The sequence below is a fragment of the Spirosoma luteolum genome, assembly GCF_054778875.1.
In genome coordinates, this window is the sequence record NZ_BAAGZE010000019.1 from 1 (window position 1) to 57,671 (window position 57,671).

A 57,671-nucleotide genomic window follows, 5' to 3' on the forward strand; every position below is an offset into this window, starting at 1 on the left:
CCACACATTATTGGCTCAGCGTATCGAAACCTTGACTGTTTTTCAACGAACTGATCCCAAACTTGGTGACGCTTAGTTCAGTACCCAACTTTACGACGCACAGCATATGTTGCGTCTCTACGCGCAGGATACGGCACCCGGCTTGCTACGAAGCAGGCCGGGTTGCCTCGCACCGCTTCTTCGGGAACCCTTACGGAAGCATGCTTAGCCCGTACCAAAGCGCGCGTCTGTCAGTTGGCCCAGTCATCGGTGGGTCTCACGATGCAGCGGCTTATGGCCGGATGAACAATCACTATCACATTTTTATAGACCCCGTTGGTCGACAGGGCTTTGGCCAGGTGGTAGGCGGTATCCTTCAGGCAGGCCGGTAATGGCCAAGCAGCCCGATTGCCGGCTAAACCGGGTGGTTTTATTGAAGGGGAACAGGCCATTCACAAAATAACCGACCTGTAGCAGGTAAATAGCAGGAATGGGAGCCAGGCTGTCCGAACCGTTTACCCGGTGCGCTGCCGACCCGACTGGACGGCATGTGCCCCCCCCAGAAGTAAGGGTGATCCATTGGTTAGACCGGCGGCTGATGGGTTTTGGGTGGAAACGGGCAGCCGGATCGGCCCGTAGGTAGGGGCAAGGAATCCGATACGATTGGTGACGGCTACCGCTTGCCGACGTCGGAGAAAAGTCGGATGGGGGTGGCTGGCGAGTGGTTGTTTATGAGCGGGTTAGCCGTTACATTCGTGGCATACCCACACGCATATGGCGCTACGTCTGGATTGGCTTATCTGGCTTTGGCTCCTGGCCCCGGCGCTGGCAACGGGCACGCCGGTCCAGCCCCCTGCGCCCGTACTGACGCTGCCTGACCGCGCCGACCGGGTCCTGCTGCGGGGGTATCTCAGCAGCTGGGTCGACTCGGCCGGTACGGGTTCACTGGCCACCGTACGCCAACACGACAGCCAGTTTCGGCTCATTAGCTCGCCGGTGCCCAACTTTGGCTTTGTCGAAGATCAGCGCTCGGCGCGGCCCATCTGGCTGCGGCTGCAGGTGCGTAACCCCGGCCGGCAGCCGCAGGCGTGGCTGGCCGAAATCGATTTCTGGTGTTTCGATACGCTGCAGCTGGTGGTGGTCGATGCGCAGCAGCGCGTGCTGTCGGTGTCGCCGGTGCAGGGCTGGCGTATGCCCGCCGATACCCGCTACCGGCACCACCGGCACTACTGGTTTCCGTGTACGGTGCCGGCCGGGGCGCTTGTTACGGTGTATCTGCGGATGGTGAAAAACCGGGGCACCCGCCTGGTGCCGCTGTCGCTGGTGCGGGCCGATGCCTACGAGCGCGACACGCAGGGCAGTTACCTGTTCTGGGGCGGCATTCTGGCCACGCTCGGCTTCGTAACCATGATGAGCCTGTTCTTTTATCTCACTACCCTCGATCAGATCTACGCCAAATACATAATCTGTCTGCTGGGGCTGGTGGGCTTTTTCATTATCAACGATGGTTTTCTGAACCAATTTATGTTCAGGGCGCAGTTCTGGTTGCCCCGGCAAAACGTTTATTTCCTGTTTCCGCTGCTGCTGTTCTATTCGCAGCTGCTCTTCGTGCGTACGTTTCTGAGTCTGCGCGACACCCGGGCATACCGCTGGCACCAGATCAGTACGGCGGTGCTGTGGGTGGGTGTGTTTTGCCTCCTCAGCCTGACGGCCGAATGGATACAGCCGCTGACACCGGGTGCCGAATGGACCCTGAGCCGACTCTTCACCATTGGGTACTGGCTGCCCATGCCCGTGATCGGGGCCTATATTGCCATCAGCATCAGGCAACGGTTTCACGTTGGGGAGGCCTGGCTCTATCTGGTGGCGGTACTGCCGTTCTACACGCTCAACATCGGGCAGGTGCTGGGTAACTTCCGGCTGCTGCCGACCTATGAACCCATGGGCGACTTCGCCTGGTATGGGCTGGCAGCCCTGTTCGAGGTGCTGGTACTGACGTTCGGGATTGCCTATCGCTACAAAACCGACCGCGACCAGACCGAGCAGCTCCTGCGCGAACGTACCGGGCAGCAGCAGCGGATGTTCGAGGCCGAGGTGCAGGCGCTGGCGCTCAAAAACGAGATGTTGCTCGAGAAAGAACACATTGCCCGCGACCTGCACGATAATGTGGGGGCGCACCTGGCCTTCGTGGTAACCAACCTGTCGCACATCAGCGATCTGGCTGAACGCGGCCCGGCTGAGCGCGGCTCCGGTGGCAATGGTTTCGGGAACGGGCAGCCGTGGGCGGGGCGGCTCCGCAGCATTGTCGACCACACGCGCGAAGCCATCAAACTCCTGCGCGAAACCATCTGGGCCATTCATCAGGAGAGTTTTACGGCCGATGAGTTTGCCGAACGGCTCAACCAGTACATCAACCGCTACGTCCACGAAACCGATGGCCTGCAGGTCGACGTGCAGGTGTCGGGTGCCGAGCAGCAGCGACTCACGTCGATGCAGGTGCTCAACCTGTTCCGGATTGTGCAGGAAGCCCTGAACAACGTGCTGCGTCACGCCCAGGCCACCCACGCCCAGGTGCGGCTGCACATCGAAGCCGACGGGCATATCCAGCTCGCCGTGGTCGACAACGGGCGGGGCTTTGCCGGTCCGGCTGAATCCAACGGGCAGCCGCACTACGGCCTGCAGAACATGGAAGCCCGGGCCCGGGAGCTGGGCGGCACATTCCGTATCTACGCCGACCGGGGCACCGTGGTCGATGTACAGATCTGACCCGCGCGCCCAAAAACGGCGGGGTGCCGCCGGGCTTCAGCCAGCAGCACCCCGCCCGGAACACCATGCGCTGCCCGCCTACCGGTCGATCCAGACGGTTTTGATGTTGACAAATTCTTTCATGCCCACGTCCGACAGTTCGCGGCCGAAGCCCGACAGCTTTACGCCCCCAAACGGCACGCGCGCGTCGGAACGCATCAGCCCGTTAATAAATACCGAGCCCGCCTGAATCTGCCGCGCCAGCCGGTCGGCCTTGTCGGCATCCTGCGTCCAGAGGGCCGAGCCCAGGCCATAGCGCGACTGATTGGCGAGCCGGACAGCGTCGGCCTCGTCGCGGGCGTCGACCAGTACGGCCAGCGGGCCAAAGGTTTCGTCGTCGAAGGCCGTCATGCCCGGCTTAACGCGGTCGAGCACGATGGGGGCCACGTTGCAGCCGTCGGCGCGGGCATGCCCCGCCAGCAGCCGGGCGCCCTGCGCCAGCGTCGAGCGGCACTGCGTGATGAGGCCCTCGGCCAGATCGGTACGGGCCATGGGGCCCATGGTGGTATCGGGGTCGGTGGGGTCGCCCTGCCGAATGGCCTCGATGTGGTGCAGCACTCGCTCGGTAAACGCTTTCTTTACCGATTTTTCGACGATAAAGCGCTTGGCAGCAATGCAGCTCTGGCCGGCGTTCTGCATCCGCGATTTCACGGCTGTTTCGGCCGCCAGGTCGAGGTCGGCGTCGGCCAGTACGATCAGCGCGTCGGAGCCGCCCAGTTCCAGTACCGATTTTTTGATGAGGCCCCCCGCCGTTTCGGCTACTGACGCGCCGGCTTTCTCGCTGCCCGTGAGCGTTACGGCTTTCACGCGCGCATCGCTCAGCACATCGCTGACCGTGGCCGATTCGATGAGCAGTGTCTGGAAAACCCCCTCGGGCAGACCGCCTTCGCGAAACAGCGTTTCGATGGCGACCCCGCAGCCCGTTACATTGGCTGCGTGTTTGAGCAGGCCTACGTTGCCAGCAATCAGACCCGGAATGGCGAAGCGCATGGCCTGCCAGTAGGGAAAATTCCAGGGCATTACGGCCAGCACGGGGCCCAGGGGCTGGTAGGTAACAAAGCTTTTCCGGGCGTCGGATTCGATGGGCTGGTCGGCCAGAAAGCGCTCGGCATGGTCGGCGTAGTAGGTGCAGGTAAGGGCGCACTTCTCGACTTCGGCCACGGCCTCGGCCAGCGTTTTGCCCATCTCAGCGGTGGCCAGGGCACCCAGTTCCTGTTTGTGAGCGAGCAGGTACCGGCCAACCCGGCGCAGGGCTTCGGTGCGGTCGGCGAGGGGACGGGCCGACCAGTCGGCAAAGGCGCGTTCGGCCCGGGCCAGTTTGCGATTGATCTGGGCGGGCGTGTCGGCCCGGTACGTTTTAAGCGTACGCTGGGTGTAGGGGTTGATGGATGTAAGCATGACAAGCGCGGTTCGTGAACGGATAACGGGGCCACCCGCTGCCGGCAGCCTGTAGCCTAAACCCCGCCGGGCGCCTTACTGTTCTTCCTGCTGCAGCACAGCCACCAGGTCGACCATCGTATCGATTACCTGCTCCATGCGGTCGTGCCCCACGATAGCGTCGAATTTGGCGCGGGTTTCGTAGATGCAGGTGCGCAGACTCGTCAGCAGTTCTTTGCCGCGGTCGTTCAGAAAAATCATGCTCGACCGCGAGTCGTTGGGGTTTTTCTCGCTGTAGATATAGCCTTCGCGTTCGAGCAGGCTGACAATCTTGCTCATCATCTGCTTGGTTACCCCCGCACGCCGGGCCAGTTCGTTGTTGGTGATGCCGGCCTGCTCGATGTTGCTCAGAAACATCATGTAGCTCATCTTGAAATCGGTGAAGCCCATCGCATGCAGCCGCGGCTCCACGTACGAGTCGGTATAGCGCTTCAGGTACCAGAACAGCCGCCCGAACGCCCGCGCCCGCACCTGCTTGAACTCCTCGAAGTCGAACTCTTTATTGTGTTTTTCCACGATTGATGCCATCTGTTTCAAAGGGATTGATCGAGCGACCAACTGATTTTTGTACAAATATAGTCAACCTGCTTGACTTATTGGTACAACTACTTACATTTGCCGCACACTTAGTCAAACTAGTTGACTATTGCTTGTGTTTAATACCTAAAGACAGATTGTCGCAGCTGATTACCTACTCATGGCAACTTCCACGTATACGCACGAATCGAACGCAGTGGCTGAAAAAAGCGCTCTGCAAACTTACCTGCCCCGGGTTATCATAGGCCTGGTGCTGCTGGTTGGTGGCTATTTCGGTTACCAGGCTTTCCACCACAGCCAGCAATACGAATCGACCGATAACGCACAGATCGAAGGCAATTCGGCCCCGGTGCTGGCCCGTGTAGCCGGCTACGTACAGTCGGTCAACGTCGACGATTACGCCCTGGTGAAGAAAGGGCAGCCGCTGGTCACGATCGACCCGCAGGAATATGATGTAGCGCTGGCCCAGGCCGAAGCCGATTACCAGCAAACGCAGGCCGACCTGGCCAACGCCCAGGCCGATCTGGCCAATGCCCAGGCCAACGTGCGCAACGTTGCGCAGAACCTGCGGGTAGCCCAGTCTACAGCGGCCGTGCAGGCGTCCCGGCGCGATAAGGCCCAGAACGACCTCAAGCGCGATCAGAACCTGTATCAGGCCCAGTCGCTCACCCAGAAACAGCTCGAGGATTCGCGCAACGCGGCCGACGTGCAGGCCCGGCAGTACTCGGCCAGCGTGGAGCAGATCAACCTGGCCCGCACCACACAGGGTGTAGCCCAGGCCGGCATTGCCAAGGCGCAGGCCAACATCCAGAAAATTCAGGCCGTACTGAAAGTAAAACAGGCGGCTATCGACAACGCCAAACTGCGCGTGGGCTATGCCCGGCTGACGGCCCCGATCGACGGCCGCATCGGCCGCAAAAACGTGGTGGTGGGTCAGTACGTGCAGCCCGGTCAGAACCTGTTTACGATTGTGGCCGACTCGACCTTCTGGGTGGTGGCGAATTTCAAGGAAACGCAGCTCGAAAAAATGCAGGTGGGCCAGCCCGTCGATGTAAAGCTGGATGCGTATCCTGACCTCGCCATTAAAGGCCGGGTAGCCTCGCTGTCGGAAGCCACCGGTGCCCGGTTTGCCCTGCTGCCCCCCGACAATTCGTCGGGTAACTTCGTGAAGATCACCCAGCGTGTGCCGGTTAAAATCGAAATTCTGAACCCGGAAAAGTACAAAGGTAAACTCCGCGCCGGTCTGAGCGTGGATGCCGAAGTGCGGGTGGTCAACTAGGGAACTGTAGCGTTTCGTGCCTGGCCGGTTGGGGTGACCCGGACGGGACCGGCGTATGCCGTACCGACGGTAGCCATCCTATCGGGCTACGCCCCGACCACGCACCAACGCTACACCCATTCAACTTCAACGAACATGGCGCAACAAGCTGGATTTGGACGCTGGATCGTCGTGATAACGGCGGTATCGGCGGCCATCATGGAACTGATCGACACCTCGATCGTGAACGTCGGCCTGAACGACATTGCCGGGAATCTCGGCGCCACGATCGAAGACGTGTCGTGGGTGGTTACCTCCTATGGGATCGCCAACGTAATTATCATTCCGATGACGAGTTTTCTGCAGACCTATTTTGGCCGCAAAAACTACTACATCGGCTCAATCATTCTTTTTACGATTGCCTCGTATGGCTGCGGGGTGGCCCCCGATCTGTGGACCCTGGTCTTTTTCCGGTTTCTGCAGGGCGTAGGTGGGGGCGCCCTGCTGTCGACCTCGCAGGGCATTATGTACGATGCCTTTCCGCCCACGCAGCGGGCCACGGCCTCTGCCCTGTTTGGCCTCGGTATCGTACTGGGCCCCACGTTTGGTCCCACGCTGGGCGGCTATATCATCGACAATTTCCACTGGAGCTGGATGTTCTACATCAACATTCCGGTGGGTATTCTGGCCGTGTTTCTGAGCCTGACCTACGTGGAGAAAAAAGAGGATGAGTACGACATCGACCGCAGCAAGATTGTAATCGACTACGTAGGCATCATTCTGCTGGCCATTGGCGTTGGGGCGTTGCAGTACGTGCTGGAGCGGGGCGAATCGGACGACTGGTTCGACTCCAAAGCCATCGTGTATCTGACCGTGGCCACGATCGTATCGGTGCCGGCCTTTATCTGGTGGGAGTTGCGGGGAACCCGAACGCCGGTGCTGGATCTGCGGGTGCTGAAAAACCGTAACCTGGCGCTGGGGGCGGTGCTGCTGCTGGTGGTGGGCTACGGCCTCTTCACCTCGGTACTGCTTTATCCCCTGTTTGTGCAGCGGGTAGCGGGCTTCACGGCCACTAAAACCGGGCTGCTGCTCATTCCGGGCGGGGCCATTGCGGCCATCTGTTTTCCGCTCGTAGGCAAGATTCTGAGTAAGGGCGTATCGCCCCGCTACATCGTCATGATCGGCTATGTGGTGTTTGCCGCTTTCTGCTTCACCATGTCGACCTACACGGCCGACACCTCCGACGGTAAGTTTGTGCAGGCGCTGCTGATTCGTGGGGTAGGGCTGGCGTTCGTCAACGTACCGCTTATCAACTCGTCGGTATCGACGCTGGCTGTGGCCGAACTGCCTACCGGCATCGCCATCACCAACATGATGCGGCAGCTGGGCGGCTCGTTTGGGGTGGCCATCACCAACACCTACGTCACCCAGCGTACGGCCGCCCACCGGGGCGACCTGATCACGAACATCACGCCCGAGAACCCGCTCTTCACCGAGCGGCTCAACGGACTCACGCAGGGGCTGGCCAGCAAAGGCATGAATGCCCTCGACGCCGTTACGGGGGCCTACCGCAGCATCGACCTGATTATTTCGAAACAGGCGCTGCTACTGGCTTACCTGGACACGTTCCGGCTGGCGGGGCTCTTCTTCCTGGTTTCGTTTCCGCTTCTGTTCTTTATCAAAAACCGCAAAATGGATGCGGCTACGGCCAAAGCTGTGGCCGACGCTGCTCACTAATACGATTTCATGAAAACCACCATACTACCAGTACTCAGCCTGCTGACGGTTGGACTGGCCCAGGCCCAGACACCCGCCACGGCGGTGCCGGCCGATCTGCGGGCACTGCTGCAGCAGGCCAATACCAATTACCCGGCGCTGAAACAGCAGCAACAGCTGGTGCAGGCCGGCGAAGTGCGGGTCGATCTGGCCCGGACGGCCATGCGGCCCAACGTAGCCCTCAACGGCACCTACGCCTACATTACGCCCGTGCCGCAGGTTACCTTTCCGGTCAACGGGCAGGATGCCGTGCTGAAACTGGCGCCCAACAACAACCTGAACGCCAACGTGTCGGTCGGGCAGACGATCTATGATTTCGGGCGCACCACGGCCGCCATAAAAGCCGCTGCCGACAATGTGCAGGTGCTGCGCCGGACCCTTGAGCTGACGCAGCAGACGCTGGGCTACCAGGTAGCCACGGCCTATTACGGGGTCGGCTTTCTGCAGCAGGCCATTGCCGTGCAGGATTCGGTGATTAAAACGGCGGGGGCCAACGTGCAGTTGCTGGTGAACCGCCTGAAAAACGGCGACGCCCTGCAGTATGATGTACTGACGCAGGAGGTACGCGTGAAAGCCGCCACCAACCGCCGGATCGAGCTGCAGAACCAGCTGGAGCGGCAACTGGCCGTGCTCACTTTCCTGACGGGCAACGCCAGCCCCGATCTGACGCAGGCCCGTCAGCAGTTTCAGCTGGGCATGGCGTCGGCGCCGGTCACGCCCTATGATGTAGACGGGCAGCTACAGGCGGCCGCGGCCGGCAACAAAGACGTGCTGCTGGCCCAGGATCGGGTAAAGGCGGCCGAAACCGAAATCGACGTGACCAGCAAGGCTGGCAAACCCAATATTGGCTTCAGCGGTACGGCGGGCTATAAAAACGGCTATCCACTCAACGTCGAGCAGCCCCGCGCCAACATGTCGGCGGGGGTGGGTATTGTGGTGCCGCTGTATGCCGGCAAACGCTACAGCCTGCAGAACCAGGCTGCCCAGCTGAACCTCAACGCCAGCCGGTATGCCGCCGAAACGGCCAACGCGCAATTGCGCCAGAGCATCGCCCTGCTCAACGCCGATATTCGCAGCAACCAGACGCGGCTAGCTAACCTCGACACGCAGGTGCAGCAGGCCCGCCAGGCGCTCACGATTGCCAACGCCCGGCTGCGCAACGGGGTGATTACCAACGTAGAACTGCAAAGTGCCGAAACCGGCGTGGAAGAGGCAGAACTGGGTCGGCTGACGTTCCAGTACCAGCTGCTGCTGAACCAGCTGGAGCTGAAACGCCTGCTGGGCGAATCGCTGTAAACCCCTGGAAGAAGGGGCATGCTGTAAGGCACTATTCGTGCGATACCATACCTATGAAAAAACCGGGGCGGTAGCTTCTCCAATGAGGAGATGGCTACTGCCCCGGTGCTGTTTTCGGCGCTGTCGATCGGCGGGTTGTGTTACCCTGTCCGCTTCGGTTGACCGTAGAGCGGGGGAACTGGTTGCTCAATCAGTGCCCGGGTCAGTATCTGATTACGCGAACGATGTGGAGCACGTCAGTTCCTGCCATTGCAGCCGCTCACTGGCTAACGCATCGTGTTTTTGAGCGGCCATATCATAGGCATCCTGCCCCAGCAGCAGGTGCAGCGGTGGGTTTGGCTCGGCCGCCACGCGAATCATGGCCGCGGCCGCCTTGGCCGGATCGCCGGGCTGATTGCCTTTGATTTGCTCCTGGTGCATCGTTTCGGATTCCCGAACGGCCGTGTAGTCGTGCTGCCTGTGCTCGGGCAGTCGCAGGGAGCCCGACGACAGAAACTCGGTTCGGAAGTAACCGGGTTCCACAACGGTTACATGGATGCCAAAGGGCGCCACTTCGCCCGCCAGCGATTCCGACAGCCCCTCAACGGCGAATTTGGTAGCCGAGTAGATGCCCCAGCCCGGGAAACCCGTAACCCCCGCAATGGAAGAGAGGTTGAGGATGTAGCCTGACTGCTGTTTGCGCAGCTGTGGCATCACATGGCGAATGACGTTTAAGGTACCGAATACATTGACATCGAAATTGGTGCGGGCTTCGCTGTCACTCAGTTCTTCCAGCGTGCCCAGCTGGCCGTAGCCGGCGTTGTTGACAACCACATCGATACGTCCGTACTGGTCGATGGTACCCTGAATCGCGTCGCTGACACTGGTTTCATCGGTAAGCTCAACCGCCATAGGCCGAAAAGCGGGCGTCTCGGTGTTAACGGCCCGGCGCAGTTCGGCCACATCGCGCGAGGTAGCGGCTACCTGATGCCCTTGCTCGAGCAGTTGTTTTACTAGTTCGAGGCCGAATCCCTTCGAGGCTCCCGTGATAAACCAAACCTGTTTTGCCTGATTGTCCATGACGTTGTTTTGCTGGTTCGTTGGTGAAATTGACGCTACAAAAGTAGATCCGCCCATTGGGGAGGGGCTTTCACTATTCAAACCAATACTTACCAAATTCAAACACGCCGGAACGTCGAGGGGGTAAGGCCTGTGTGTTTTTTGAAAAAGTAATTGAAATGAGCGGGTTCGTCGAAGCCAAGGCTGTAGGCCACCTCCGCAATGTTCCAGTTGGTATGCCGAAGAAGGGCTCTGGCTTCGCTGGCCAGTCGTTCGGCAATGTGGTCGGTAGTTGTTTTGCCGGTCGTATCGCGGACGCAGCGGTTGAGGTGGTTCACATGCACGGCCAGCAGGTGGGCAAACGCACTGGCCGAACGGAGACCGAACCGCTGACTAGGCGACTCGATGGGAAATTGTCGTTCGAGCAATTCCATGAAAACGGCGGTAAGGCGGGCCCGCGCATCGGGGTGCTGGTGGGTGGCTTCGGAGGGACGCAGTTTCAGCGCGTAGTGCACCAGCTCCGATACATAGTTGCGAATCAGCTCGTATTTGTACGTATAGGTCGAATCGAGCTCAGCCAGCATTTTCTCGAAGAGCGCGCTGACATCCTGATCCTGCGCATCTGTGAGGGAGTACGCCGGCTGGCCACCGGGCTGAAAGGGAGGTAGGTCGGTCAGGCCGGTGTTGTATTGGTCACTGAAAAACGACTTACGGAAGATGCAGAAAAAACCGCTCGCTTCATCGGCAAGGGGCTGCCAGGTATACGGCACCTGGGGGTTGAAGAAGATCAGCGTTGGCCCCGTGATCTCGATGCTTTTGTCGGCATAGTGGTACACATTGTGGCCCCGGATCAGTGTGATCTTGTAAAAATCGCGCCGGCTGTAGGGCACTGGCCTGGCCGATGGCGCCAGTACGTCTTCGAGCCGAAACACGTTGACCTGCCCAATGTCGGCCTGCCAGGTGTCGGGCATCTGGTTGAATTTGTGCTGGTAGAATTCTTCGAGCGTTTCGGTTTTTGCCATGGCACAAACTTACAAAATTCAATCGGTGTGCCGGTGCCTTTGTCGGTGCAGCCCGCCCCTGGCTTCGTGACCCTACAGGCTGGCATCGTCGGCCGCAGACTACCATACCTATGAAAAAACCGGGGCGGTAGCTTCTCCAATGAGGAGATGGCTACTGCCCCGGTGCTGTCTTCGGCGCTGTCAATCGGCTATACGTCCATCGGAACGAGGGCGTTGCCGCGCAGTACCGGCACCACATCGTAGAGGTCGTGCTGCAGGCAGTAGCTGATGTCTTTCTGAATGCCGAGCCGCTGCAAACGCCGAATGTGCGACGCGTTGGCCATGTAGCCGATGAGGTTGTCTTTACCCTGTTCATAGAGCCGGCCGGCCATGATGGCACTGTCTTCGGCCAGGGCGTAACTCGTTTTGAGCCGCTCTACCAGCGCACCGGCAAACAGGGTATCTTCCAGATTGACGCGCCCTTTCCAGCCCGCACACAGCACCAGCACATCGTAGGGCTCCGACTTCAGGTACCGCGCAATGGCGTCGAGGTTCAAAAACGCCCCCACCAGTACCTTCACGGCCGACCGCGACTTGGTGATGGCCAGCGTACCGTTGGTGGTGGTCATGGCTACATCGAGGCCGCGCACCCGCTCGTCCATATACGTAAAGGGCGAGTTGTCGAGCTCGAAGCCGTCGACCCGCTTGGCATTGCGCTCGGCGGCTGCCAGATAGCCACGCTCCTGATACTGGCGGCACTCCTCGATGGTCGCCACCGGCGTAATACTCTTCACCCCGTAGGCAAAGGCCGTAACCATACACGAGGTGGCCCGGAACACATCGGCGACCACAACGATGGTGTTTTCCATCTTGTGCAGGTGCAGCAGGTCGGGCGTTAAGCAGACGTCAATTTGTTTCATGGAAAATAAACAGAACACAGAACCAACGGCGGAGCTGCCTGGTGCCACCCCGCCGTCAGGAAAACGAATAGATTATGACTTCACAAATGGGAGTTTCACCACTTCGGCCTGCAGCAGCCGGTCGCGAACGCGGATGTAGATAAGGCTGCCGGGTTTGCTCACGGCCGTGGGCACGTAGCCCAGCCCGATGCCTTTGCCCAGCGTGGGCGACTGCGTACCGGAGGTTACCTCGCCGATGGTGTTACCGTCGGCATCGGTAATGGGGTAGTGGCCCCGCGGAATGCCCCGGTCGATCATCGAGAAGCCCACCAGCCGGCGCGGCACACCCTGCTCTTTCTGCTGCTTCAGTACGTCGGCATCGATAAAGTCGTGGGTGAACTTGGTAACCCAGCCCAGCCCGGCCTCGATCGGCGAGGTCTCGTCGGTGATGTCGTTGCCGTAGAGGTTGTAGCCCATCTCGAGCCGCAGCGTATCGCGCGCACCCAGTCCGATGGGTTTGATGCCAAACGGCTTACCGGCCTCCATAATGGCGTTCCAGACCGATTCGGCCTGGTGGTTGGAGACGTAAATCTCGAAGCCGCCTGCCCCGGTATAGCCCGTTGCCGATACGATAACGTTGGCGCAGCCGGCAAAGGTAGTTTTCACGAAGGTATAGTAGCCGATGGCGTCGAGGTTCTCGTCGGTCAGCGCCTGCATGGCTTTGGCCGCCAGCGGGCCCTGCACGGCAAACAGACTCATGTCGTCGGAGATGTTGATCATCGCCACGGCGCCGTCGGTGTTGTGCTGGCTGATCCAGTTCCAGTCTTTCTCGATGTTGCTGGCATTGACCACCAGCATGTATTCGTGCTCGTTGATGCGGTAGACGAGCAGATCGTCGACAATGCCGCCCCGGCCGTTGGGCAGGTAGCTGTACTGCACTTTGCCATCGTAGAGCGCGGTGGCATCGTTGGCCGACACGCGCTGGATCAGGTCGAGGGCGTGGGGGCCCTTGAGCATGAACTCGCCCATATGCGAGACGTCGAACACGCCGACTGCGTTGCGAACGGTGTTGTGTTCGTCGAGATCGGACGAATAACGAACGGGCATCTCGAAGCCCGCAAACGGGACAATCTTGGCCCCGGCCTGTTGATGAAGCGTATGTAGAGGGACTTGTTTGAGCGACATGGGCGCAGCAGTTAGGCCGCAAAGCTACGAACGTATAGACGGTTATCCACGCCCGGCGCGGGCAAAGCCGCCAAAACCGTGGTCCGCGCCGGGGCTCAGTATAGCGAAAAGTTAATGGGCAGGTTGTATTTGACCCGCACGGCCTCCCCGCGCTGGTAGCCCGGTGTCCAGCGGCCACTCATGGCCTTTACCACCCGAACAGCTTCTTCGTCGATGCTGGGCGAGAGGCCTTTCTGTACGGTATAATCGCAGAGCGTCCCATCTTCGCATACGACGAAGCCCACAAATACGCGTCCCTGCTGCCCGGCTCGCTGCGCGTCGGCCGGGTAGCGCAGGTTCTGAGCCAGAAACTGCCCCAGCCCGTTCATGCCGCCGGTGAATTCGGGTTGCTGGACAGGCGTGGTGTACCGGATCGAATCCTTGCCCGGCCGATAAGCCGCACCGGCCTGCAGCATGCCATCGACATACGTTTCCCGAAACGCGTAGGATCCGTCGCTGGTTTGCCCCGTCCAGACGCCCTGCCGCAACTGGTTCACAAACTGGCCCTGTTCGGTAAAGCGTACGGGTTCGGCACCAGCCTTGCCGGCTTCTTCGGTTTCGTAGACGGCCGTGCCGGTGCCGTTGACAACGGTTTGCCGGCCATCGGGTGCCCAGAAAACCAGCACCCGGTCGGCAGGTTGCGGCCCGGGCGTCAGGGGGGCCTTCCTGACCCGCGACCGAATTTCCCGCAGCTGACCCGAAGCGTACCAGGTGGTGGTCTGCTCATACTGCTCGTCGAGCATCACCTGTTTGGCAACCACGCCATTGTCGTGGTAGAGCGTGCGTTCGCCGGAGGGGTATCCTTTATCGTTGTAGATTGTTTCTTCATACAGGTGGCCGGCCTGATTCAGCGTATAAACGGTGCCGAACCAGGTGCCGAGGGCCGTTTTATAGCCCAGCAGCGTCCCTGGTTTCGGGTCGCTGGCCGGGAGGTGCTCGCCCAGCATAGGCGCCGGGCTGATGGTGATCTTCTCGCGCACCAGCTGAATGGATTTGCCCGCATCCCAGCTTTTACGTTTCCGGCTGTAGACCGTTAAGTCGCCACTGGGCAGGCCCAGGCTGTCGAGGGGCGACACCACTTTAGAAACGGCCAGGCTGCTGTCGGTAGCCAGTTCACCTGCTGCGGTGTAATAAAGCGTTTGCCGGCCGTCGGCGAAGGCAAACGGCGTGTTAGGCGGAAACTGAATGCGGGTCGAAACGGTTTGCCGCACGGCCTGATTGTCTTTGCGGGCGGGTTGCCAGGCGTTGAACTGCCGGAACACGCGCAGGGCCTCGCGGTCGAGGTCGGGGCGCAGCGACCGCAGCACGGTGGCATCGCTGACATGGCCGTCGGGTTCTACCACGCCACTGATCATGACCGTGCCGCCGATTCCCTGGGCGCTGGCCGCCGTGGGTTTGCGCAGGTTGGCTTTCAGGAAACTGTTGAAGGTAGACAGCCCACCGCGCGGCATGGCTTCCTGGTCGACCTCGAAATTTTTGTAGATGGGGGCCTGGGCCAGTAAGGTACCCGGCAGGGCAAGAAAAAGCAGCGAAAGCAGGCGATTCATGGTGTGAGTAGTTTCAATGCCGGCCGTAAGGTACGGCTTGTGGCGACTGGTAATCTATGTACGGCCGATCATTTTTTAAACGGTAGGTATGGCCCGAAACGCCCGTCGGCCTGCCAATCCGGATGGACTAACAGGCCGACGGGTATCCCACGGGGGGGGCTAGATCTCGGAATAAGCCGTTGGGTGCAGGAAGTAAATATCGGCCCGCATGAAATTGTGAGCGTACTCGGGCAGGGCGTTCAGCGATTTCCAGGCTGGATCGTCCCGGAAAGTTTTCCAATGTTCCTCGCGGGCAGCCTTGTTCTCGAACGAGGTCATGTAGTACATGTTCGGCATCTTGCCGCCGGCCTTCACCTGGCCGCAGAAAATGGTGTTGAACCCCAGCCGCTTGAAAATGTCGAGTTCGCCGTTGTTGAACTGGCGAATTTTGTTTTCGTGGAGCCGTTCGGTGGCTGCTTCGTAGCTGCGCAGCTCATAGACCCGCTCGGCTTTAGGCCCCTGCAGGGCCGTGGGCAGTACCAGCCTGGGCATACCCGCAAAGGCGTCCATCAGAATCGACTCAAACCGTTTGTAGTACGGCTTGTCGAAGTCGGCGTTGATGTACCCGGCGGCTGCCGTTGTGTACTGTTTGTCGTCCATCAGCCTGCTGTCGAGGCCCAGCATCTGGTCGGCCGATTTAAACGGAATAAGCACATAGAGCAGCGAATCGATGTCGGGCGTAAACACCCCGACGGTGGCGATACCCGCGCGGTGCAGGGCGGGCAGGTAGGCTTGCTGCAGGTAGGTCTCGAGCCGCTGCTTTTGCTCGCTGCCGGCGAGGTGATAAATCTTGAGCTGGTAAAAATCGCGTTTGGGCGCAGCCTGCAGGGCTACAGGCACCAGGGCAATCAGGAACAGGGTTAGCCAGCCGGCCATCCGTCGGTATTGAGCAGAACGTGTCATCGGGTTGATTGAGTGAAAAACAAAAGGCTGTTTCAATACGAAAGCGATTAGCCGGTGAAACATCCTGCCTGGTGGACTAAAAACCGCTTCATTCCCAGCCAGTGGCCCTCACAGACTGTGGCGGCTGCTGAGGGCCAGCCGTTCTACCCCTGCCCCTACGAGGGCGTCGAGCTGCGCGTCGGTAGCGCCATCCGCTACGATTTTGACGCCAACCGTGGTGGGTACCCGTTGCCGGAAAGCCAGCGCCTGCTCCAGACTGAACGGGCTGGCGAGAGCACCGGTGCCGTTTTTCAGGAAATCGGCACCGGCATCGGCCGCCAGCCGGCACATACGTTCGGTATGATCGGTGCCCAGCAGCGTTGTTTCGAGCACTACGGTCAGCAGGCGTTCGCTGGCGTGGGCGCGCGCTACAAGCTTGGCCAGTTCGATCTTGAGCCAGACCGACGTAGGCGAAAACAGCGCCGAAGTATTCAGTACGACCTCTACTTCGGTGGCCCCATCGGCCAGGGCCAGGTCGATCTCCAGCTGTTTGGCTTCGGTGCGCTGGTAGCCAAACGGGTAGCCCACGACCGCCGACAGCACGGCAGGGTGCGCATCGCCCAGTTCGCGACGCATTTTCCTGACCCAGAACGGGGCTACCGTCAGGCCGGCCAGCCCCAGCTGCGTCACTTCGTCGAGCGCATCGTACTGCTCGTTGATGGTGATGTCGGGGTGCAGCAGGGTACGTTCGATGTACGGAAACAGGTGGTTCACAGGATAAGGGCTTGTCGGTGAGCCGCGCGGGCGGCTGCTGTCGAAACGCGCGGGCGGGGGTATTTGTTGGCAGGGCGCGCGCCTGAGAGCCGGTCATATTTAATGCGCACAAAAAAAGGGCACCGACCAGCAGTCGGTGCCCTTTACTGATTGGGTGACGGCCTAGTTGAAATACTTCAGCTTCACCACTTCTTTTGGCTCCAGGTAGCGCCACTTGCCGCGGGGCAGTTCCTTCTTGGTCAGCCCGGCGTAGGTGGTGCGGTCGAGCTTGGTTACTTCGTAGCCCAGATGCTCGAACATGCGCCGAACGATGCGGTTACGGCCCGAGTGAATCTCAACGCCCACCACGTAGGCGTCGGGCGTAACGATGCTCAGCACGTCGGGTTTGATCTCACCGTCTTCGAGTGTAATCCCCTTCTGCAGCGTTTCGAAATGCTCGGTCGTAAACGGCTTGTCGAGTTCGACCTGGTAGATTTTGCGGATGTTGTTGGAGGGGTGCGTGAGCTTGTCGGCCAGTTCGCCGTCGTTGGTCAGCAGCAGCAGTCCCGTGGTGTTGCGGTCGAGTCGGCCCACCGGATACATCCGGAAGTTGCCGGCATCGGCCACCAGTTCCATCACCGTCCGGCGTTCCTCCGGATCATCGGTCGTGGTGATGTAGTCTTTCGGCTTGTTGAGCAGCACGTACACAAACTTCTCGGGGTTGAGCACCTTGGTGCCAAACTTAACCGTGTCGTTTTCTTTCACCTTGAAGCCCATTTCGGTTACGACTTTGCCGTTGACCGAGATATCGCCCCGCTCGATGAGTTCGTCGGCCTCCCGGCGCGAGCAAACGCCCGAGTTGGCAATGTAGCGGTTCAGGCGCATCGTACCGGGTTCGCCGGGCCGCTTCTCCGGGGCCGGGGTGTTGCCGGGGCGGGCTTTGCTGCTCCGTTCGTAAGGTTTACCCGTGCGTGCCATCGGTACGCGGGGCATCTCCAGATCGTAGTTGGGTACTTTTTCGTAACGACCTGTCCGGCGCTCACCCGATTCCTTGCGCTGCTGGGGCGTAAAACGCTCGTCGCGGTTGCGGGCATCGGTATCGGGCTGGAAACCGCCGACCCGTTTGAACGTAGGCTTGTCGGCGCCCCCTTCGAAACGGGATTTGTCGTCGCGGTCGCCACCGAAGCGGGGGCGGGGTGTGTCGCGCCGATCGTCGTTACGCTCAGCGCGCGGCTTGTCGTCGCTGCGTTCGAACCGGCCAGCGCCCCGGCGGTCATCGCTGCCCCCAAAACGCGGCTTGTCGTCGCGGTTCCCACCGAAGCGGGGTTTGTCGTCGCCACCGAAACGGGGCCGGTCGTCGCGCCGGTCGCTTCCTCCAAAACGGGGTTTATCATCACCCCCGAAGCGGGGCTTGTCGCCACGCCGGTCGTCATTGCCACCAAAGCGGGGTTTATCATCCCGGTTGCCGCCGAAACGGGGCCGGTCGTCACCACCAAAGCGGGGTTTATCGCCCCGGTCGAAGCGGGGCCGGTCGTCAGTGCGCCGGTCATCGCTACCACCGAAACGCGGCTTGTCGTCGCGGTTGCCGCCAAAGCGGGGTTTGTCGTCACCACCGAAGCGGGGCTTATCACCACCCCCAAAGCGGGGCTTATCGCCAAAACGCGGTTTATCGTCGCGGTTCCCACCGAAGCGGGGCTTGTCGTCACCGCCAAAGCGGGGCCGCTCATCGCGGTTGCCCCCGAAACGGGGTTTATCAGTACCGCCGAAGCGGGGTTTGTCGCCAAAACGCGGCTTATCGTCGCGGTTACCCCCAAAGCGGGGTTTATCGTCGCCACCGAAGCGGGGCTTGTCATCCCGGTTGCCCCCAAAGCGAGGCTTGTCGTCGCGGTTGCCGCCAAAGCGGGGTTTGTCGCCGAACCGGGGGCTGTCGCTGCGCCGGTCGTTGCTACCGAAGCGCGGTTTATCGCCCCGGTTGTCGTTGCCGCCATCCCGCGAAAAACGGGGCCGGTCGTCGCCACCAAAGCGGGGCTTGTCGCCACGCCGGTCGGCATTGTTGTCGGGCCGTGGGCTCCGGCTGAAGCGGGGTGCCTGTGCACCCGATGAGCGATCGTCATCACGACGATCGGAAGAACGATCATTCCGCTGACCCTCCCGGCGCGGTCCTTCCGGACGGTCGTTCGATTCTGAATCCTGATTCATGGAAAAATACAGTAAGTCGTACTGTTTATGGAATAAAATGCCCTGATTATCAGGGTAGCTGTTGATTGGCTGTACTAAAAGGGTCGCAAAGTTACGGCTTTTCCGCACACGCCATTCGTATCCGTTTGACAGACAACGCATTTTCCCGAAAAAACAATCCGCAGGTATGAGAAGTACCGGTTCAGTCGTTAAGCCTTTACTATTTTTAGCCCACTCCTGACCGGATTTGCTATGGCGACTGATACTCCGACGCTCCTCTATACACCCGACCGACGCACTACCGACCAGACGGTTATGCAGCAGTATATCAACTGGCTGTTCGTGAAAAAAGGCCTGTACCTGCGCGATTACAACGACCTCTGGGACTGGTCGGTGACGGACCTGGAAGATTTCTGGGAAAGTATCTACCAGTTTTTCGAGGTGCACAGCCACGACTTATACCAGCAGGTGATTTACCGCCCCAGCGACCGCGACATGATCGGGACCCAGTGGTTCATAGGGGCTACCGTCAACTACGCCGAGCACATTTTTCGGCACAAGACCACGCAGCGGCCTGCGCTGCTGGTGGCGTCTGAACGGCAACCGCTTACGGCGGTGTCGTGGGCGGCTCTGGAGCGGCAGGTGTCGGCACTGGCCACCTGGCTGCGGCAGCAGGGGGTGGGCCTGGGCGACCGGGTAGTGGCGGTGCTGCCCAATGGCCTCGAAGCCGTTGTCGCTTTTCTGGCCACCAACGCCGTAGGGGCGGTGTGGTCGAGCTGCTCGCCCGATTTTGGCACGGCCAGCATCACCGATCGGTTTCAGCAGATCGAACCCAAAATCCTGATTGCGGCCGATGGCTATACCTACAACGGGAAACCCGTCGACAAGACCGAGGCCATGCGGGCGCTGCGTCTGAGCCTGCCCACCCTGAAACGCACGCTGTGGCTGCCTTACCTCGACGCCAGCAGCCGGCTGGAGCGGGCGGTGCTCTGGGATGACATGCTCAAAACACCCGCTCCCGACGGGCTTACGTTCACGCCCATTCCGTTCAACGATCCGCTCTGGGTGCTTTATTCGTCGGGTACCACGGGCAAGCCCAAAGCCATTACACACAGCGTGGGCGGCTGTTTGCTGGAACACCTGAAAGCGCTGGCGCTGCACCAGGACGTACGGCCCGGCGAGCGCTACTTCTGGTATTCGACCACGGGCTGGATGATGTGGAATTTTGCGCTGGGGTCTATGCTGGTGGGGGCCACCCTGGTGGTATATGATGGCGCGGCCGGCTACCCCGATCTGCAGGTGCTCTGGAAACTGGCCGACGAGGCCCGGGTGCATCACTTCGGCGGGGGTGCTGCGTTTTACCTGGCCTGTCTGCGGGCGGGTCTGAAACCGGCGCAGCAGTTTCGGCTGACCAACCTGCGCAGCATCGGTTCTACGGGCTCACCCCTGCCGCCCGAGGGCTTCCGCTGGATCTATGACTCGGTGAAGCCGGGTGTCTGGCTGATTTCGTTCAGTGGCGGCACCGACGTATGCAGCGGGTTTGTGGGAGGCAATCCGCTGCTGCCGGTCTACGAAGGCGAAATACAGTGCCGGCTGCTGGGCTGCAAGGTCGATGCGTTCGATGAGCAGGGGCGGCCGGTGCGCGATGAACTGGGCGAGATGGTTATTCTGGAACCGATGCCGTCGATGCCCATTTATTTCTGGAACGACACCGACAACGCCCGCTACCGGAGCAGCTATTTCGACGACTATCCCGGCGTCTGGCGGCACGGCGACTTTATCCGGATAACGCCCCGCAACGGGGTGGTGATCTACGGCCGCTCGGACGCAACGCTCAACCGCGACGGTGTCCGGATCGGGACAAGCGAAATCTACAGCGCCGTTGAAAGCCTGCCGCAGATTGCCGACAGTCTGGTGGTGGGGCTTGAACGACCGGGCGGACAGTATTTCATGCCGCTCTTCGTGGTACTGCGCGAGGGCGCCGAACTCACCGACGAACTGGTGAAAACCATCCGGCAAACGCTGCGCACGCAGTTTAGCCCGCGCCACGTGCCCGACGCCATCTATGCCATCCGCGAAGTGCCCTACACCATCAGTGGTAAAAAGCTTGAGATGCCGGTCAAGAAAATTCTAGCCGGTACCGACGCGTCGCTGGTGGCCAGCAAGGATACGCTGCGCAACCCGGCTGCGCTAGATCAGTTTACCGATTTTGTGCTCGAAACCAGATAAGCAACCCGGTCGGTCGACAATATTGCCGGCTGCACCAACCCTTTGACCAATTTTCAGTAAGTTTGGGGCATACTACAACACTATGTTTACTCGTAAAATCGCTTCGCTAACGGTTGCTGCCTGTCTTTCGGGTCTGATCGTCAGTGGGTTGTCGGGGTGCGGTTCCAAAGAGAAATCGTCCGACGCCAAAACGGAAGCCGCTGCCTCGACCGAAGCCGCTGCCGACACAGCCACCGGTCAGACCGCCCAGGCGGCCCCGGATCCGGCCAGTATTCCGGCCAGTAAAATCGCCGACGCAGCCGCCATTCTGGCGCGGCCACAGGTGCCTATCCTGTGCTACCACCAGATTCGCGACTGGCGCGACAAAGATTCGAAAGGGGCTCGCGATTACATTGTGCCGACGGCAGCCTTTGCCGCTCAGATGCAGATGCTGGCCGACAGTGGCTACCATACCATTCTGCCCGATCAGCTCTACGCGTACCTGACCACGGGCGCTCCGCTGCCATCGAAACCGGTTATGCTGACCTTCGACGATGGCGACCTCGATCAGTACACGACGGCCCTGCCCATCCTCGACAAGCATAAGTTTAAAGGCGCGTTCTTTATCATGACGGTAGCCATTGGCCGCCGGGGTAAACAGCCCTACATGGATAAGGATCAGATCAAGGACCTGGCCGACCGGGGCCATACGATCGGGGCGCATACCTGGGATCACCATAACGTGAAAAAATACCAGGGCGACGACTGGAAAACGCAGATCGACGAGCCGAATGCCAAACTGCAGGGCATCATCGGCAAACCCATCAAGTACTTTGCGTTTCCGTTTGGTCTCTGGAATACGCAGGCGCTGCCCGAATTAAAGAAGCGCGGCTATGCCGCTGCCTTTACGCTGGCCGATGGCCGGGATCCGGGCATGCCGCTTTACACCATTCGCCGGATCATTGCCGGTGGTCAGTGGAGCGCCAAAACCCTTTACAACAACATGACCCAGAGCTTCGACGGCAAATAAGCCGCCTGTACCGGCCCCCTGGGGCACTCGGTCCGGAGCCCGTCTTTTGTTCGGTAGTGTACCCGCTACCCGACGAACGGCGGGCTTCGCTGCGTTTGGCCAACTGGCTCTGCTGCACCGAAAAGTAAGTGGGGCCGAAACTATCGACACCGGGCGAGGTTAGGTACAGTGTCGTCATTTCTTTGTCCACCCTTATGAGTACGCGCATCCGACTGGCACTCGACTGGACGCCAAATACCAATCATACGGGCTTCTACGTAGCGCAGGCCACGGGCCGTTATGAACGGGCTGGCCTGGCCGTTGAGTTTATAACGCCCGAGACCGATGATTACAAATTAACGCCCGCCCGCCGGGTAGCGCGTGGCCTGGCCGATCTGGCTATTACCCCGTCGGAGAGTGTTATCAGCTTTCAGACCAACGGTACCCCACTGGTAGCCGTGGCGGCTGTGCTGGCGCGCGATGCCAGCGCGATCGTGACCCTCCGCCAGCGTGGACTCGACCGGCCCCAGCGGCTCGATGGTAAGGTGTATGCCTCCTACGAAGCCCGCTATGAGGACGAGATTGTGCGGCAGATGATCGTAAACGATGGTGGCCGGGGCCAGTTTATCTCCCGCAAGCCGGCCCGGCTCGATATCTGGCACGCGTTGCTGACGGGTGAAGTCGATGCCGCCTGGATTTTCCTGCCGTGGGAAGGCGTGGAGGCCGAGCAGCGCGACATTCCGCTCAACCGGTTTCTGCTCGATGAGTACGAAATACCGTATGGCTACAGCCCCGTACTGACCGCCCACCACGACTGGGCGGGGGCCAACGCCGATGCGTTGCGCCGGTTTCTGGCGGCCACAGGCGAGGGGTTTGTGCAGGCCGTGCGCGATCCCGAGGGCGCTGCGCACCTGCTGGCCCAGACGGCCCGGCACCCGACCCTGATGGATATGGATTTTCTGGAACGCAGCCAGCAGCTGGCCGCCGGCTATTATCTCCCTGTCGATGGGCAGTGGGGCGTCATGCGCCGGGAAGTCTGGAATGCGTTTGTCGGCTGGCTCATTCGCAACCGCCTGCTCAACCAGCCCGACGGCGAGTTAATTCAGCAGTACGACGTTTCGCGCCTGTTTACAAACGATTATCTGCGTTCATAGTCAGTGACTGCCGGATTATGAGCCTGCTTAAATTGGCTCTTACCCCCCGATAGTCGACATCGATTCGGTGACAGTGCTGCGTTTACTTTCGGCTTCGAAGCCGTTGGCGGGGCGGTGGGCAAAGGCGCTCAGGAAGGCGGCTTTCAGCTCGGTATCCGACGCGCCGGCGCGCAGCAGCGCCCGCACATCGAGCACCCCGTCGTCGTAGAGGCAGGTTTTGAGGGTTCCCTGCGCCGTTAGCCGAATGCGGTTGCAGGTGCCGCAGAAGGTGCGGCTAAACGCGGCAATAACGCCCAGCTTACCCTGATGCCCCGGTACCTGATAACTGCTTGCCGTGGCAAAGGGCGGGTCTGGCATCTTTTCGAGAGTGGGGTAGGCCGACCGGATTTCGTCGAGAATGCGCCGGTGGGTCCAGTGCAGCACCGGGTAGTGGCTGCCCTCGCCGTTGAATGGCATCTCTTCGATAAACCGCACGTCGATGGGCTGATCGCGGGTCAGCGCCACGAGCGGCACGATATCCTGGGTGTTTTGCCCATCCATCACCACCGCGTTGATTTTGGTTTCGATACCGGCTGCCAGCAACGCGTCGAGGGTGCGCATCACGGCGGGCAGTTCGTCGCGCCGGGTAATTTGCTTGAAACGGTCGCGGTCGAGCGTGTCGAGGCTGAGGTTAACGGCCTTTACACCCAGTGCCGCCAGATCGGCCACGTGGGGTGCTGTGAGTACGCCATTGGTGGTGATCGACAGATCGTTGATGCCGTCGATGGCGGCCAGCCGGTGCAGAAAGGTCATCAGCTCCGACCGCACGAAGGGCTCGCCCCCCGTAATCCGGACTTTCGACACGCCCAGTTCGGCCAGCACGCGCACCAGCCGTTCCATCTCCTCGTAGGTGAGCAGGTGTTGCTTGGGCAGGTAACGAATACCGTCTTCGGGCATGCAGTAGAAGCACCGCAGGTTGCAGCGATCCGTTACGGCGAGCCGAAGGTATGTGATGGGGCGGTTGTGATTGTCGAAAATCATAGCGTATCTGCCTAACACCAAATAACGGCATTTGATTGCAGAAACTTGGCAGCCGGGCCCTCGATCAGATCAACCGGGCAGCCCTTTTCCCCTACCCCGGGTTTGGCTACGTACAAGTACTGAGCAAAAAACTGACTTTATTTTTACCGGATACTTGCTCAATCTATCTGATTTTATCATTATTTTTGGGATAAATTTACTCGTACCGGTGAAGAGAATCGTTCCGATCTGTCTGTCTGCGCTGCTGCTCTACCACACGCTGGCCTACGTGCTGGTGTGTATTGGTGCGTGGTGGCAGGCCGAGCACGATCTGTCGCAACGGTTGTCGATGTACCGGTCGGTCGATAGTCTGGTCGAGTTTCAGATTCCCCTGGCCGACAAAGCCAATGTAAGCGTACTGACGCAGTCGGGGTCTGACGGCTTTACCTACCACGGCCACTATTACAGCGTGGTCAGCCTTGAAATTCAGGGCGACGTGCTGCAGATTGCCGCCCTGGAGTCGGAGAGTCGCTCGTTCTGGCAGAGTGACCTGCTGTCGTTTCTGAACGATCGCATTACCGGCTCGGGCAACACCAGCCAGAAAGCCAATCAGTTTCTCAAGTTTCTCCTCAAGGAATACTCGCCCAACCGGCAGGCAGTATTCCAGTTTCTGACGGCACTGCGGCCCGAGGCCATCCGGATACCCGATGCGGTATTTGTGTTTGTTGCCCGCGCACTGCCCGTGTTTTCGCCCCCGCCCGAGTGCTAAGGACCCCCTTTCTGTAGTGTGTATGCGCGTGGTTCGTTGCCGAGAGGCAGCCGTACCCTCATTTGGGTATGCTATCTGATCGATGGCACCGGTCGACGACGGCTATGACCGGATCGACCCCATCGGGCCGACGCCTGCACCTACCTTTTTCTGTACGCTGCTGCTGAGCGGATCATAGATGGTCCGGCTCGCGTCGATGCTGACGACCGTGCCATGGCGCCGGGTCGCCGGGTCGCCGGACCGCCGGACCGCCGGACCGCCGGACCGCCGGGTCTGTGTCAGCGCGTATCTTCTGGTTCCTGGTCATTCTCTTTTTCGAAAACACACACATGAAATCACTCGCTACGATTGCGCTGGCGATCAGCGCTGTTATATCCGTTTCGCAAGCCGTTCAGGCGCAGGGCTGCGTGGCCGTGCGGCACATGAGCTGCGCGGCTCCCGGCTCGGTCAACTCGGCCGATTACTTTAAACAGCGGGCCGGCAAATGGCAGCTGTCGGCGGGCTACCGCTTCTTTCGGTCCTATAAGCACTTTGTAGGCGATGTTGAACAGAAACAGCGGGTAGAGCAGGGCACACAGGTCATCAACGTGTCGCATGCCCTCGACCTGGGCGTGACCTACCTGGTCAATCCCCGGCTATCGTTTTCGGCCAACCTGCCGGTGCAGTACAATGATCGCTCGTCGCTCTACGAACACTACGGTAACGCCGTAGCCGCCAACCCCGACCAGAAACGCTTTCACACCAAATCGCAGGGCATCGGCGATCTGCGGCTGTCGGGCAGCTACTGGGTCATCAACCCGGCCAAACTGCCCAAAGCCAATCTGGCTATCGGCGCGGGCGTGAAACTGCCCACGGGCGATTACCGCGCTACCGACAATTTCCACCGCCTGGGCAAAGACGGTCAGGACTATACGATTGTCAAGCCGGTCGATCAGTCGATTCAGCTGGGCGATGGCGGGGTTGGCGTCAGTCTGGAGCTGCAGGGCTATGCGTCCATCACGAAATCGCTGGCCGTGTATGCTAACGGCTTCTACCTGTTCAACCCGCGCGAAACCAATGGCGTGGTACGGAGTCCTGAAGCCACCACGATCGACCTGGTAACCGGCACGTTCTCGGTGGCCGATCAGTTTGCGGCCCGTTTGGGGCTGAGTCAGTCGATCGGCGCGGTGCCGGGGCTGGCTGTTATGCTGGGCGGTCGGGTCGAAGGCGTTCCCGCCATCGACGCCATTGGCGGCAGCAGCGGTTTCCGCCGGCCGGGCTACATCGTATCGGTCGAGCCGGGACTGGCGTATATGCGCCACAAGACATCGATTGCTGCCACGGCGCCCATCGCCGTCTACCGGAACCGGATCCGCAGCTATGCCGACCGGCTCGATCCGCTGGGGCTGAAACATGGCGACGCGGCTTTTGCCGACTACCTGATCTCGGTCAACGTATCCCGCTGGTTCTAAATCAATCGGTGCCGGGACATCGTGAATCGATGTCCCGGTCCCCATCCCATTTTTAGTAGGAACACTCCATGAAACGAATACTCCTGACCGGCCTGCTGACGGCGCTGCTGCTGCCCCGCCTGAGCCGGGCACAAATGCCCCACGATGCCATTTACATGCCTAAAAAATCGGTTTGTATCGCCGGTATCTACGGGCACAGCAGCTGGAATCAATACTGGGAAAATACCCTGAAGCGCGAAAATCTGAATATCGGTACCCACACCACGCAAAGCGTCATGCTGATGCCGGCCATCGGGATCAGCAACCGGGTCAATGTGATTCTGAGCCTGCCCTATGTCTGGACCAGCACCAGCGCGGGCAACCTGATGGGTCAGAAAGGCGTTCAGGACCTGTCGGCCTGGCTCAAGGTGAAAGCCGTAGAGGTAGGTGGCTTCTCGCTCAACGCCATCGTTGGCGGCTCGATTCCGCTGGGCAACTACGTGCCCGATTTCCTGCCGATGTCGATCGGGTTGCAGTGCCGCACCGCCACGGGGCGGCTGCTGGCCAATTACACGCACCCCCGAACGGGCCTGTACGTAACGGCCCACGGCTCATACGGCTGGCGCAGCACCATCCGGATCGACCGCGATGGCTATCAGGCCAACGATCGCGTCTACAACACCAACCGGGTCCGCGTACCCAATGTCTACGATGCTGCCGTTCGGCTGGGGGTGTTGCAGCGGGCCTGGCAGACCGAAGTGTTTGCCGAACGAACGGCCTGCCTGAGTGGCGACAACATCCGGCGTAACGACATGCCGTTTCCGACCAACAACATGCAGGCGACGGTGGTAGGCTGGTACGGGAAAGTACAGCCGCGCAACGTTGGTGTAAACGCCCGGGTAGGGTATGTCGTCGATGGTCTCAACGTAGGGCAGAGCACCGCCTGGTCGGTAGGGGTACTGTATCAACTTAATGGTAAGTAAACAACAATGAACCGTATCTATTCTTCGCTTTTGCTGGCCGCGCTGACCCTGACGGGGGCCGTACTTGGCCTGCAGTCCTGTAACAAAACCATCGACGAGCCGCAGCGCGTGGCCTACACGCCAGCCAACCTCGATGAAAAAGCCGGCAGCTGGAAACAGTATATCTTGACGGCGCCTACTGATGTCACGCTGGCAGCTCCGGCGGCTACTACCTCGGCCGCCTACCAGACCGAACTCGAAGCCCTGAAGGCTAAATCGACTGCGCTGAGCACCGAACAGCAGGAAGCGGTTGTTTACTGGGGGGCTGGTGCCGTGTACCGCTGGAACGAGATTGCCCGCGAACTGGCCGCCCGCTACAACGTGCCGCCGGCCTCTACGCCCGAAGGCAAATACCCGGTGCCCGACGCGGCCAATCCGCTGGCCGATCCGCGGTTTCCGTTTGCCAATCCGCCCTACACGGCCCGCGCCCTGGCGTACCTGAGCGTGGCTCAGTACGATGCACTGGTGTCGGCCTGGCGGTACAAGTACCAGTACAAGCGACTGGCGCCCTCAAAAGTAGATGCCACGGTGCGGGTGGCCCTGCCCGTAACGACCCTGCCCAGCTACCCCTCCGAAGATGCGGTGGTGGCAGCCGCTTCGTATACGGTACTGAAAGCCATGTTTCCGGGCGAAGTGCCGTATCTGGATGCCAAACTGGCCGAACATCAGAACAGCCGGCTTTGGGCGGGTATGAACGTAGCAAGCGACCTGACGGCCGGTGTCGATCTGGGTACGCAGGTGGCGGCCAAGGTAATGTCCCGCGCCCGGACCGACGGTATGAGTGCCTCGAACAACCAGGCGCTGACGGCCGGCATGATCGAAGCGGCCCAGAGCCGCGGACTGGCTACCATTTGGGTAAGTCAGGAGAGCCCCATTCGGCCCCCCATGCTCCCCAACTACGGGGCGGTGGCGCTCTGGAACTTCGACCGGGCTACGGTCGAGAAAATTCGGCCCGCAGCCCCGCCGGCGGTTGGCAGCGCCGAGTTCAACAAAGCGCTCGATGAACTGCGCGCCATTCAGAAAAACCAGACCCGCGAGCAGGCCCGTATTGCCAACTACTGGGCCGATGGAGCCGGCAGCTACACGCCCCCCGGTCACTGGCACCGCCGGGCGGCCAATGCCGCGCAGGAAGCCCGCTACAGCGAAGTACGCATGGCCCGCACCCTGGCGCTGGTGGGTACCGCGCTGATGGATGCCGGCGTCTGCTGCTGGGAAACCAAGTTTTACTATTACTACCCCCGCCCCCAGCAGTTTGGCCTGAAAACATCGGTGGGGCTGCCCAACTTCCCGTCCTACACATCGGGCCACTCCACGTTCTCCGGAGCTGCGGCCGTTGTGCTGGGCAGCATCTTCCCCGACCGGGCCGACGAGTTTATGGCGCAGGCGCAGGAAGCGTCGGTGTCGCGGATGTATGGTCTGATCCACTACCGCTTCGACTGCGAAGCCGGGCTCACCTGCGGGAAAACCATTGGTTCCTACGCCGTTAATCGCGGCAAGGCCGATGGCTCCGGCCTGTAAGGCGCCGGCCTGACCGAATCGGTCTGGCCGGTATAGAACGCGTCGCGCTACGGCTGGTCGGGCACCAGTTTCGGCGCGACGTTTTTTTTGCTGCGGTGTGGGCAACCGGGCAGACGGGGGCTGGTGAGTCGTACCAAACGCTCAGAAACGGTCAAATTGCCGGTGGGTATGTACGCGATCGGCTACCTTTACGTTCCTACAGTGTGCCTATGCAACAACCTATCCGAATAGTAACCCTGCTGTTGAGCCTGTTTCTGTACCAGTCGGTACGGGCGCAGGGGCTGATCGATGGCTTCATGAAGGGCGACCGCAAAGCCAGTTTAGCCGTGTCGTACGCGCAGGAATCGTTCGACACCTACTACCGCGGTACGACGCCTTTCCGCGATCCGAACCTGGGCACCGTGACCACGCAGTCGGTAAACCTGTACGGCACCTATGGCCTTGGCTACGACATGGACCTGATTGTGGCGGCTCCATACGTACGTACCGAAGCGAGTGCCGGCCACTGGCCCAAACAGGAGGGGTTTCAGGACATTTCGGCCGCCCTGCGCTGGGAGGCTTACGACTACAAGCTTGGCAAAGCCCGCCTGTCGTGGCTGTTTTCGGTGGGTTACTCCATTCCGTTGCAGAACTATGTGATCGACGCTCCGGTGGCCATCGGCCATGGCTCGCGTAACCTCGACGGCCGCACCATGCTGCATTTCAAAGCCGGTGCCTTTTTCCTGACCGGGCAGTTTGGCTACATTCGGCGTGGCCCCGTTGCGCTCGATCGTATTGTCAACTACTACGACCCGAGTCAGGCCAACCCCAACAGTGGCATGAAAGCCAACGTCCCCGACGTAACCGAAGCGATTGTGCGGACGGGATTTGCCACCAAACATTTTTACATCGATGGGTGGGTGCAGCAGCAAACGCCCTATAATAGCGGCACCGATATTGGTCCCGGTATTCCGTATCCGACCAATGCCATCGGGTTTCGGCGGGCCGGGGCTACGCTCTACATACCGCTGGTGAAGAAGTTTGGCCTCAACGCTGGCTACAGCACCACCCTGAGCGGCCAGAACATTGGCAACGCCACCCGGTTCAGCGGTGGCTTCGTAATCGGTATCTGATGCCTTCGACGGCGGCAATCGTGAACATACGCATGACAAACTTTTTTAGGATTACCGGCCTGCGGATCGCGCTGTCGGTTTCGCTGCTCTGGCTGGCCGGCTGTAAGGAAAACGTAATCGATGAGGGGATTCTGCCCTTTACCGAACCCGCTACGGTCGATGCCGAGGGGGGCACCTGGCGTACCATTCTGCTGCCTTCGGCCGCTACCATTACCGTACCGGCGCCAACGGCCATTACGTCTGACGCCTATCAGAGCGAACTCTCGTCGGTGAAAAACGGGCTGCTCAGCGTCGATCCGGCCCAGAATACGGCCGTGACGTACTGGGCGCTGGGGGGCGTGCTGCGCTGGAATCAGATTGCCCGGCAGCTGGTGGCCAAATACAATACGGCGCCGATCTACAACGATGTAACGGGACAATACCTGACTACCGATCCCAACGCGCCGGTAGCCAGCCTGCCGTTTGCGACCCGGCTCTACGCGCTGCTCAGCGCTACCCAGTACGACGCGCTGGTGGTGGCCTGGCGGGCCAAATACCAGTATAATCGGCCCTCGCTGAGCCGGCAGAACATTGTGGCGCGGGTGCCGCTGGCCGATGTACCGTCGTACCCGTCGGAAGATGCCGCCATTGCCGAAGCGTCGGCCCAGATCCTGCTGTATTTCTTTCCGAACGAAGCCCCGTTTATTCAGCAGAAAGCCAATGAGCACAAGCAAAGCCGGCTTTGGGCGGGCGCGAGTGTGGCGAGTGATGTGAAAGCGGGCGAAGCGCTGGCGGCCCAGGTGGCCCAGGTGGCGCTGACCCGCGCCCGGTCCGACCGGTTTGCGCTGGCTGCCGACCCGGCCAATACACTGCCGGCCCTGCTGGCCAAAGCGCCTTACGATACCAAATGGACAAGCCTCGATGCGCCGGTACGGGCACCCATTCTGCCGCTGGCGGGCCGGGTGAAAAGCTGGTTCGACTCGACGGCGGTGGCCCGTACGGCTCCGGCAGCCCCCCCGCTGACCACGACACCGGCTTTCCAGACGGCGCTGGCAGAGGTTCGTACCCTCTCGGACGCCCGCACGCGGGAGCAGTGGCGCGCGGCCGACTACTGGAACGATGGGCTGGCAACCTATACGATTGCCGGCCACTGGAACCTGATTGCCGAAGACCTGATTCGGCAGGAGCGACAAAACGAGCTGCGCACAGCCCGCACTTACGCCCTGCTGAACCGGGCCCTGCACGACGCCACAACGGTGTGCTGGCAAATCAAGTACACGTACTTTGTGCCGCGCCCGCCCCAGCTCGACAGCCAGATCAAAACGTCGGTGCTGATCCCGAATACGCCGGCCTACGTCAGTGAGCATGCCACCAATTCGGCCGCAGCGGCCACGGTGCTGACCTACCTGTTCCCCGGCGAAACCACCGCCCTGACCAAGCAGCGCGACGAAGCCGTGCTCTCACCCATGTATGCCGGCACCCAGTACCGATTCAGCATCGACGCCGGCGCGCAGACCGGCACCGCCATCGGCACCCTGGCCACCACCTGGGCCAAAGCCGACGGGGCGAAGTAGGGGGTTTACAGTTTACAGTTTGTGGTTTACAGTTTGTCGTTTGAGGTTCGTGGTGATTTCGGCGCCGGCTGAGCAGGGTGCTTCTGCTGGGCGTTTCCGGGCCGGTAAACGGAGAACTGTAAACTGACAACCACGCAGCTCATGGTCTGAAAACTGTAAACCGAAAACTACAAACCGAAAACTACAAACCTCAAACTACAACGGCTTGGGCTTTTTGGCGAACTGGTAGACGAGGCCGAGGTACGACTGGAGTACACCCACTTTAAAATCCTTGCGGGAGTAGGGCGCAATTTCGAAGGCCGCCCGTAGGTTGGGTACAAACGGGACTTTTACCCGCGTGCCGATATGGAGCGAGTAGCCCTCCAGCACGTCGCGGTTGTCGATGCCGTTGAGGAAATTGGCCCGGATGCCCAGCCCGGTATACACGTTGAACTGCTCGCGCCGGGTCACGTTGACCATGGGGCAGAAGGTGGTGCTCAGCGAGCCAAAGACCGTATTGGTCTGTACGCGGGCATCCAGCCAGAACGCCCGATCGGCGTTGGTACTGACCGAAACAACGGAGTTGAACGGGTAATAGGCCACCGATGCCTGCCCGAAGACAGTAGCGCCGGTCAGCAGCAGCAAAGCAGTAAGAACATGTTTCATAGGCGTAAAACAACGACTTTTCGCCCACAAACAAAGCCCCGCAAACTCGCTTTCGACCCGGCTGCTACACTGTCAGCTCCTTAATCCTGTCCATATACGACCGGCTCACCCGCACCACATCGCCGTTTTGCATAATCACGTCGTAGCTGGCCGGGTACTTCTGAATTTCCCGCACGAAGTGGATATTGATCATGTCGGAACGGTGCACCCGGATAAACTGCTGCGGGTTGAGTTTGCTCTCCAGCGCCCCGATGCCGTAGTTGCTCAGGTGGCTGCCTCTGGTAGTCACGAGCCGGGCGTAGTCGCCGTCGGCTTCGATACGCAGCACCTCGGCTACCGATACCGTGATGAGCCGGTTGCCCGTCTGCACCAGTAATTTTTCCGGGTAGGTGGCCACCGTACCCAGCAGGCTCTCGGCCAGGGGCTGAATCCGCTGCAGGTTGCTCGGGTCGGTGCCGAGCACGCGTTGCACCGCCTGCGCAAACCGCTCGCGGGTGTAGGGCTTGAGCAGGTAATCGATGGCGTGAACCTCGAATGCCTGCAGGGCATACTGATCGTAGGCCGTCGAGAAAATGACCTGCGGAATCTCGTCGATGTGTTTCAGCACGTCGAAGCCGGTCAGGCCGGGCATCTGCACATCCAGAAAAATCAGGTCGGGCCGAAACTCGTTGATGAGCCGCACCGCATCCACGCCGTTGTTGGCTTCGCCAATGATTACCAGCGTGGGGTAGGCCGTCAGGTACTGGCGAATCAGGGTACGGCCAGCGGCTTCGTCGTCGATGAGGAGCACTTTTTTCATACGGAGATGGCAAATTGAATGGTAAGGCCCGGCTGCGTGGGACTGTCGGGGTGGGTGGGGGTGAGGTGTAGCGTGGTCCCGTACATTTTCTCGAGCCGCAGCCGCGTGTTGGCCAGCCCGACGCCCGTCCCCGGCGTATCGCCGGTGAGCGCGTCGGTTGGCAGGGGCATGGCCGGTTGGCGGAGGCCCACCCCCGTATCGGCCACGCTGATGTGCAGCTGCTGGTGCCGCCGATCGATAGACACGCATACGGAACCGCCGTCGATCAGGGGGGAGATGCCGTGCTTGACCGAATTTTCGACCAGGGGTTGCAGCAGCATGGGCGGCATCCGGGCCGACAGCACGTCGTCGGCCACCCGAAAATCGACCCGCAGCCGGTCGCCAAAGCGGGCCTGCTCCAGCGCAATGTATTTTTTAACGAAGCCAATCTCGTCGGCCACCGTAACCCACTCGCTTTTTGAGGCCCGCAGCTGATAGCGGAACAAATCCGACAGTTCGGCCAGCATTTCGCGGGTGTGCTCGAGTTCGGGCGGCACCGAGGCACTGATTGTGTTGAATACGTTGTAAAGAAAGTGCGGGTTGAGCTGCGCTTTCAGGGCCGATAGTTCACTCTTGAGGGTCAGCTCCCGCAGTTCCACTTCGCGCAGCCGCTGCCGCTGGTAGTGCTGGTAATACGCGAACGCGTGGAAAATACCGAACTGAACCAGGTAGAACAGCGTGGTAATATAGGTATCCCAGATCCGGGCCGTGCTGACCAGGTGCCCCAGCGACAGCGTTTCCGATAGCAGATAATACGTAGCCTGCCAGCCGAGCACAAACAGCGGTAACAGCAGCAGGTGCAGACTCAGCCGTTGCCAGAGGGGATGCTGACGCAGGCGGTAGATGACCACGTACCAGACTGGTACGGTGAACAGCAGCTTGACGGCATAGTCGAGCAGGCCCCGGCTCAGGTAGCCCGTAAATACCGCCCCGAAGGAGTTTTTGGTCCATTGTAGCTCACTGATCGAGATGGCCGCTGTGTATGACAGGGCCGACAATCCGTAAAAAAGGAACAGACCGGCCAGCTGCCGTCGGGTAATACCCCAGAAAACGGGTTGGTTCCAGTTCATGCGTGCGCTGATTGAGTGACACAAACATCCGGCTTTACCGATGAACGGGCTGACCTGATCCGACGAACGGACAAATACGTCGGTGAATGAACAGCCCCCGCTATTCGCCGACCCATCCGGCGGTTCGCCGACTGGCGCTGGCCGGCGCCACCCGGTACCGATAGCTTTGACCCATCAATGGACGAAAGCTATGAAAAAGTACCTGCTCTTCCTGTTGTTCGTGCTGACGAACGTGACATTTGGACAAACCATTCGCGGGGTGGTGCGCGACAGCCGCGACCAGCCGATACCCTTCGCGACCGTGGCGCTCCTGACCGCCACCGACTCGGTGCTGGTGCGATCGGTGCGCTGTACCGACGCGGGCGGGTACACACTGTCGGGGATAAAGGCGGGTTCGTATCGGCTGCTGGGTTCGGCGGTGGGGCTGGAGCCGATTCGGTCGGCCGTATTTGCTGTGCCGGTTGGGGGCGAGGTAACCGCACCGGTGCTGGTACTGCCCGAGGCCAGTCGGGCGCTGGGGTCGGTAACGGTGCGGGCGCGTCGGCCGCTGGTCGAGACCCTGCCCGATAAGCTGGTTCTTAACGTGGTCGGTAGCAGCACTTCGGCCGGCAGCACAGCGTTGGAGCTGCTGCAGCGGGCGCCGGGCGTACTCATCGACCCCAACGATAACCTGACCGTGCAGGGCAAAAATGGGGTGCGGGTGTATATCGACGGTAAACCATCGCCCCTGAGCGCGGCCGATCTGGCGGGCTACCTGCGTACCCTGCAGGCATCGGATATCGAGGCTATCGAGATCATCACCCAGCCATCGGCCCGCTACGATGCGGCCGGCAACGCGGGCATCATCAACATCCGGCTAAAGAAAGACAAGCGGTTTGGCAGCAACGGTACGCTGGCGCTGGGCGTAGCGCAGGGACGATATTATCCCAAGCTAAACGGGTCGCTGTCGCTTAACCACCGCACCCGGGCCGTCAACCTGTTTGGCACCTACAGCAACCGTACCGCCCGCGACTGGTCGTCTATCCAGTTTTACCGGGAGCAGAACGGCTTGTTCTACGATCAGCGGGCCGAAACCCGCACCCGCTCCACGGCCCATAACGCCAAAGTCGGTGCCGACTGGTTTGTTTCGCCCACCAGCACACTGGGTGTACTGCTCGATGTAAACGCCCGCCCCTACAGCAGTCTGACCGCCGGCCAGACACCCATCGGTACCCTTGGGCAGGCTGCCACGCAGCGCCTGCTGGCCAACAACGACGCTACCGGCAACCGCCAGAACCAGACCGCCAACCTGAACTACCGCTTTGCCGACACCACCGGCCACGAACTGACCATCGACGTCGACTACGGCCGCTACCGCTCCGACAGCCGCACCAACCAGCTTAACCAGTACGTGGCGGTGCCCGGGCCGGCGCTGCTGCTGGCCCGCGACTACCGCATGGATGCCGGCACCACCATCGACCTGCGCAGTCTGAAACTCGACTACACGCAGCGGCTGGCGGGGGGGACGCTGGGTACGGGCTTTAAACTGTCGTCGGTCCGGACCGATAACCGGTTCGATTTCTACGACCTGGTCGACAGCCAGCCGTTCATAAACGCCGATCGCACCAACCGCTTCGTGTATACCGAACGCATTGTGGCGGGCTATGCCAGTTACAACCGCACCTGGGGGGCCTGGCAGGGGCAGGCCGGGCTGCGCGTCGAGCAAACGCACTCGGATGGGGAACTGCTGAACGCCGATCCGCAGCAGGCCGACGCGCGGGTGGTGCGCCAGTATACCAACCTGTTTCCAAGCGCGGGCCTGACCTATGGACTAAATAAAAACAACAGTCTGTCGCTCACCTACAGTCGCCGGATCGATCGGCCTTCGTACCAGAGCCTGAATCCGTTCGAATCGAAACTCGACGAGCTGACCTACCAGAAGGGCAATGCGTTTTTGCGGCCGCAGTACACGAGTACGGGGCGGGTGGCGCATACCTACAACTACAAACTGACCACCGGCCTGAGCTACAGCTACACCCGCGATTTTTTTACCGACATTACCGATACTACCGAGCAGAACCGCAACTACATCACCACCCGCAACCTGGCCAGCCAGCGTGTGCTGACCCTCGATGTTAGCTACCCCTTTACGGTGCGGAAAGGATGGGATGTATACGTCAACGTCAGTGCCTACCGGTCGACCAACCGGGCCGATTTCGGGGCGGGGCGCACCATCGACCTGACGGCCAACGTGCTGAGCCTGTACCTGCAACAAACGGTTACCCTGCCCAACCGCTGGAGTGCCGAGGTGTCGGGTTTCTACACATCACCTTCGATCTGGGGGGGCACGTTTCAGAACCGGCGGTTCTGGGGCAGTACGGTGGGTGTGCAGCACAAACTTCGTAACGAGCGCGGTACGGTAGCCCTTACCCTGACCGATCCCGTCAACAGCCAGCGGTGGCGGGGTATCAGCCAGTTTGGCGGCCTGTACATGGATGCCAGCGGGGGCTGGGAAAGCCGGCAGCTACGGCTCAACCTGACCTGGAACCTGGGGCGCCAGCAGGTCAAAAAAGCCCGGCAGCGTACGACCGGCGCGGCCGACGAACTGGGGCGCATGAACTAGGCCGATACCGGCACAGGCTGGTTCGGCTGGTAATGCCTGGCCAACAACGGCAGATAGGGCAGAGCCAGGAATTTGATGACGACGCCCCCATACAGTCATGATCATTTTTAGGGGAGTCTAAATTATTATTTTTGTGTTGCTAAAATATCTCAAACAGAATGTGTTATTTCGCCGTTAAGTGACCAGTTGCCGGCGTCCTGCCGGCACCAAGACCGACCCGGCTTTGCTCAACACGCCTACGTTACGACGATCGACTGCTACCGGATTGCTCGTGCTGTGGGGGCTTATCACCCTCAACAGCATGATTTTTCTGCATGCACACCGGTTGAGCAACGGGCGCATCGTGATCCATACGCACCCGTATAAGCTGACGGCGAATCAGGGTCCTATTCCAACCAATCCGCATACGTCGTTCGAGCTGTTCTGGCTCGACATGTGCACCCATGCCCCGTATCTGATCGGCCCCGACGCGGTCACGATTAGTCCGGTCGTGCTGGTCTGTACGCTGCCCGAGGCCGTTTTTTCGTACACCGTACGGGCGGCAGGGCATACCGCTTTCTTCTCCCCCCTGCGCGGCCCGCCCGCCCCGGCAATCGCCTGATGCGGCCCTGCTGGCCGGTTTCTGCCCGGTTATAGCCCACCGATACGGTGGCCTGCCCGTTTGTGCGGTGCCCTGCCAGCCGGTAGTTCGCTGCCGGCTCGTGGCCCCTGTGCCCGACTGCTGCCGGCGCTCACTCCTCCATTTTCTTCGTTTCACACACGACCACCTGCCGGGCTGGTCTGTATCTGGTTGTTTATCATGCGTTTACTCGTACTGTTACTGTTTCTGTTTACCCCGGTTGCGCTCGTACGTGCGCAGGATACTACGGTGTCGGGGGTTGTTACCACCGGCGGACAGCCTTTGCCGGGCGCCACCGTTACACTGGTCAATACCCGCTTCGGCGCGGCCGCCGACTCGGTGGGCGCATTCCGGTTTACCGGCGTACCGGCCGGCACCTACCAGCTCAGCGTGTCGATGCTGGGTTTCGATCGTTACCAGAAAAGCATTCGGGTCGTCGACAACCAGCCGCTGACGCTCACCCTGGCCCTGCGCGAATCGCAGAATAACCTGCGCGAGGTAGTGGTCACGGGCGTGTCGCGCGCGACCGAACTGAGCAAAAGTCCGGTTGCCATTGCGGTGATGACGCGGAAAGACATGCAGCTGAACGTAAACAACAACGTGGTCGATGCGGTGCTGAAGGGCGTGCCGGGGCTGAGTGCTGTTACCACGGGGCCTAACGTATCGAAGCCGTTTATCCGGGGGCTGGGCTACAACCGGGTGCTGACGCTGTACAACGGGATGCGACAGGAGGGGCAGCAGTGGGGCGACGAACACGGTATCGAGGTTGATCAGTATGGTATCGAGCGGGCCGAAGTGGTAAAGGGCCCCGCCAGTTTGATCTACGGGTCCGACGCGGTGGCGGGTGTCATCAATTTTATCCCGTATGTGCCCCGGGGCGACGAGGGGAAGGTAAAGGGCGATGTGGTAAGCGAATACCACACCAACAATGGTATGGTTGGCGGGTCGGTGGGGCTTTCGTACACCCGAAACGGCTGGAAAACAGCGTTTAGGTCGTCGGGGAAAGTGGCCAGAAACTACCAGAATGCGGTCGACGGGCGGGTGTATGGTACGGCCTACCGCGAACTGAACCTGTCGGCCCTGACGGGCGTCGAGAAAAAATGGGGCTCGTCGTTTCTCTACGCCACGCTGTACAACAACCTGCAGGAAATTCCCGACGGCAGCCGCGATTCGCTGACGCGCCGGTTTACGCGGCAGGTATTCGAAAGCGACACCGACGATATCCGGCAGCGGCCCCTTGTGCCCGAGCGCGATCTTAATACGTACCGTATCAATCCGCTGCACCAGCACATCCAGCATTACCGGCTGTTTACCCGCAACCATTTTCTGCTGGGCAAAAGCGACTTATCGGTCCTGGTCGGGTTTCAGCAGAGTGTCCGGCGGGAATACAACCACCCCACCGCTATCCGGCAGCCCGGTTTGTATGTGCGGCTCAACACGATCAATTACGACCTGAAATACAATCTGCCAGGCTGGAACGGGGTAGAGGCCACGGTTGGTGTCAATGGGATGTACCAGACCAACAAAAACCTGAACGGCACCGATTTCCCAATTCCTGACTACCGGCTGCTTGATGTTGGTTCGTTTCTGTTCCTGAAAAAAGCCCTGGGACCGGTCGATGTGAGCGGGGGTGTGCGCTACGACACGCGGGCGGTCGACTGGGCCAATCAGTATGTAGTTCCCAACCCGGCTACTGGCTTCGCCCAGTTGCGCTACCAGCGGGCTACGGTTGGCGAGGAGCCGCAGTTTCCGGCTTACCGGGGCCAGTTCCGGGGTGTTTCGGGTAGCCTGGGGGCCACGTACAACGTGTCGGAGCGACTGCTGGTGAAAGCCAACGTATCGCGGGGGTATCGCGCACCCAACATCACCGAAATTGGGTCCAACGGGCTCGACCCCGGCGCCCGCATCGTTTACCTTGGCAACCGTAATTTCCTGCCCGAATTCAGCCTGCAAACCGATATTGGGTTTGTTGGTTACCTTAACGGGCTGGATATCAGTGTCGAACTGTTCAACAACGTTATCGACAACTACATCTACCAGGCGCGTCTTTACGATGCGGCCGGCCAGCCGGTGGTGATTGTGCCGGGCAACTTCACGTACCAGTACCAGCAGTCGAAGGCGCAGCTCTATGGAGCCGAGTTCAGTCTGAACCTGCACCCGCGGCAACTGACCTGGCTCACGTTCAACAACAGCCTGGCGCTGATTCGGGGCCTGAACCGCAACCAGGCCCTGATCGACCTCGAGGGCGATGCCGCCCGCTACCTGCCGTTTATTCCACCCCTCCATGGCCGGTCGGAACTTCGGGCTGCCTTCGGGCCCGAAAAAGCCCGGGTCACGGGGCTGTACGCCCGCGCGGAGGTCGATTACTACGGCGCGCAGAACCGGTTCTACGGAGTCGATAACACCGAAACCGCCACACCGGGTTATACCCTGGTCAACGCCGGTTTTGGTGCTACGTTCAACAACCGGCAGCAGCAGCCCCGGCTTCAGTTGTTTTTTCAGGTCGATAACCTGTTCAACACGGTGTACCAGTCGAATCTGAACCGGCTCAAATATTTCGAGTACTACACGGCATCACCAACGGGGCGGCTGGGTATCTACAACATGGGCCGCAATGCGAGTGTAAAGGTGATTGTGCCATTCTGAGCCCGGCCGTACTACCGGAGCGTAATCTGGCGCAGTGGTAGTTGCTCCTCCACGCTGGTGGTTTTAAGCCGGAATCGACGTTCCTGCGTCTGCCGGCCGTCGGTGATAACGAAGGTGTAAAGCCCATCGCTCATCTGGCTCAGGTCGAAGCACTGGCGTGAACTGGTCATGCGCTTCGGAATCCAGGTGTTCAGCAGGGATTGCTTCCTGGCGTCGAGCAGCGTGATCTGGACGGGACGGGTGCGGTTATCTTTCTCAACGTGGAGCCAGAGTTTGCCCGGGGCTGCGGCCGGATACATGCCCAGCGCAAAGGTTTTTTCTTCGTAGTAAGCCGTGGTCTGACTGTGCGCAGTCGACAGGGATAACAGACTGAACAACAGGCCGTTGATGGCGGTCAGGAGAGCGGTTCTGGTTGTCATGGTCGAGGGGGCTATCGATCGGTTTGTTCCGAATCTGCGCCAAAGAGCCGTCTGTCCGGCCGACGTTGCAGCCGGTTCGACAGGCGGTCGACGCAGTGGATAAACGGCTTGCGGCTTCCCACTGACGGGCCCTGTACCCCTCAAAACAACAGCGGCTGCCCCGGGGTGGAGCAGCCGCTGATCAGTAACCCGATCCGGGTTTATTTCATGAGCCGGCTCAGCTTGCCCGATGCCTGCATGGTATTCATTTTCTTCATCATCTTACGCATCTCGTCGAACTGCTTCAGCAGGTTGTTCACCTGCGTGATGCTGGTGCCACTCCCGGCCGCAATGCGCTTCTTGCGGCTGCCGTCGATCATGTCGGGGTTGCCGCGTTCTTTGGGGGTCATCGAGCTGATGATGGCTTCGATGGGTTTAAACGAATCGTTGTCGATATCGAGGTCCTTCACCATTTTGCCCATGCCCGGAATCATGCCGAGCAGGTCTTTGACGTTCCCCATTTTCTTGATCTGCTGCAGCTGCGAGAGAAAATCGTCGAAGTCGAACTGGTTCTTCCGCATCTTGGCGTTGATGCGTTTCGCTTCGTCTTCGTCGAACGCCTGCTGCGCCCGCTCGACCAGCGAAATCACGTCGCCCATGCCCAGAATCCGGCTGGCCATCCGGTCGGGGTAGAACACGTCGAGCGCTTCCATTTTCTCCCCCGTGCTGATGAACTTGATGGGTTTGCTGACCACCGTTTTGATCGAGAGGGCGGCACCACCGCGGGCATCGCCGTCGAGCTTGGTCAGCACCACACCGTCGAAGTTCAGCCGCTCGTTAAAGGTTTTGGCCGTATTGACCGCATCCTGCCCCGTCATGGAGTCGACTACGAACAACGTTTCGGCCGGATTGATGGCGCGTTTGACAGCCTCGATTTCCTGCATCATGGCCTCGTCGACAGCCAGACGACCGGCGGTATCGACAATCACGATTTTCTTGCCCGTTTTGCGGGCGTGGCTGATGGCGTTCTGCGCGATGCTGACGGCGTTCTTGTTGTCGGGTTCCGAATAAACCTCTACACCGACCTGCTCGCCCAGCACCTTGAGCTGATCGATAGCGGCCGGCCGGTAGATATCATCGGCAACGAGCAGCACACCACGTCCCTGCTTTTTAAGGTAGGCGGCCAGCTTACCCGAGAAGGTGGTCTTACCCGACCCCTGCAGCCCGGCAATCAGAATCACGGCCGGATCGCCCTTGGTATTGATCTGCTGGGCTTCGCCACCCATCAGTTCGGTCAGCTCTTCCTGAACGATCTTGACAAACAACTGCCCCGGCTCCACCGAAATCAGCACTTTCCGGTCGAGCGCCTTGTCGCGAATCCGGTCGGTGATTTCTTTGGCAACCTTATAGTTGACGTCGGCATCCGTCAGCGCCCGGCGCACCTCCTTGATGGTGGCCGCCACGTTGATTTCGGTAATGCGGCCCTGCCCTTTCAGGGTCTTGATGGCCTTATTGAGCTTATCCTGAAGATTCTCGAACATAGTCTATAACAAACAGTACCACAAATATAGCAGTTTCCGGCGGGCTATTGGCGTTGAGCCGGTTTGGTGCCGCCGGGCAATGAGCCGGCGGGTTTAGAAAGGGGGCAGAATGGGCTGCCGGACGGTTGGCCGGAGCGGGGTTTCAGGCGCCCGACCACCGCCGGAACCGACCTGTGCCGGTTACTTTTGTGTAACTTTTTTCAGGGTCGCGGATTTATGCATAAATGACAGATTATCAGTGCGTAATTGGCAATGGCCGGGGGGGTCGCTACCAGAATAGAAGCGGGCGGTCGCCAACAATTATACGCTAACATGGTTTAGTACAATCAGTTCGTGTGTAATTGTCCAACTAAACTTACTCAAAGTATGCGTTTTGCCCTTCGCTCCAGCCTCTTGAGGGTCGCCACGCTGCTGGCCTTTGCCGCAGCGCCATTCCTGACCAGTTGCTCAAACAGCACGGTCGATCCCAACCCCGTAACGACGCCACCTACCTCCGGCACGACCACGCCGGGATCCGGCACGACTACGCCAGGATCGGGTACGACAACACCAGGATCCGGTACAACAACACCGGGTGCAACCGTATTTCCAACGGTAACCTTCATCAATCAGAAAGATAACCTGAACCTGCTCGAAGCCGCCATTGCCCGCGCCGGCCTGGTCGACGAATTCAACAAATCGGGTATTACGGTTTTTGCGCCATCGGATGATGCCTTCAGAACAGCCGGGTATGCCGATGCCGCAGCCATCAACAGTGCATCGCCGAGCGACCTGCAACGCATTCTCCGCTACCACGTAGTCGGCTCCCGGATCGATCAGAGTGCTATTCCAACGGCGGTCAACACCTCGTATCAGAGCACGCTGGCCGACAACCGAATTGCCGTTTATAAAGCCAGCATGAGTGATATCCGCGTCAACAATGGACAGATCATTCAGGGCGATAACCCAACGGTGGGTAGTGTGGTACATATCATCAACACCGTACTGAAACCAGCCAGCACCAATCTGGTGGCACTGGCGAAAGCGAATACCAACCTGTCGCTTTTCGGAGCCGCTTATGATCGGGCCAACGCGTCGACGCAGGCACTGCTCAACAGCGCTACCGAAAACGGTCTGACGGTCTTTGCCCCAACGAACGATGCCTTCAAAGCGGCCGGTTATGCCGATGCTGCAGCTATCCAGAAAGCCGACCAGGCCGTAATCTCAGATCTGCTGCTCTATCATGTGCTTAAATACCAGGCCTACTCGCAGACCTTCCAGAATGGAGCCGATGTAGTTACGGCCCAGGGAACCAGCCTGCGGACCAACGTCGCCAGCGGCAAGGTAACGCTGCTGGGCAAAGGCAACGGGACCAACGTGGCCAATATCACCCAGGCCGATCAGAGTGCCTCCAACGGGGTACTTCAGGTCATCGACCGGGTACTACTGCCGAAATAATCGGCCTGCGTATCTGAAAAAAACGCCGGACAGAACTGTCCGGCGTTTTTTTTGCGACCGTCCAGTAGGGTGTAACCCGGGTTTTACATAATTGCGGAATACGTATGGCCGGATAACAATATATACGTACTCATTCCGTTATTTGCCGTACAGTATCCTGACATCGGGCCGGAAGGGCTATAATTATTTGGCCAAATAACGGCAATTCATTCATTTATTTGGATGTGTCGGTCTGATAAAAATGGGATTATGGATGTTTATTATTATATTTTTCTATAAATTTGGTACATATTATCTTTTTTACCTACCTGCTTACCGAACACCGTACTGACACCAACGAACTGACTCAGATGAAAACGAAGCCAACAATCTGCCTGAACGCCCTGGTGGCTCCCGCCTTACTGATCGTAACCTTACTGGCTACGCCGGTTCGGGCCGGAATCGATACACAGGTTCCTGCCGCAAAGAATTCCGTCGCTACCTCGCTCGCCTATAAGCCTGCTGGCAGCGATAATAAGTCGGCGCTGCTGGCCCGCAATACGCCCGCCAAATCGGAAGCGACGACGGCGGCACCGGCAGCAGCCGCCAAGACCCATGATAAAAAAGCCATTGGCCGTTGCTGGTCACGGATTATGACGATGGTGCGCGAGATCAATCTGGCACATCGTAATCGCTCGAAATAACAGGCTGCTGTTTTTGCTGTCGGCCAGCCACTACGTTATTAGGCCCGGTACCGCGTTGGTACCGGGCCCGGTTTTTTTTCAGGGTTTCGCTTTTTTCTGCAACTCGGCCCGCTGATCGTCGCGCAGGGTGGGGTAGGTGATGCCCAACTGCTCGAGGTAAGTCTTATACTTAGCCGGGTTGTAATAGAACGGCGAGAGTTTAGGCTTGAACTCAGCCATGATTTTCTGGTTCAGGTACACGGCCGGAAACTCTTTGGGCGAAATAAAGGGCGTGTATTTCTGCTCTTTGGTTTGCTCGTCGTTGTAGTAGGCCCAGGCACTCTTCAGAATCTCGGGCTTCAGCAGCAGATCAATCAGGGTCATCGCTTCGGCTTTAGCCCCCGCTACAATGCCTTTGTGGGCAATAGGCGTGGCCATTGAAATGGCGTTGCTCCAGTGGTGGCCGGGCAGATCGGGAATATTGCTGGGGTAGCGCAGCACGATGGTTGGCAGCGACCAGGATATATCGGCAATATCGTCGGAGCCACCCGTAAGCGGCACCAGGGTCTGGCCGCCCATCATAACCGTCGGGGCCGTGCTGGCGGGCAGGCCAATGCTGTCGAGTTTTATGGCCAGTCCTTCTACCTTGCGCGCCTGCAGTTCTTTCTGCGTGGCTTTGGCCAGTTGCTGGTCTTCGGCCGACCAGCCAGGCAAACCCACTTTCCGGATGTTCTGGTACATGGTTTCGGCAATGGGTTTGTTGAAGTGCCCCGGCCAGGCCGAGCCCAGAATTTCGTAGCTAAACTTAGTGTCGGTCATCAGGGCGGCTCCTTCGGCCATTTTCACGCCTGTCTCGAACAGTTTCTTGATTTTGGGGTAGCTGCGCTCGCGGAAATAGTACCAGACAGCCGCCTTCGATGGCACCACGTTGGGCTGGTCGCCCCCGTCGGCAATGACGTAGTGCGAGCGTTGCGTCAGTTCGAGGTGTTCGCGCCGGAAGTTCCAGCCCACGTTCATCAGCTCCACGGCATCGAGCGCCGAGCGACCCCGCCAGGGGGCTCCGGCCGCGTGGGCCGCCGACCCTTCAAACGTAAACTTCACCGACACCAGGCCGTTGTTGCCCGCATCGCCATACGACGTAACGAGGTTGTCGCCCACGTGGGTGAAAATGCAGGCATCGACATCCTTGAAATAGCCGTCGCGGATGTAGAACGCTTTGGCCCCTACCAATTCTTCGGCAACGCCCGGCCACAGCATCAGCGTACCCGGAATATGGTCGCGTTCCATCAGCCGTTTGACCGACAGGGCCGCCACGATGTTGAGCGCCTGCCCCGAATTGTGGCCTTCGCCATGCCCGGGTGCCCCCTCCACAATGGGGTCGCGGTAGGCCACGCCCGGCTTCTGGCTCGCTTTCGGAATGCAGTCGACATCGGAGCCAATGGCGATCACGGGTTTGCCACTACCCCAGGTGGCAATCCAGGCGGTGGGCATGCCCGAGATGTTTTTCTGGATGGTAAACCCTTCTTTCTCGAGCAGCGTGGTCAGGTACGTAAATGTTTCCTGCTCCTGAAAGCCCAGCTCCGAAAAGCTGAACAGCATGTCGTTGATCTGCTGCGCCTGATCCTTCCGGGCGTCGACGGCCGCTGCGACTTCAGCCTTGAGTTTGTCGATCCGGCCGTCGGGCCTGGCGGCTTTTTTGGCCTGCCCGAACAGGAGCGCCGGCACAGTTGTCAGGGCAATCAGTAGAACGTAATGTATTTTCATCGAAAAGCAAAATTATGTGTATTAGGTTGGGGTATTTGCTTCATGAAGATACGGAAAATTATGCATGTCTGCCGAGGGTTAGTACCGCTTCAGCAATGGTACACTGAGATTGAGCTGGAGCGAGTGCGACGTGGCAATGTTGCTGACACCATCCAGCACCGAGTGCGGCATGGCCCGGATTTCGAGGTACAACGGCTGTTTCTGGCCAATCAGCAGGTTGGCGCCCACGCCCAGCAGGTAACCCACCCCGATGTTGGTTCGGTGCAGAATGGGGAGGTCGATCGGATCGGAATACCCGTCGAACGTGAACAGGGCCCGGTGGATGGTTGTGAGCGAGGGACCTAGCCCGGCCCGGACATACCATCGCACGGCTTTGTCGATGAAAACGTAGCGACCTGTGATGGGCAGCGTCAGATAGGTTTCGCGAAACGAATAGGTTCGGGGGGCTATGCGGCTCGGGTCCAGTGGGTCGGTGAGCGGCACCAGCCGACTGCCCTGGTAGGCGCTACCCATGAGTTCGATAGTTGCCGAGAGCCGCTTGCGCGGAGCCAGCGTAACGAAACCGCCCAGCGCCACGGTATAGTCGGGGCTGTAGGCTCCGCTGGGATTGTAGTAGGTTGTGTTCCGATGGCCCGCCCGCCCGTACGACCAGTGGTTGCGGGCCAGACCGGCCGACAGCCCCAGTTCGTAGCGAAAAGGCTTTTTAGTCGTTGTTTGCCGGGCGGTGTGGGTGGGAGCCACGCATCGGTTATACTGGTCGATTATACGCGTCAGACCGAAGTTGGTGCCCTCGAACAGCTGTGCATCGAGTAATCTGGTAAACGCGGGCGTTACGCATGCAGTGAGGGTGCTGCGTAGCGTGAGCAGGGTGAGGTTGCCGCGCAGGGGTACAAACGTACCATCGGGCAGCCGAATGGCGTGGGTCAGCCGACCGTCAGGGCGAAACAGTTGGTAGAGGCTAACCGGTCCGCTGACGCGCTCGAGCATGAAATACGCTTTGTCAACGCCTGACTCCCTGAACTGAACGGACTGATACACTTGGCCATCTGCCTGGTATCGCCGGAGCTGGGCAGGGGTGTAGGTTCGGATACTGTCGGTACCGGGCGCCCGAAAGTCGACCCGGTAAACATCCGGCGCCCGCAGGTCGCCCTTCAGCGTATCGCCCGATGCTGAAACTGCGTAGCCGGGTGTGAAGAATAACTGGGCGTAGCCGGGGATGGTGAGCCCGAAGGCAACGAGCAGACTGATGTATATGACGCGGATAGCGGCTTTGTAGAACGATTGAGGCATAAAGTAACCGTTGGGTAGATGGGGTAAAACCGCAAAAATAACCACCGCCGGCCCGCCCCGTTGCTTTATCGATCAGATGGTCATGTTTGCGGATGCGACCCGGCTCACGCTGAAACAATACCTGTGTAGGTGCCCCCTTTCAGATACTGATTGCGATATTCGCCCTTCCACACAAATCAGATTACTATGTATCATCAAAGCCGTGTGAGCGGTATGTTGCTGGGCCTGGCCGCTGGCGATGCCCTGGGCGTTCCGGTCGAATTTTGTAGTCGGACCGAGGTGCAGGCCGATCCGGTGGTGTCGATGCGCGGCTACGGCACCCACCAGCAGCCCCCCGGCACCTGGTCCGACGATGCGTCACTGACGTTCTGCCTGGCCGACGCCCTCACCACTGGCGACGAAGCGGGGTTGACCGGCCGATTGGCTACCAATATGGTTGGCTGGCGTTACGAAAACCGCTGGACACCCCATGGCACCGTGTTCGATATCGGCATTGGCACCGCTCAGGCCATCGGGCGGCTCCGGCAGGGCGTATTGCCCGAACGGGCGGGGGGCAGCGATGAATACAGCAACGGCAATGGCTCGCTGATGCGGATAGCGCCGGCGGTGCTGCTGCTGACCGGCAAACCTGTTGACGAGCGTTTCGACTGGGCCCAAGGGCTTTCGGCGCCCACGCACCGGCATGTGCGGTCGGTGATGGCCTGCTTCTACTACCTCGAACTGATGCGGTTCATCGGGCAGGGGTATGGGAAAACGGAAGCGTACGCCGAAACCAACCGGCTCGCGGGCGATTACTGGTCTGGCCGGCCCGATACCACGGCGGAGCTACCGGCTTTCGACCGGCTACTGGGAGGCACCCTGGCCGATGCGCCCGAGCAGACTATCGAATCGAGTGGCTACGTACTGCACACCCTCGAGGCTGCCATCTGGTGCTGGCTCACCACCGATACCTACACCGACGCGGTGCTGAAGGCCGTCAACCTCGGCTCCGATACAGACACCACCGGTGCCGTAACGGGTGCCCTGGCGGGGTTCGGATACGGCGTGGAGGCCATTCCGGCCGACTGGATCGAAACGCTGGCCAGCCTGCCGATGATCTGGTCGCTGATCGCCCAACTGAACCGCTGGCAGCCCCACTAAAGCCAGTACCGGGCCGTTCGGATCGGCTCATGCCGGTATAATCCCGCCGACCGACGCTTTGCCTGTAACGGCAGGCAACGGCATCGGCGCGTTCGTTTAGGCCTAATTCACTACTTTTACACCCGAATACGAGTCTTTCTTATAACTGTTTATACCCAAGTCCAATGGAGAAAATTAAAGTGGCCAACCCGGTGGTTGAACTGGATGGCGACGAAATGACCCGGATTATCTGGAAATTTATCAAAGACAAGCTGATCCTGCCCTACGTCGACGTTGATATCAAATACTATGACCTCGGTATCGAATATCGCGACGAAACCAACGATCAGGTAACCATCGATGCCGCCAATGCCATCAAAGAATATGGCGTTGGTATCAAGTGTGCCACCATCACGCCCGATGAAGACCGCGTGAAGGAATTCAACCTGAAGCAGATGTGGAAGTCGCCCAACGGCACCATCCGCAACATTCTCGATGGTACGGTATTCCGGGAGCCGATCGTCATGAAAAACGTGCCCCGTCTGGTAACCAACTGGACTGCTCCGATTATCATCGGCCGGCACGCCTTCGGCGATCAGTACCGCGCTACCGATTTCGTAGTACCAGGTCCCGGCAAACTGACGATGAAATTTGAAGGCGAAGACGGCTCGGTTCAGGAGTTCGACGTCTATCAGTTCAAAGGGGGTGGCGTAGCCATGGGCATGTACAACGTCGACGAGTCGATCCGGGGCTTTGCCCGCGCCTGCTTCAACGTGGCTCTCGACAAAGGCTGGCCGCTGTACCTGTCGACCAAAAACACGATCCTCAAAAAATACGACGGTCGCTTCAAGGATATCTTCCAGGAAATCTACGAAGCCGAGTATGCGGGTAAAGTACACTACGAACACCGCCTGATCGACGACATGGTTGCCTCGGCCCTGAAGTGGGAAGGCAACTTTGTATGGGCCTGCAAAAACTACGATGGCGACGTACAGTCGGATACCGTAGCGCAGGGCTTTGGCTCGCTGGGGCTGATGACCTCGGTACTGGTTACGCCCGATGGCAAAACCATGGAAGCCGAAGCGGCCCACGGCACCGTAACGCGTCACTACCGCGAATACCAGAAAGGCAACAAAACGTCGACCAACCCGATTGCGTCGATCTACGCCTGGACGCGCGGCCTGGCTTTCCGGGGTAAACTGGACAACAACCAGCCCCTGATCGATTTCGCCAACGCCCTCGAAGCGGTTTGCGTTGAAACGGTCGAAAGCGGCAAAATGACCAAAGACCTGGCCCTGTCGGCTTATCCGGCCGGTACCAAGCTGGTGGCGGGTGAGCACTACCTCAATACCGAAGACTTCCTCGAAGCCCTCGATGCCAACCTGCAGACGAAACTGGCCTAAGCGGGCCTGACCGGTAGCGAAGCGGGTTAGTTTCACCAGAGACTAACCCGCTTTTTGTTGTTGAATGTGTATCTTGCTTTACCAACTCCGCATACGTATCATGCAAGCTGTCAGAAAGATAATCCGACCAAACGAACACGGACAGATTGTTATCGACCTGCCGACCGATTTTCAGACTGATCGGGTTGAAGTGATTATTCTACAGTATGTGGAAACGGCACCGGAGGTAGCGACTGCTCAAACGGACCTGACCGACGAGCAGACATTGCTCCTGTCGTTTCCGGTGGCAACGGAAGAGGACCTTCGTTTCATTGAGGACAAAAGGCAGCATCTCAACCAATGGAATTAGTGTGTATCGATACATCGGTGCTGATCGATCATTTTCGGGCCAGCGATAAACGGCATACGTTTTTGTTTCGACTGACCGCACGATATAGGGTACAGATTCCGGCTATCGTGCGGTATGAGGTACTACGGGGTGATCGGTTAAAGGATAACTTCTGGCTGACTTATTTCGCCCGGCAAACCATCCTGCCATTCGATGCTGATTGTGCTGGAACGGCTGCCCATATCTACGCCCTGTTGAAGGCGGCTAACCAGCTGATCGGCGCCGAAGATATTCTGATTGCTGCCACTGCACTTACCCACAAACTTCCGCTGGCTACGGCCAACGTGCGCCATTTTTCCCGTATCGATCAACTGCAGCTTATTACGCCGGACCAGCTGACAGCCTGATTGTTGTCGGTCGTTTACATTGCTTTACCGTTTCAATAAACCCCCAACCGATGAAACCAATTCTTTCTCTGCTGCTGGTGGCCCTGCTGTCCGTTGGCGCCATGGCTAAACCACCCAAAAAGACAATGAAACAAGCCGCTGTGCAGCATATTGTGCTGTTTAAATTCAAGCCCGAAACAACGCCCGAAAAACTAACCGAGATTCTGACCGCGTTCGAAGCGCTGCCGTCGAAAATCAAAGAGATCAAGGGCTTTCAGTGGGGTACCAACAACAGTCCCGAAAAACACGACAAGGGCCTGACCCACGCCTTTATTCTGACCTTCGATTCCGAAAAAGATCGGGATGCCTACCTGCCGCACCCCGCCCACAAGGCCTTTGGCAGCATTGTAGGCCCCTGGCTGGCCGACGTGACGGTGGTCGATTTTACCAACCAGGCCAAATAGGTCAGGTTTGCCCGTGTATACACCCCTGTTCCGCCCCGGGCTGGCAGGGGTTTTTTGTGGCCCTATGCGTAGCCTAGGCCAGACGGGGCTGTTTGGGCGGCAGCAGTCGGGCTGCATGGCGTCGGATCAGGTAGCTGCCGACAGCGGCCGTAACGCCAGTGGCTCCCACCACAACGGGCCAGAACTGTACCATGGGCAGGGTTCGGGTCAGCAGTTCGGCCCAGAAAGCGGCATACAGCCCCACAACCGACCAGTTCATGAAAAAGTAGTGCCAATACAGCCAGTTTCGAACCCGGTGCCGGAACAGGGCAGGCAGCATGCCGCCCAGTAAACCAAGCGTGCTGAAGATAGCCAGTATATGAAAGGGACCTACACGGCCGAACAGGTGGTAGATCAGGAAAGCCGTGCTGTTCAGCACCAGCATGCAGGCTACGTAGACATACCCGATGCGCCGGTGCCATAAACCGCTTTTGGGTCGGAGCAGCACAAGGCTGCCGGTAAGCATAGCCAGTAAAGCAGATACTAAGTGGATAAGGCCGGCTGTAGCGTGAATCATGGATGTAATGCGGTAGGGGTTACGTGCTTATTGGTGACGCTAACCTACAGGCTGACCGCTGCCCGCGAAACCAGAACCTGACAAACCCCGGCCTGAGTCCGACGAACCGGGGTTTTTAGCCCGTAAACGGGCGCGCGCCCGGCCCCGTCGTCAGACAGAACCGGGCGCGCCGGACGAATCGGAAAACCCGATGCTTATTTCACCAGTACTTCGTCGGATGAGGAAGCACCCGCCATCAGGCCTTTCCGGCGCAGAATAGCTTCGGTAAATTTCTGGTCGTGCTCGCTGTTGAAGATGCTGAAGGGCAGATACAGAAATTGCGCTTTAGCCAGCCCCTTCGTCACGTATTTGGCCAGCCAGCTGGCTTTTACGTTTTTCATGGCTTCGGCATTGTCGAGATACAGGATGTAGGCATCGGCGGCTTTCTCCACACTGCCAATCTGCTCCCACTTCAGAATGCCGCCTTCTTTGGCATTAATCCGCATCAGAATCTGGCGGCTGTCGATTTCGTAGATGTATTTCTGAAACAAGGCTTTGCTTTGCTCCATCTGGGCAATACCCGTAATCTGAACCGCCCAGAACAGGACGTAGATGACAGTGAGCAGAAAAATAACGATGGCGGGCCAGTAATGGTCGAAGGTGCCGGTCGCATACAGAACGATATTGAGTACGATCAGCGCGAGCGGAATAAGCCCCCACTTCCAGTTGTCGCGGAGCCACTGTTTCAGGGCCAGATTTATATAGACTTTCTGGTCCAGTGCGTATTTTTTAGTCTTAACAATCATACCTGGTTTAAATAAAGAACAAAGATAGTCAACGGGAGCGATCAACTGATACAAGCGGCCCGTTGCGGCAGCGCGGGCAGGCTTCGACTCCCGTCTACTTTTAGCATCTTTGCAGCCGAAACCTGTTTTGCCCCTGTATGGAATCTACCCAGCCTGCCCTGACGCTGACGGCCGAGCAAATCCGCCAGAAGATTCGGCGTATCGCTTTTCAGATCTACGAAAATAATTTTGAGGAGTCGGCCGTGCTGCTGGCCGGCGTAGCGGGCGAAGGCTTCGTACTGGCGCAGGCGCTGGCGGCCGAATTGCAGGCCATTGCCCCTTTCACAGTCGACCTGATTCAGCTGAGTCTCGATAAAAAGCAAACGGCCCAGCCCGCCGTTCAGATCGACCGCCCCGCTGCCGATTACACCGACGGTGTCGTGATTCTGGTAGACGATGTGCTGTACACGGGCCGGACGCTGGCGTTTTGCCTGCAGCCGTTTCTGAGTGTGCCGGTGCGCAAGCTGCAGGTGGCCGTGCTGATCGACCGTAACCACCCCCGCTATCCGGTTGCCGCCGATTATAAAGGCTATGAACTGAGCACGACGCTGAGCGAACATGTGGAGGTTGTGCTTAGCGATGACAGCCGCGTGGGCGTGTACCTGAAATAAGGGTACGGTCCTTACAGAGCACGCCCTGCGCTGAACAGCCTGAATGGCTTTCGGCGCAGGGCGTGCCCGTTATACTGGTAATAGACCGGAGACGGTTAGCCTTTCGTGGTGCGAATCAGGCTAATGCCGGCGAAAAAGAAAATGGCACCCAGAATCAGGTAAACAAACGAAGCCTGGGCTACGCCACCTTTGGTGAAGTCGATACCGCCGTAAATAAGACCGATAAGCCCGACGATAGTCAGTAAAATGCCGATGATGCTTTTTGCGTTCATGCTGTGTCGTGTTGAGATGGTGACTAATGTTCAGCCTACTAACTAAAAAGCGGACGGAAGTTCACAGAAAGTTTATTCAAGAAGCACCATGATGTCTTCCTTGGTAAGCGACTTGATAAAATTCTCCTCGGTTGTGATCAGACTGCCGGCCAGTTGCTGCTTGGCCCGCTGCAGGGCCAGGATTTTCTCCTCAACGGTGTTCTTGGTAATGAACTTATAGGTAAATACCGTTTTCTGCTGGCCGATGCGGTGGGCGCGGTCAACGGCCTGCGCTTCGATGGCGGGATTCCACCAGGGGTCCAGAATAAAGACGTAGTCGGCCGCTGTAAGGTTGTGGCCCAGCCCCCCGGCTTTCAGCGAGATCAGAAACAGCTTCACCGTTTCGTCGGTCTGAAACAGCTCGACCTGGCTCTGCCGGTCGGTGGTTGAGCCGTCGAGGTAGGCGAAGCGGATGTTTTTCTCCTTCAGGTACTGCCGAACCACGTTGAGGTGCTTGATAAACTGGCTGAACACCAAAACTTTGTGGTGTTCGGTCATGGCCGTTTCCAGCCGCATCAGCATATCGGAAAGCTTGCCCGAATCGCCGTCGTAATCCGCGTCGACCAGCCGCGGGTGGTTCGCTATCTGCCGGAGTTTGGTCAGCCCCTGCAGCACCACCATCTGCGATCGCGCCATACCTTCTTCTTCAATACGCTCCAGAATCAGGTTGCGGAAATACGACTTGGCTTCTTCGTACTGCTCGGCCTGATCGGGGGTCATGTCGCAGAACAGAATGCTCTCGACTTTGGCCGGAAGGTCGGTGGCGACCTGCGTCTTGTTGCGCCGGAGCATAAAAGGCTTGATGAGCGTATACAGCCGGTTGGTTTTAGCCTCGTCGTGCCGCTTCTCGATCGGAATCTGAAACTCGTTGCGGAAAAACGACTGACTACCCAGCAGGCCGGGGTTGATAAAACTCATCTGCGCCCACAGATCCATGGTGCTGTTTTCGAGGGGCGTGCCGGTCAGAATCAGGCGGTGGGCTGCGTTGAGGTGCATCACCGCCTTGGTAATGTGCGACGACGGATTCTTGATGGCCTGCGACTCATCGAGAATAACGTAGTGAAAGCGGTAGTCGCTGAGCAAATCAATGTCGATCCTGACAATGCCGTATGACGTCAGAATCAAATCGTAGTCGTCGAACTGCGCCGTGTTCTTGTCGCGGTAGGTACCCGTGTAAACCATCACCCGCAGGTGGGGCGTGAATTTGCGGGCTTCGAGTTCCCAGTTGTAGAGCAGCGAGGTAGGCATAACGAGCAGCGATGGCTCTTTGGTACCCGCTTCTTTCTGACCCTGCAGCAGGGCCAGGGTCATCACGGTTTTGCCAAGCCCCATGTCGTCGGCCAGACAGCCGCCAAAGCGGTATTGCCGCAGGAAGTTCATCCAGTCGTAGCCCGCCTGCTGATAGGGGCGCAGCGTACCGATGAAGTCGGTCGGGAGCGGAAATGGCTCGATCTCCTGAAAATCGCGCAGGCGTTCGAGTTTCCGGCTCATAACGGTCGTGGCCAGGTTATCGTTTTCGAGTTCCTGTACCAGCGCCAGGTGGTGTTTGCACAGCACCAGCCGATCGGGGTCACCATCGATACCACCGGCGGGTTCCATAAAACCGAACAGCTCCGAAAAGCGCGTAAACCAGGCCTCCGGAATCACGGCAATCTCGCCGTTGGGCAGTGTAAACTCCTGCTTGTGCGCCAGAATCAGGTTGCGCAGTTTCAGAAACGGAATGTCGAACTCGCCGAACCGCACATTGGCGTAAATATCGAACCAGTCGCGGCCTTCCTCGATCGAAACAGCAATGCTCGAATAGCCCAGAAAGTACCGTTTTGTATCCTGACTGTTCTGTTCGAGAATAAAGCCGGCTTCGCGCACGGCCGTTGTGTTGGCACTAAGCCAGTCGAAGGCTTCTGACTTGGGCAGATTGAGCCGGCCGTGGCGGATGTCGAGGCCCAGGTCGCGCAAAAACGCCAGCTTCTGCCGCTCCAGTTTCTGATCGCGGGCAATGCGGTGAAATACATACCCATCGCCCACTTTTTCGAGACTGACATTGGCCGACCCGCCCAGACTGTCGAAGCGAAAGCTGAACGCGCCGTACTGATAGGAGAGGTCGAAGGTAATGCGCTGGCCCGACTCGTCGTCGGTATCAATGGCGTCGCCAAACAGGCCCGGCGATACCGGTTTGCTGACGGCTACCGAGTCGGAGATGGTCAGTATGGGCGTTGGCGGAAGTACCTCGTGCCTGATTTCGAAGCCGTAGCCTTTTCCCATCACATCGTACGACGCAATCAGAGGAATCACAAAACGCTCGAAGTACTGCTGCTCGATATTCCGCGGGATAACAATGTGGTTCTTGTTGAAAAACGGCCGGAGTTTTTTGCCGTCCACGTTTTTCTGAAAGTGATAGAGCCGCGTGCCGACCAGCATATAGGCTGGTTCATCGCAGATCATCAGCGCCCCCCGATTCTGAAATTCCACCAGGTCCGTTTCTTCCCGGCCATCGGGTTTGAGTGTGCCGTTTGGGTACCGTATGCGCGGGAAATAGTGCGTTGAGTGGCTGTTGCGCTCAAAATGGAAATGCACCCGGGCCGGTTTGGGAAACCACTGGATCGGTTCGCCGGCCGGGTTACCGTCGTTGCCCATGATGTAAAAGGGCTTGTCGGTCATGAGCCCCATAATGCGCGACTTGACCGTTTCGAGGTAACTGCAAATGGCTTCCTGTACGACTTTGTCGCCTTTGTGGGGGTCAAAGTATTTCAGGTAAAAATCGACCGTTGGGAGTTTGCGGCTATTGAATTTCTTGACGATCACATCCTGCTGGATGCCCTCGATCAGCCGAACCAGTTCAAAATCAAGTTCGTCGAGGCCGTGGGCAAACTCGCTCACGTTCTGCGTCGACAGGGTCTGGTTTTGCAGCGTGAGTTCGCCCTTGCCGTTCCGCTGAACCACGAACGCGCCGATGAGATAGCCTAAAAACTCGTGCTGATGCAGCGAGTAGACAATCTGGAACGGTTGGGTCGGCGAAACTTTCATGTCACGGTAAAGCTGACCCGGCTAACCCAGTTGCCTAATGAAGGCCGAAAGTCAACTAGCGAAAAGGTGGAAAAGGAGGCTGCCGGCCCGTCGCAGAGCGGTTGGCGCAAGCAGTTCGTAATGAATGAATTACCCGTAAAATTGTATGGGTACAGGCGCCAAATATACGAACAGAAACAAAAAAGCCAAACGCCGGCCGGCCCCTGGCCATAATTCCCGAAAGGTCATCGCTGGTACCTGCCGACAGACCGGATGGTCTGGTCCGTTGCCCTGCCGGCAACTGGGCGGCTGTTGCCGGCTGGCGACCTGTACCCACAGATTCAATGATCCGCGCACCACGGGCCGCTGAGCCTGTGGAAGATCCGCCAAAATACGGGTTAGCTGGGTAGCAACGGCGGCCGGAAAACCCCCGTTCAACCTCACCTTACTACCGATTGGTATACACCGTCTGGCTCACTTCCGACGATTGGCATAATCTTCGCTGTACTGTCTCCTTGCCTTCAAAATAAGTAAGGCCGACACCGGCGCTGCCAGCACCCGGAAAGCACGCTGCAACGCCCGGAAACTGTCCAGCAAATAGAATCCGCCCGCCCTCAGGCAACCCACCCCCCCCCGACCCGCTTCACCAGTATGCCATTGCAGGCACCCATGCCGATCTGATCGGCCGAATACGGCAAATGGCTGATTGTTAGTGTGTTCTGTGCAAAGGGCCTTGGTTGTATACGTGACAAAGGCCTCTGGTGGGGTTAATGAACCCACTGATTTATCTACCATGCTAGTAGGTATAGTTTATTTCTGGCCGGTTTTGGATACACGAAGGAGGGGTAAATGCAAATTTGGCACTCAGTTTGTCACTCCGGCCTACGTGCAATGCTGATGTAACACGCACCGTAGTCTAGTATCAATGTAACCGAGAGTTTAACAGCAATTATGGGAAAATCCTACAAGCTCAACCAAGTCTTGTCTGGTTCACTGTGGTTGGCAAGCCTGCTTTGGCTGCTAACCACAGTGGTCTGGGCTAAAGTCCCCGGTGGGGGGCCTCCCGGACGCACAGCGCAGCGGGCCATCGCGATTGGCAGCCGTTTGTTTCAGGACTACAATCGAAACGGACTTCAGGATGCCATCGATCCGGGCGTCGTTGGCGTTCCGGTCTACCTCTATGAAAACGGCATCCTGCGCGGCACCACAACGTCCGGTGCGAATGGTGCCTATACGTTTGATAGCGGCAACGTGAGCGGTGGTGTCAAACCCGCCACGGCCTACGAGGTGCGGGTTCGGCGAACGGATTTCCCCTCAGGCCTCACGCTGACCAAGCGGGATGTCAACAATAACGCGAACGATGCGATCGACAGCGATGCGGCTCTGGTAGGTAATCAGGCTGTTATTCAATTAAGCACCGGTGCGATCAACGATCCGAGTTCGGCCAATGACGTGGGCTTCTCGTCGGGCGATCCTGACCTGAGCATTGTCAAAACGGCGAATACCTCGTCGCTTACGCTGGGCAGCAACGTAACGTTTACCATTCAGGTAACCAACGTAGCCCCCAACGCTACCGACGTAGCCACGGGAGTAACGGTGAAGGATACCGTTGCCCTGGGCTTCAACTACATTTCATCGTCGCCCGCGGCAACGGTTAGTACCATTGGCAGCGGCACGGCAACCCAGACTGTACTGACCTGGAACCTGGGCACCATCAACGGCGCCAATGCA

The 57,671-nt window shown here is 59.1% G+C and carries 47 protein-coding genes (1 of these 47 running past the window's edge); 25 read left to right on the forward strand and 22 right to left on the reverse strand.

Annotated features, from left to right (window positions below; translation table 11 throughout):
* Positions 1–753 precede the first annotated feature (753 nt).
* Positions 754–2,745, forward strand: a complete 1,992-nt coding sequence (locus ACYVAC_RS16975) for a sensor histidine kinase (protein WP_461098951.1) — start codon at positions 754–756, stop codon at positions 2,743–2,745.
* Between the two features lie 78 nt (positions 2,746–2,823).
* Here the strand turns inward: ACYVAC_RS16975 and ACYVAC_RS16980 are convergent, their stop codons facing one another.
* The gene (locus ACYVAC_RS16980) at positions 2,824–4,182 is read right to left on the reverse strand and encodes an NAD-dependent succinate-semialdehyde dehydrogenase (RefSeq protein WP_461098952.1); all 1,359 of its coding nucleotides are present in this window, start codon (positions 4,180–4,182) and stop codon (positions 2,824–2,826) included.
* Positions 4,183–4,257: 75 nt separating this feature from the next.
* Positions 4,258–4,749, reverse strand: a complete 492-nt coding sequence (locus ACYVAC_RS16985; RefSeq protein ID WP_461098953.1) for a MarR family winged helix-turn-helix transcriptional regulator — start codon at positions 4,747–4,749, stop codon at positions 4,258–4,260.
* 169 nt (positions 4,750–4,918) lie between these two features.
* Between ACYVAC_RS16985 and ACYVAC_RS16990 the strand changes: the two genes are divergently transcribed.
* The 3 genes from ACYVAC_RS16990 (at position 4,919) to ACYVAC_RS17000 (ending at position 9,088) form a co-directional block, all read left to right on the forward strand.
* Positions 4,919–6,037, forward strand: coding sequence for an HlyD family secretion protein (locus tag ACYVAC_RS16990; RefSeq protein ID WP_461098954.1), 1,119 nt, complete (start codon positions 4,919–4,921; stop codon positions 6,035–6,037).
* Positions 6,038–6,172: 135 nt separating this feature from the next.
* A complete protein-coding gene (locus ACYVAC_RS16995) occupies positions 6,173–7,753 on the forward strand; it encodes a DHA2 family efflux MFS transporter permease subunit (RefSeq protein WP_461098955.1) in 1,581 nt (526 codons plus the stop codon).
* 9 nt (positions 7,754–7,762) lie between these two features.
* Positions 7,763–9,088: a TolC family protein gene (locus ACYVAC_RS17000; protein WP_461098956.1), complete on the forward strand. Its 1,326-nt coding sequence runs from the start codon at positions 7,763–7,765 to the stop codon at positions 9,086–9,088.
* Positions 9,089–9,301: 213 nt separating this feature from the next.
* On the opposite strand, the gene ACYVAC_RS17005 is transcribed toward ACYVAC_RS17000, so the two are convergent.
* The 8 genes from ACYVAC_RS17005 to ACYVAC_RS17040 all read right to left on the reverse strand — a co-directional run bounded on the left by ACYVAC_RS17005 (position 9,302) and on the right by ACYVAC_RS17040 (position 18,670).
* On the reverse strand, positions 9,302–10,147 hold the full coding sequence (locus ACYVAC_RS17005; protein WP_461098957.1) for an SDR family oxidoreductase: 846 nt from the start codon (positions 10,145–10,147) through the stop codon (positions 9,302–9,304).
* A 98-nt stretch (positions 10,148–10,245) separates the two neighbouring features.
* The gene (locus ACYVAC_RS17010; protein WP_461098958.1) at positions 10,246–11,148 is read right to left on the reverse strand and encodes a helix-turn-helix domain-containing protein; all 903 of its coding nucleotides are present in this window, start codon (positions 11,146–11,148) and stop codon (positions 10,246–10,248) included.
* A gap of 188 nt (positions 11,149–11,336) precedes the next feature.
* Positions 11,337–12,047, reverse strand: a complete 711-nt coding sequence (locus tag ACYVAC_RS17015) for a 2-phosphosulfolactate phosphatase (RefSeq protein ID WP_461098959.1) — start codon at positions 12,045–12,047, stop codon at positions 11,337–11,339.
* 72 nt (positions 12,048–12,119) lie between these two features.
* Positions 12,120–13,211, reverse strand: coding sequence for a glycine cleavage system aminomethyltransferase GcvT (gene gcvT, locus ACYVAC_RS17020; protein ID WP_461098960.1), 1,092 nt, complete (start codon positions 13,209–13,211; stop codon positions 12,120–12,122).
* A 95-nt stretch (positions 13,212–13,306) separates the two neighbouring features.
* Positions 13,307–14,797: a TonB family protein gene (locus tag ACYVAC_RS17025; RefSeq protein ID WP_461098961.1), complete on the reverse strand. Its 1,491-nt coding sequence runs from the start codon at positions 14,795–14,797 to the stop codon at positions 13,307–13,309.
* A gap of 159 nt (positions 14,798–14,956) precedes the next feature.
* Positions 14,957–15,739: an NIPSNAP family protein gene (locus tag ACYVAC_RS17030; protein WP_461098962.1), complete on the reverse strand. Its 783-nt coding sequence runs from the start codon at positions 15,737–15,739 to the stop codon at positions 14,957–14,959.
* A gap of 108 nt (positions 15,740–15,847) precedes the next feature.
* Entirely contained in the window at positions 15,848–16,492 is a 645-nt protein-coding gene (locus ACYVAC_RS17035; protein ID WP_461098963.1) for a deoxyribose-phosphate aldolase, read from the reverse strand.
* 162 nt (positions 16,493–16,654) lie between these two features.
* Entirely contained in the window at positions 16,655–18,670 is a 2,016-nt protein-coding gene (locus ACYVAC_RS17040) for a pseudouridine synthase (RefSeq protein WP_461098964.1), read from the reverse strand.
* A 231-nt stretch (positions 18,671–18,901) separates the two neighbouring features.
* On the opposite strand from ACYVAC_RS17040, the gene ACYVAC_RS17045 reads away from it, so the two are divergent.
* From ACYVAC_RS17045 to ACYVAC_RS17055, 3 genes are all read left to right on the forward strand, one after another.
* Entirely contained in the window at positions 18,902–20,878 is a 1,977-nt protein-coding gene (locus ACYVAC_RS17045; RefSeq protein ID WP_461098965.1) for an acetoacetate--CoA ligase, read from the forward strand.
* 82 nt (positions 20,879–20,960) lie between these two features.
* Positions 20,961–21,887: a polysaccharide deacetylase family protein gene (locus tag ACYVAC_RS17050; RefSeq protein ID WP_461098966.1), complete on the forward strand. Its 927-nt coding sequence runs from the start codon at positions 20,961–20,963 to the stop codon at positions 21,885–21,887.
* Positions 21,888–22,081: 194 nt separating this feature from the next.
* A complete protein-coding gene (locus ACYVAC_RS17055) occupies positions 22,082–23,020 on the forward strand; it encodes an ABC transporter substrate-binding protein (protein WP_461098967.1) in 939 nt (312 codons plus the stop codon).
* A gap of 39 nt (positions 23,021–23,059) precedes the next feature.
* Here the strand turns inward: ACYVAC_RS17055 and moaA are convergent, their stop codons facing one another.
* Positions 23,060–24,040 carry a GTP 3',8-cyclase MoaA gene (moaA, locus tag ACYVAC_RS17060; RefSeq protein ID WP_461098968.1) on the reverse strand — a complete coding sequence of 327 codons (981 nt, stop codon included), beginning with the start codon at positions 24,038–24,040 and terminating at the stop codon, positions 23,060–23,062.
* A gap of 208 nt (positions 24,041–24,248) precedes the next feature.
* Here moaA and ACYVAC_RS17065 point away from each other — a divergent pair, with 208 nt between their 5' ends.
* The 6 genes from ACYVAC_RS17065 (at position 24,249) to ACYVAC_RS17090 (ending at position 31,423) form a co-directional block, all read left to right on the forward strand.
* Complete coding sequence (locus ACYVAC_RS17065) at positions 24,249–24,788, forward strand: hypothetical protein (protein ID WP_461098969.1); 540 nt, start codon at positions 24,249–24,251, stop codon at positions 24,786–24,788.
* A 329-nt stretch (positions 24,789–25,117) separates the two neighbouring features.
* On the forward strand, positions 25,118–26,239 hold the full coding sequence (locus tag ACYVAC_RS17070; protein ID WP_461098970.1) for a hypothetical protein: 1,122 nt from the start codon (positions 25,118–25,120) through the stop codon (positions 26,237–26,239).
* A gap of 68 nt (positions 26,240–26,307) precedes the next feature.
* Positions 26,308–27,201, forward strand: a complete 894-nt coding sequence (locus ACYVAC_RS17075; RefSeq protein ID WP_461098971.1) for a hypothetical protein — start codon at positions 26,308–26,310, stop codon at positions 27,199–27,201.
* A 6-nt stretch (positions 27,202–27,207) separates the two neighbouring features.
* Positions 27,208–28,758: a vanadium-dependent haloperoxidase gene (locus tag ACYVAC_RS17080; protein WP_461098972.1), complete on the forward strand. Its 1,551-nt coding sequence runs from the start codon at positions 27,208–27,210 to the stop codon at positions 28,756–28,758.
* A 209-nt stretch (positions 28,759–28,967) separates the two neighbouring features.
* The gene (locus tag ACYVAC_RS17085) at positions 28,968–29,870 is read left to right on the forward strand and encodes a hypothetical protein (protein WP_461098974.1); all 903 of its coding nucleotides are present in this window, start codon (positions 28,968–28,970) and stop codon (positions 29,868–29,870) included.
* A 32-nt stretch (positions 29,871–29,902) separates the two neighbouring features.
* The gene (locus ACYVAC_RS17090; protein WP_461098975.1) at positions 29,903–31,423 is read left to right on the forward strand and encodes a PA-phosphatase; all 1,521 of its coding nucleotides are present in this window, start codon (positions 29,903–29,905) and stop codon (positions 31,421–31,423) included.
* A 195-nt stretch (positions 31,424–31,618) separates the two neighbouring features.
* On the opposite strand, the gene ACYVAC_RS17095 is transcribed toward ACYVAC_RS17090, so the two are convergent.
* From ACYVAC_RS17095 to ACYVAC_RS17105, 3 genes are all read right to left on the reverse strand, one after another.
* Positions 31,619–32,068, reverse strand: a complete 450-nt coding sequence (locus ACYVAC_RS17095) for a hypothetical protein (RefSeq protein WP_461098976.1) — start codon at positions 32,066–32,068, stop codon at positions 31,619–31,621.
* 64 nt (positions 32,069–32,132) lie between these two features.
* On the reverse strand, positions 32,133–32,867 hold the full coding sequence (locus ACYVAC_RS17100; RefSeq protein WP_461098977.1) for a LytR/AlgR family response regulator transcription factor: 735 nt from the start codon (positions 32,865–32,867) through the stop codon (positions 32,133–32,135).
* A complete protein-coding gene (locus ACYVAC_RS17105; RefSeq protein WP_461098978.1) occupies positions 32,864–33,976 on the reverse strand; it encodes a sensor histidine kinase in 1,113 nt (370 codons plus the stop codon). The genes ACYVAC_RS17100 and ACYVAC_RS17105 overlap by 4 nt, the downstream gene beginning before the upstream one ends.
* Positions 33,977–34,166: 190 nt before the next feature.
* Here ACYVAC_RS17105 and ACYVAC_RS17110 point away from each other — a divergent pair, with 190 nt between their 5' ends.
* The 3 genes from ACYVAC_RS17110 (at position 34,167) to ACYVAC_RS17120 (ending at position 39,843) form a co-directional block, all read left to right on the forward strand.
* Positions 34,167–36,578 carry a TonB-dependent receptor domain-containing protein gene (locus ACYVAC_RS17110; RefSeq protein ID WP_461098979.1) on the forward strand — a complete coding sequence of 804 codons (2,412 nt, stop codon included), beginning with the start codon at positions 34,167–34,169 and terminating at the stop codon, positions 36,576–36,578.
* A 301-nt stretch (positions 36,579–36,879) separates the two neighbouring features.
* On the forward strand, positions 36,880–37,179 hold the full coding sequence (locus ACYVAC_RS17115) for a hypothetical protein (RefSeq protein ID WP_461098980.1): 300 nt from the start codon (positions 36,880–36,882) through the stop codon (positions 37,177–37,179).
* 198 nt (positions 37,180–37,377) lie between these two features.
* Positions 37,378–39,843: a TonB-dependent receptor gene (locus ACYVAC_RS17120; RefSeq protein WP_461098981.1), complete on the forward strand. Its 2,466-nt coding sequence runs from the start codon at positions 37,378–37,380 to the stop codon at positions 39,841–39,843.
* 11 nt (positions 39,844–39,854) lie between these two features.
* On the opposite strand, the gene ACYVAC_RS17125 is transcribed toward ACYVAC_RS17120, so the two are convergent.
* Positions 39,855–40,262, reverse strand: a complete 408-nt coding sequence (locus ACYVAC_RS17125) for a hypothetical protein (RefSeq protein ID WP_461098983.1) — start codon at positions 40,260–40,262, stop codon at positions 39,855–39,857.
* A 200-nt stretch (positions 40,263–40,462) separates the two neighbouring features.
* A complete protein-coding gene (ffh, locus tag ACYVAC_RS17130; RefSeq protein WP_461098984.1) occupies positions 40,463–41,782 on the reverse strand; it encodes a signal recognition particle protein in 1,320 nt (439 codons plus the stop codon).
* 366 nt (positions 41,783–42,148) lie between these two features.
* Here ffh and ACYVAC_RS17135 point away from each other — a divergent pair, with 366 nt between their 5' ends.
* Positions 42,149–43,219 (forward strand): fasciclin domain-containing protein, encoded by a 1,071-nt coding sequence (locus ACYVAC_RS17135; RefSeq protein ID WP_461098985.1) that lies wholly within the window; start codon positions 42,149–42,151, stop codon positions 43,217–43,219.
* Positions 43,220–43,569: 350 nt separating this feature from the next.
* Positions 43,570–43,902, forward strand: a complete 333-nt coding sequence (locus tag ACYVAC_RS17140; protein WP_461098986.1) for a hypothetical protein — start codon at positions 43,570–43,572, stop codon at positions 43,900–43,902.
* 78 nt (positions 43,903–43,980) lie between these two features.
* Here the strand turns inward: ACYVAC_RS17140 and ACYVAC_RS17145 are convergent, their stop codons facing one another.
* A complete protein-coding gene (locus ACYVAC_RS17145) occupies positions 43,981–45,645 on the reverse strand; it encodes a peptidase dimerization domain-containing protein (protein ID WP_461098987.1) in 1,665 nt (554 codons plus the stop codon).
* A gap of 78 nt (positions 45,646–45,723) precedes the next feature.
* Complete coding sequence (locus ACYVAC_RS17150; protein WP_461098988.1) at positions 45,724–46,935, reverse strand: hypothetical protein; 1,212 nt, start codon at positions 46,933–46,935, stop codon at positions 45,724–45,726.
* A gap of 186 nt (positions 46,936–47,121) precedes the next feature.
* Between ACYVAC_RS17150 and ACYVAC_RS17155 the strand changes: the two genes are divergently transcribed.
* The 5 genes from ACYVAC_RS17155 to ACYVAC_RS17175 all read left to right on the forward strand — a co-directional run bounded on the left by ACYVAC_RS17155 (position 47,122) and on the right by ACYVAC_RS17175 (position 50,635).
* Positions 47,122–48,075 (forward strand): ADP-ribosylglycohydrolase family protein, encoded by a 954-nt coding sequence (locus ACYVAC_RS17155; RefSeq protein ID WP_461098989.1) that lies wholly within the window; start codon positions 47,122–47,124, stop codon positions 48,073–48,075.
* Positions 48,076–48,239: 164 nt separating this feature from the next.
* On the forward strand, positions 48,240–49,457 hold the full coding sequence (locus ACYVAC_RS17160) for an NADP-dependent isocitrate dehydrogenase (protein WP_461098990.1): 1,218 nt from the start codon (positions 48,240–48,242) through the stop codon (positions 49,455–49,457).
* Positions 49,458–49,557: 100 nt separating this feature from the next.
* Positions 49,558–49,806 (forward strand): hypothetical protein, encoded by a 249-nt coding sequence (locus ACYVAC_RS17165; RefSeq protein ID WP_461098991.1) that lies wholly within the window; start codon positions 49,558–49,560, stop codon positions 49,804–49,806.
* Complete coding sequence (locus ACYVAC_RS17170) at positions 49,797–50,192, forward strand: type II toxin-antitoxin system VapC family toxin (protein WP_461098992.1); 396 nt, start codon at positions 49,797–49,799, stop codon at positions 50,190–50,192. The genes ACYVAC_RS17165 and ACYVAC_RS17170 overlap by 10 nt, the downstream gene beginning before the upstream one ends.
* Before the next feature lie 50 nt (positions 50,193–50,242).
* On the forward strand, positions 50,243–50,635 hold the full coding sequence (locus ACYVAC_RS17175; protein WP_461098993.1) for a Dabb family protein: 393 nt from the start codon (positions 50,243–50,245) through the stop codon (positions 50,633–50,635).
* A 73-nt stretch (positions 50,636–50,708) separates the two neighbouring features.
* On the opposite strand, the gene ACYVAC_RS17180 is transcribed toward ACYVAC_RS17175, so the two are convergent.
* Both ACYVAC_RS17180 and ACYVAC_RS17185 read right to left on the reverse strand, forming a co-directional pair.
* Positions 50,709–51,191 (reverse strand): DUF2306 domain-containing protein, encoded by a 483-nt coding sequence (locus tag ACYVAC_RS17180; protein ID WP_461098994.1) that lies wholly within the window; start codon positions 51,189–51,191, stop codon positions 50,709–50,711.
* 194 nt (positions 51,192–51,385) lie between these two features.
* A complete protein-coding gene (locus ACYVAC_RS17185) occupies positions 51,386–51,976 on the reverse strand; it encodes a YcxB family protein (RefSeq protein WP_461098995.1) in 591 nt (196 codons plus the stop codon).
* A gap of 137 nt (positions 51,977–52,113) precedes the next feature.
* On the opposite strand from ACYVAC_RS17185, the gene ACYVAC_RS17190 reads away from it, so the two are divergent.
* A complete protein-coding gene (locus ACYVAC_RS17190; protein ID WP_461098996.1) occupies positions 52,114–52,626 on the forward strand; it encodes a phosphoribosyltransferase family protein in 513 nt (170 codons plus the stop codon).
* Between the two features lie 95 nt (positions 52,627–52,721).
* On the opposite strand, the gene ACYVAC_RS17195 is transcribed toward ACYVAC_RS17190, so the two are convergent.
* On the reverse strand, positions 52,722–52,898 hold the full coding sequence (locus tag ACYVAC_RS17195) for a hypothetical protein (protein ID WP_461098997.1): 177 nt from the start codon (positions 52,896–52,898) through the stop codon (positions 52,722–52,724).
* Positions 52,899–52,970: 72 nt separating this feature from the next.
* Entirely contained in the window at positions 52,971–55,961 is a 2,991-nt protein-coding gene (locus ACYVAC_RS17200) for a DEAD/DEAH box helicase (RefSeq protein WP_461098998.1), read from the reverse strand.
* Positions 55,962–56,891: 930 nt separating this feature from the next.
* Here ACYVAC_RS17200 and ACYVAC_RS17205 point away from each other — a divergent pair.
* Positions 56,892–57,671 carry the beginning of a beta strand repeat-containing protein gene (locus tag ACYVAC_RS17205; RefSeq protein WP_461098999.1) on the forward strand. It continues 3,096 nt past the right edge of the window, so only the first 780 of its 3,876 coding nucleotides appear in the window; the start codon lies at positions 56,892–56,894; the stop codon falls past the right edge of the window.

What these genes read in the sequence shown, in the direction of transcription:
- ACYVAC_RS16975 (WP_461098951.1), top strand. Translation starts at nt 754, where the DNA reads ATGGCGCTACGTCTGGATTGGCTTATCTGGCTTTGGCTCCTGGCCCCG.
- ACYVAC_RS16980 (WP_461098952.1), bottom strand. Translation starts at nt 4,182, where the DNA reads ATGCTTACATCCATCAACCCCTACACCCAGCGTACGCTTAAAACGTAC.
- ACYVAC_RS16985 (WP_461098953.1), bottom strand. Translation starts at nt 4,749, where the DNA reads ATGGCATCAATCGTGGAAAAACACAATAAAGAGTTCGACTTCGAGGAG.
- ACYVAC_RS16990 (WP_461098954.1), top strand. Translation starts at nt 4,919, where the DNA reads ATGGCAACTTCCACGTATACGCACGAATCGAACGCAGTGGCTGAAAAA.
- ACYVAC_RS16995 (WP_461098955.1), top strand. Translation starts at nt 6,173, where the DNA reads ATGGCGCAACAAGCTGGATTTGGACGCTGGATCGTCGTGATAACGGCG.
- ACYVAC_RS17000 (WP_461098956.1), top strand. Translation starts at nt 7,763, where the DNA reads ATGAAAACCACCATACTACCAGTACTCAGCCTGCTGACGGTTGGACTG.
- ACYVAC_RS17005 (WP_461098957.1), bottom strand. Translation starts at nt 10,147, where the DNA reads ATGGACAATCAGGCAAAACAGGTTTGGTTTATCACGGGAGCCTCGAAG.
- ACYVAC_RS17010 (WP_461098958.1), bottom strand. Translation starts at nt 11,148, where the DNA reads ATGGCAAAAACCGAAACGCTCGAAGAATTCTACCAGCACAAATTCAAC.
- ACYVAC_RS17015 (WP_461098959.1), bottom strand. Translation starts at nt 12,047, where the DNA reads ATGAAACAAATTGACGTCTGCTTAACGCCCGACCTGCTGCACCTGCAC.
- gcvT (WP_461098960.1), bottom strand. Translation starts at nt 13,211, where the DNA reads ATGTCGCTCAAACAAGTCCCTCTACATACGCTTCATCAACAGGCCGGG.
- ACYVAC_RS17025 (WP_461098961.1), bottom strand. Translation starts at nt 14,797, where the DNA reads ATGAATCGCCTGCTTTCGCTGCTTTTTCTTGCCCTGCCGGGTACCTTA.
- ACYVAC_RS17030 (WP_461098962.1), bottom strand. Translation starts at nt 15,739, where the DNA reads ATGACACGTTCTGCTCAATACCGACGGATGGCCGGCTGGCTAACCCTG.
- ACYVAC_RS17040 (WP_461098964.1), bottom strand. Translation starts at nt 18,670, where the DNA reads ATGAATCAGGATTCAGAATCGAACGACCGTCCGGAAGGACCGCGCCGG.
- ACYVAC_RS17045 (WP_461098965.1), top strand. Translation starts at nt 18,902, where the DNA reads ATGGCGACTGATACTCCGACGCTCCTCTATACACCCGACCGACGCACT.
- ACYVAC_RS17050 (WP_461098966.1), top strand. Translation starts at nt 20,961, where the DNA reads ATGTTTACTCGTAAAATCGCTTCGCTAACGGTTGCTGCCTGTCTTTCG.
- ACYVAC_RS17055 (WP_461098967.1), top strand. Translation starts at nt 22,082, where the DNA reads ATGAGTACGCGCATCCGACTGGCACTCGACTGGACGCCAAATACCAAT.
- moaA (WP_461098968.1), bottom strand. Translation starts at nt 24,040, where the DNA reads ATGATTTTCGACAATCACAACCGCCCCATCACATACCTTCGGCTCGCC.
- ACYVAC_RS17070 (WP_461098970.1), top strand. Translation starts at nt 25,118, where the DNA reads ATGAAATCACTCGCTACGATTGCGCTGGCGATCAGCGCTGTTATATCC.
- ACYVAC_RS17075 (WP_461098971.1), top strand. Translation starts at nt 26,308, where the DNA reads ATGAAACGAATACTCCTGACCGGCCTGCTGACGGCGCTGCTGCTGCCC.
- ACYVAC_RS17080 (WP_461098972.1), top strand. Translation starts at nt 27,208, where the DNA reads ATGAACCGTATCTATTCTTCGCTTTTGCTGGCCGCGCTGACCCTGACG.
- ACYVAC_RS17085 (WP_461098974.1), top strand. Translation starts at nt 28,968, where the DNA reads ATGCAACAACCTATCCGAATAGTAACCCTGCTGTTGAGCCTGTTTCTG.
- ACYVAC_RS17090 (WP_461098975.1), top strand. Translation starts at nt 29,903, where the DNA reads ATGACAAACTTTTTTAGGATTACCGGCCTGCGGATCGCGCTGTCGGTT.
- ACYVAC_RS17095 (WP_461098976.1), bottom strand. Translation starts at nt 32,068, where the DNA reads ATGAAACATGTTCTTACTGCTTTGCTGCTGCTGACCGGCGCTACTGTC.
- ACYVAC_RS17100 (WP_461098977.1), bottom strand. Translation starts at nt 32,867, where the DNA reads ATGAAAAAAGTGCTCCTCATCGACGACGAAGCCGCTGGCCGTACCCTG.
- ACYVAC_RS17105 (WP_461098978.1), bottom strand. Translation starts at nt 33,976, where the DNA reads ATGAACTGGAACCAACCCGTTTTCTGGGGTATTACCCGACGGCAGCTG.
- ACYVAC_RS17110 (WP_461098979.1), top strand. Translation starts at nt 34,167, where the DNA reads ATGAAAAAGTACCTGCTCTTCCTGTTGTTCGTGCTGACGAACGTGACA.
- ACYVAC_RS17115 (WP_461098980.1), top strand. Translation starts at nt 36,880, where the DNA reads ATGATTTTTCTGCATGCACACCGGTTGAGCAACGGGCGCATCGTGATC.
- ACYVAC_RS17120 (WP_461098981.1), top strand. Translation starts at nt 37,378, where the DNA reads ATGCGTTTACTCGTACTGTTACTGTTTCTGTTTACCCCGGTTGCGCTC.
- ACYVAC_RS17125 (WP_461098983.1), bottom strand. Translation starts at nt 40,262, where the DNA reads ATGACAACCAGAACCGCTCTCCTGACCGCCATCAACGGCCTGTTGTTC.
- ffh (WP_461098984.1), bottom strand. Translation starts at nt 41,782, where the DNA reads ATGTTCGAGAATCTTCAGGATAAGCTCAATAAGGCCATCAAGACCCTG.
- ACYVAC_RS17135 (WP_461098985.1), top strand. Translation starts at nt 42,149, where the DNA reads ATGCGTTTTGCCCTTCGCTCCAGCCTCTTGAGGGTCGCCACGCTGCTG.
- ACYVAC_RS17140 (WP_461098986.1), top strand. Translation starts at nt 43,570, where the DNA reads ATGAAAACGAAGCCAACAATCTGCCTGAACGCCCTGGTGGCTCCCGCC.
- ACYVAC_RS17145 (WP_461098987.1), bottom strand. Translation starts at nt 45,645, where the DNA reads ATGAAAATACATTACGTTCTACTGATTGCCCTGACAACTGTGCCGGCG.
- ACYVAC_RS17150 (WP_461098988.1), bottom strand. Translation starts at nt 46,935, where the DNA reads ATGCCTCAATCGTTCTACAAAGCCGCTATCCGCGTCATATACATCAGT.
- ACYVAC_RS17155 (WP_461098989.1), top strand. Translation starts at nt 47,122, where the DNA reads ATGTATCATCAAAGCCGTGTGAGCGGTATGTTGCTGGGCCTGGCCGCT.
- ACYVAC_RS17160 (WP_461098990.1), top strand. Translation starts at nt 48,240, where the DNA reads ATGGAGAAAATTAAAGTGGCCAACCCGGTGGTTGAACTGGATGGCGAC.
- ACYVAC_RS17165 (WP_461098991.1), top strand. Translation starts at nt 49,558, where the DNA reads ATGCAAGCTGTCAGAAAGATAATCCGACCAAACGAACACGGACAGATT.
- ACYVAC_RS17170 (WP_461098992.1), top strand. Translation starts at nt 49,797, where the DNA reads ATGGAATTAGTGTGTATCGATACATCGGTGCTGATCGATCATTTTCGG.
- ACYVAC_RS17175 (WP_461098993.1), top strand. Translation starts at nt 50,243, where the DNA reads ATGAAACCAATTCTTTCTCTGCTGCTGGTGGCCCTGCTGTCCGTTGGC.
- ACYVAC_RS17180 (WP_461098994.1), bottom strand. Translation starts at nt 51,191, where the DNA reads ATGATTCACGCTACAGCCGGCCTTATCCACTTAGTATCTGCTTTACTG.
- ACYVAC_RS17185 (WP_461098995.1), bottom strand. Translation starts at nt 51,976, where the DNA reads ATGATTGTTAAGACTAAAAAATACGCACTGGACCAGAAAGTCTATATA.
- ACYVAC_RS17190 (WP_461098996.1), top strand. Translation starts at nt 52,114, where the DNA reads ATGGAATCTACCCAGCCTGCCCTGACGCTGACGGCCGAGCAAATCCGC.
- ACYVAC_RS17195 (WP_461098997.1), bottom strand. Translation starts at nt 52,898, where the DNA reads ATGAACGCAAAAAGCATCATCGGCATTTTACTGACTATCGTCGGGCTT.
- ACYVAC_RS17200 (WP_461098998.1), bottom strand. Translation starts at nt 55,961, where the DNA reads ATGAAAGTTTCGCCGACCCAACCGTTCCAGATTGTCTACTCGCTGCAT.